The organism is Actinomadura sp. NPDC023710, from assembly GCF_040639875.1.
Classification (GTDB): Bacteria; Actinomycetota; Actinomycetes; order Streptosporangiales; family Streptosporangiaceae; genus Spirillospora; species Spirillospora citrea.
The window spans coordinates 57,053-113,664 of the sequence record NZ_JBFAGB010000019.1 but is presented as its reverse complement, the minus strand read 5'-3'; the positions used below and the strand labels follow the sequence as shown (position 1 = coordinate 113,664).

At 73.2% G+C, this 56,612-nt stretch carries 49 protein-coding genes and 1 pseudogene (2 of these 50 running past the window's edge); 22 read left to right on the top strand and 28 right to left on the bottom strand.

Annotated features, from left to right (window positions below; all coding sequences use genetic code 11):
• A protein-coding gene (locus tag AB0H37_RS22825; protein ID WP_360614959.1) for a BTAD domain-containing putative transcriptional regulator crosses the window boundary here: on the bottom strand, positions 1–2,502 show its 5' portion. The gene continues 474 nt to the left of window position 1, outside the view; 2,502 of the gene's 2,976 nt are visible here — the first part of the coding sequence; it begins with the start codon at positions 2,500–2,502; its stop codon lies beyond the left edge, outside the window.
• A gap of 78 nt (positions 2,503–2,580) precedes the next feature.
• Between AB0H37_RS22825 and AB0H37_RS22820 the strand changes: the two genes are divergently transcribed.
• The 4 genes from AB0H37_RS22820 (at position 2,581) to AB0H37_RS22805 (ending at position 6,653) form a co-directional block, all read left to right on the top strand.
• Positions 2,581–3,447, top strand: coding sequence for an NAD(P)-binding domain-containing protein (locus tag AB0H37_RS22820; protein ID WP_360614957.1), 867 nt, complete (start codon positions 2,581–2,583; stop codon positions 3,445–3,447).
• A 76-nt stretch (positions 3,448–3,523) separates the two neighbouring features.
• Positions 3,524–5,212 carry an ExeM/NucH family extracellular endonuclease gene (locus AB0H37_RS22815; RefSeq protein WP_360614956.1) on the top strand — a complete coding sequence of 563 codons (1,689 nt, stop codon included), beginning with the start codon at positions 3,524–3,526 and terminating at the stop codon, positions 5,210–5,212.
• A 105-nt stretch (positions 5,213–5,317) separates the two neighbouring features.
• Entirely contained in the window at positions 5,318–5,626 is a 309-nt protein-coding gene (locus AB0H37_RS22810) for a hypothetical protein (protein WP_329087195.1), read from the top strand.
• Between the two features lie 37 nt (positions 5,627–5,663).
• Positions 5,664–6,653, top strand: a complete 990-nt coding sequence (locus AB0H37_RS22805; protein ID WP_329087193.1) for an LLM class flavin-dependent oxidoreductase — start codon at positions 5,664–5,666, stop codon at positions 6,651–6,653.
• Positions 6,654–6,743: 90 nt separating this feature from the next.
• On the opposite strand, the gene gabT is transcribed toward AB0H37_RS22805, so the two are convergent.
• Positions 6,744–8,105, bottom strand: a complete 1,362-nt coding sequence (gene gabT, locus AB0H37_RS22800; RefSeq protein ID WP_360614954.1) for a 4-aminobutyrate--2-oxoglutarate transaminase — start codon at positions 8,103–8,105, stop codon at positions 6,744–6,746.
• 91 nt (positions 8,106–8,196) lie between these two features.
• On the opposite strand from gabT, the gene AB0H37_RS22795 reads away from it, so the two are divergent.
• On the top strand, positions 8,197–9,675 hold the full coding sequence (locus tag AB0H37_RS22795; protein WP_329087189.1) for a PucR family transcriptional regulator: 1,479 nt from the start codon (positions 8,197–8,199) through the stop codon (positions 9,673–9,675).
• A gap of 5 nt (positions 9,676–9,680) precedes the next feature.
• Complete coding sequence (locus AB0H37_RS22790) at positions 9,681–11,108, top strand: aldehyde dehydrogenase family protein (protein WP_329087187.1); 1,428 nt, start codon at positions 9,681–9,683, stop codon at positions 11,106–11,108.
• On the opposite strand, the gene AB0H37_RS22785 is transcribed toward AB0H37_RS22790, so the two are convergent.
• A complete protein-coding gene (locus tag AB0H37_RS22785; protein ID WP_360614951.1) occupies positions 11,105–12,154 on the bottom strand; it encodes an alpha/beta hydrolase in 1,050 nt (349 codons plus the stop codon). The genes AB0H37_RS22790 and AB0H37_RS22785 overlap by 4 nt on opposite strands.
• A 189-nt stretch (positions 12,155–12,343) precedes the next feature.
• On the opposite strand from AB0H37_RS22785, the gene AB0H37_RS22780 reads away from it, so the two are divergent.
• Positions 12,344–13,267, top strand: a complete 924-nt coding sequence (locus AB0H37_RS22780) for a hypothetical protein (RefSeq protein ID WP_329087185.1) — start codon at positions 12,344–12,346, stop codon at positions 13,265–13,267.
• A gap of 99 nt (positions 13,268–13,366) precedes the next feature.
• Here the strand turns inward: AB0H37_RS22780 and AB0H37_RS22775 are convergent, their stop codons facing one another.
• Complete coding sequence (locus AB0H37_RS22775) at positions 13,367–13,987, bottom strand: hypothetical protein (protein ID WP_329087183.1); 621 nt, start codon at positions 13,985–13,987, stop codon at positions 13,367–13,369.
• A 130-nt stretch (positions 13,988–14,117) separates the two neighbouring features.
• Positions 14,118–14,804, bottom strand: coding sequence for an SDR family NAD(P)-dependent oxidoreductase (locus tag AB0H37_RS22770; RefSeq protein ID WP_360614949.1), 687 nt, complete (start codon positions 14,802–14,804; stop codon positions 14,118–14,120).
• A gap of 116 nt (positions 14,805–14,920) precedes the next feature.
• Between AB0H37_RS22770 and AB0H37_RS22765 the strand changes: the two genes are divergently transcribed.
• A complete protein-coding gene (locus AB0H37_RS22765; RefSeq protein ID WP_329087180.1) occupies positions 14,921–15,301 on the top strand; it encodes a MerR family transcriptional regulator in 381 nt (126 codons plus the stop codon).
• Positions 15,302–15,501: 200 nt separating this feature from the next.
• Here the strand turns inward: AB0H37_RS22765 and AB0H37_RS22760 are convergent, their stop codons facing one another.
• Positions 15,502–16,116, bottom strand: coding sequence for a class I SAM-dependent methyltransferase (locus AB0H37_RS22760; protein ID WP_360614946.1), 615 nt, complete (start codon positions 16,114–16,116; stop codon positions 15,502–15,504).
• Positions 16,113–17,585, bottom strand: a complete 1,473-nt coding sequence (locus AB0H37_RS22755; protein ID WP_360614944.1) for a carboxyl transferase domain-containing protein — start codon at positions 17,583–17,585, stop codon at positions 16,113–16,115. Before AB0H37_RS22755 ends, AB0H37_RS22760 begins: the two co-directional genes overlap by 4 nt.
• Before the next feature lie 100 nt (positions 17,586–17,685).
• On the opposite strand from AB0H37_RS22755, the gene AB0H37_RS22750 reads away from it, so the two are divergent.
• Complete coding sequence (locus tag AB0H37_RS22750) at positions 17,686–19,107, top strand: amidase (RefSeq protein WP_360614942.1); 1,422 nt, start codon at positions 17,686–17,688, stop codon at positions 19,105–19,107.
• On the opposite strand, the gene AB0H37_RS22745 is transcribed toward AB0H37_RS22750, so the two are convergent.
• Entirely contained in the window at positions 19,104–20,465 is a 1,362-nt protein-coding gene (locus AB0H37_RS22745) for an ATP-binding protein (RefSeq protein ID WP_360614940.1), read from the bottom strand. The genes AB0H37_RS22750 and AB0H37_RS22745 overlap by 4 nt on opposite strands.
• Positions 20,466–20,798: 333 nt before the next feature.
• Between AB0H37_RS22745 and AB0H37_RS22740 the strand changes: the two genes are divergently transcribed.
• Positions 20,799–22,103 (top strand): serine/threonine-protein kinase, encoded by a 1,305-nt coding sequence (locus tag AB0H37_RS22740; protein WP_360614938.1) that lies wholly within the window; start codon positions 20,799–20,801, stop codon positions 22,101–22,103.
• A 24-nt stretch (positions 22,104–22,127) separates the two neighbouring features.
• Here AB0H37_RS22740 and AB0H37_RS22735 read toward each other — a convergent pair whose 3' ends face one another.
• Positions 22,128–23,246, bottom strand: coding sequence for a PP2C family protein-serine/threonine phosphatase (locus AB0H37_RS22735; RefSeq protein ID WP_179836764.1), 1,119 nt, complete (start codon positions 23,244–23,246; stop codon positions 22,128–22,130).
• Between the two features lie 132 nt (positions 23,247–23,378).
• Here AB0H37_RS22735 and AB0H37_RS22730 point away from each other — a divergent pair, with 132 nt between their 5' ends.
• A complete protein-coding gene (locus AB0H37_RS22730; RefSeq protein WP_360614936.1) occupies positions 23,379–23,612 on the top strand; it encodes a hypothetical protein in 234 nt (77 codons plus the stop codon).
• A 20-nt stretch (positions 23,613–23,632) separates the two neighbouring features.
• Here the strand turns inward: AB0H37_RS22730 and AB0H37_RS22725 are convergent, their stop codons facing one another.
• From AB0H37_RS22725 to AB0H37_RS22690, 8 genes are all read right to left on the bottom strand, one after another.
• A complete protein-coding gene (locus tag AB0H37_RS22725; protein ID WP_179836766.1) occupies positions 23,633–24,109 on the bottom strand; it encodes a ribose-5-phosphate isomerase in 477 nt (158 codons plus the stop codon).
• Between the two features lie 43 nt (positions 24,110–24,152).
• Entirely contained in the window at positions 24,153–25,175 is a 1,023-nt protein-coding gene (locus tag AB0H37_RS22720; RefSeq protein WP_360614934.1) for a hypothetical protein, read from the bottom strand.
• Positions 25,176–25,236: 61 nt separating this feature from the next.
• Positions 25,237–26,181 (bottom strand): ATP-binding protein, encoded by a 945-nt coding sequence (locus AB0H37_RS22715; RefSeq protein WP_360614933.1) that lies wholly within the window; start codon positions 26,179–26,181, stop codon positions 25,237–25,239.
• Positions 26,182–26,319: 138 nt separating this feature from the next.
• Entirely contained in the window at positions 26,320–27,072 is a 753-nt protein-coding gene (locus AB0H37_RS22710) for an ABC transporter ATP-binding protein (protein WP_360614931.1), read from the bottom strand.
• On the bottom strand, positions 27,069–27,833 hold the full coding sequence (gene cbiQ, locus AB0H37_RS22705) for a cobalt ECF transporter T component CbiQ (protein ID WP_360614929.1): 765 nt from the start codon (positions 27,831–27,833) through the stop codon (positions 27,069–27,071). The genes AB0H37_RS22710 and cbiQ overlap by 4 nt, the downstream gene beginning before the upstream one ends.
• Positions 27,833–28,189 carry a PDGLE domain-containing protein gene (locus AB0H37_RS22700; protein ID WP_360614928.1) on the bottom strand — a complete coding sequence of 119 codons (357 nt, stop codon included), beginning with the start codon at positions 28,187–28,189 and terminating at the stop codon, positions 27,833–27,835. The genes cbiQ and AB0H37_RS22700 overlap by 1 nt, the downstream gene beginning before the upstream one ends.
• Positions 28,190–28,200: 11 nt before the next feature.
• Positions 28,201–28,911: an energy-coupling factor ABC transporter permease gene (locus AB0H37_RS22695; protein ID WP_360614926.1), complete on the bottom strand. Its 711-nt coding sequence runs from the start codon at positions 28,909–28,911 to the stop codon at positions 28,201–28,203.
• 133 nt (positions 28,912–29,044) lie between these two features.
• Positions 29,045–29,659, bottom strand: coding sequence for a DsbA family protein (locus AB0H37_RS22690; protein ID WP_329087155.1), 615 nt, complete (start codon positions 29,657–29,659; stop codon positions 29,045–29,047).
• A gap of 165 nt (positions 29,660–29,824) precedes the next feature.
• Here AB0H37_RS22690 and pepN point away from each other — a divergent pair, with 165 nt between their 5' ends.
• Together pepN and AB0H37_RS22680 are read left to right on the top strand one after the other, a co-directional pair.
• The gene (gene pepN / locus AB0H37_RS22685) at positions 29,825–32,359 is read left to right on the top strand and encodes an aminopeptidase N (protein WP_360614923.1); all 2,535 of its coding nucleotides are present in this window, start codon (positions 29,825–29,827) and stop codon (positions 32,357–32,359) included.
• 85 nt (positions 32,360–32,444) lie between these two features.
• Positions 32,445–33,437, top strand: coding sequence for a hypothetical protein (locus AB0H37_RS22680; RefSeq protein ID WP_360614922.1), 993 nt, complete (start codon positions 32,445–32,447; stop codon positions 33,435–33,437).
• Here the strand turns inward: AB0H37_RS22680 and malQ are convergent.
• On the bottom strand, positions 33,418–35,517 hold the full coding sequence (malQ, locus tag AB0H37_RS22675) for a 4-alpha-glucanotransferase (RefSeq protein ID WP_360614920.1): 2,100 nt from the start codon (positions 35,515–35,517) through the stop codon (positions 33,418–33,420). The two genes, AB0H37_RS22680 and malQ, sit on opposite strands and share 20 nt — an antisense overlap.
• A 28-nt stretch (positions 35,518–35,545) precedes the next feature.
• Positions 35,546–36,970: an amidase gene (locus tag AB0H37_RS22670; RefSeq protein WP_360614918.1), complete on the bottom strand. Its 1,425-nt coding sequence runs from the start codon at positions 36,968–36,970 to the stop codon at positions 35,546–35,548.
• 223 nt (positions 36,971–37,193) lie between these two features.
• Here AB0H37_RS22670 and AB0H37_RS22665 point away from each other — a divergent pair, with 223 nt between their 5' ends.
• The 3 genes from AB0H37_RS22665 (at position 37,194) to AB0H37_RS22655 (ending at position 40,563) form a co-directional block, all read left to right on the top strand.
• The gene (locus AB0H37_RS22665; RefSeq protein ID WP_329087146.1) at positions 37,194–38,006 is read left to right on the top strand and encodes a nuclease-related domain-containing protein; all 813 of its coding nucleotides are present in this window, start codon (positions 37,194–37,196) and stop codon (positions 38,004–38,006) included.
• 250 nt (positions 38,007–38,256) lie between these two features.
• On the top strand, positions 38,257–40,119 hold the full coding sequence (ilvD, locus tag AB0H37_RS22660; protein WP_360614916.1) for a dihydroxy-acid dehydratase: 1,863 nt from the start codon (positions 38,257–38,259) through the stop codon (positions 40,117–40,119).
• A 96-nt stretch (positions 40,120–40,215) separates the two neighbouring features.
• On the top strand, positions 40,216–40,563 hold the full coding sequence (locus AB0H37_RS22655; RefSeq protein WP_360614915.1) for a DUF1330 domain-containing protein: 348 nt from the start codon (positions 40,216–40,218) through the stop codon (positions 40,561–40,563).
• 4 nt (positions 40,564–40,567) lie between these two features.
• Here the strand turns inward: AB0H37_RS22655 and AB0H37_RS22650 are convergent, their stop codons facing one another.
• A complete protein-coding gene (locus AB0H37_RS22650; RefSeq protein WP_179836779.1) occupies positions 40,568–40,786 on the bottom strand; it encodes a zinc ribbon domain-containing protein in 219 nt (72 codons plus the stop codon).
• 18 nt (positions 40,787–40,804) lie between these two features.
• Entirely contained in the window at positions 40,805–41,314 is a 510-nt protein-coding gene (locus tag AB0H37_RS22645; protein ID WP_179836780.1) for an HNH endonuclease, read from the bottom strand.
• 261 nt (positions 41,315–41,575) lie between these two features.
• Here AB0H37_RS22645 and AB0H37_RS22640 point away from each other — a divergent pair, with 261 nt between their 5' ends.
• Both AB0H37_RS22640 and AB0H37_RS22635 read left to right on the top strand, forming a co-directional pair.
• A complete protein-coding gene (locus tag AB0H37_RS22640; RefSeq protein WP_360614912.1) occupies positions 41,576–43,678 on the top strand; it encodes a prolyl oligopeptidase family serine peptidase in 2,103 nt (700 codons plus the stop codon).
• Positions 43,675–44,457 carry a methyltransferase domain-containing protein gene (locus AB0H37_RS22635; RefSeq protein ID WP_360614910.1) on the top strand — a complete coding sequence of 261 codons (783 nt, stop codon included), beginning with the start codon at positions 43,675–43,677 and terminating at the stop codon, positions 44,455–44,457. Before AB0H37_RS22640 ends, AB0H37_RS22635 begins: the two co-directional genes overlap by 4 nt.
• 904 nt (positions 44,458–45,361) lie before the next feature.
• Here AB0H37_RS22635 and AB0H37_RS22630 read toward each other — a convergent pair.
• Together AB0H37_RS22630 and AB0H37_RS22625 are read right to left on the bottom strand one after the other, a co-directional pair.
• Positions 45,362–45,964, bottom strand: a complete 603-nt coding sequence (locus AB0H37_RS22630; RefSeq protein ID WP_329087134.1) for a GNAT family N-acetyltransferase — start codon at positions 45,962–45,964, stop codon at positions 45,362–45,364.
• Positions 45,965–45,969: 5 nt separating this feature from the next.
• On the bottom strand, positions 45,970–47,541 hold the full coding sequence (locus tag AB0H37_RS22625) for an XRE family transcriptional regulator (RefSeq protein WP_179836785.1): 1,572 nt from the start codon (positions 47,539–47,541) through the stop codon (positions 45,970–45,972).
• 467 nt (positions 47,542–48,008) lie between these two features.
• Between AB0H37_RS22625 and AB0H37_RS22620 the strand changes: the two genes are divergently transcribed.
• The 4 genes and pseudogenes from AB0H37_RS22620 to AB0H37_RS22605 all read left to right on the top strand — a co-directional run bounded on the left by AB0H37_RS22620 (position 48,009) and on the right by AB0H37_RS22605 (position 51,658).
• Positions 48,009–48,293 (top strand): hypothetical protein, encoded by a 285-nt coding sequence (locus AB0H37_RS22620; protein ID WP_179836786.1) that lies wholly within the window; start codon positions 48,009–48,011, stop codon positions 48,291–48,293.
• A gap of 298 nt (positions 48,294–48,591) precedes the next feature.
• A complete protein-coding gene (locus AB0H37_RS22615; protein ID WP_360614908.1) occupies positions 48,592–49,623 on the top strand; it encodes a mechanosensitive ion channel family protein in 1,032 nt (343 codons plus the stop codon).
• A 73-nt stretch (positions 49,624–49,696) separates the two neighbouring features.
• Positions 49,697–50,056 (top strand): annotated as a pseudogene (locus AB0H37_RS22610) (globin); the annotation flags it as partial.
• A 30-nt stretch (positions 50,057–50,086) separates the two neighbouring features.
• The gene (locus AB0H37_RS22605) at positions 50,087–51,658 is read left to right on the top strand and encodes a glycoside hydrolase family 13 protein (protein WP_360614906.1); all 1,572 of its coding nucleotides are present in this window, start codon (positions 50,087–50,089) and stop codon (positions 51,656–51,658) included.
• Between the two features lie 84 nt (positions 51,659–51,742).
• On the opposite strand, the gene AB0H37_RS22600 is transcribed toward AB0H37_RS22605, so the two are convergent.
• The 5 genes from AB0H37_RS22600 to AB0H37_RS22580 all read right to left on the bottom strand — a co-directional run.
• Positions 51,743–53,152 (bottom strand): S28 family serine protease, encoded by a 1,410-nt coding sequence (locus AB0H37_RS22600; protein WP_360614904.1) that lies wholly within the window; start codon positions 53,150–53,152, stop codon positions 51,743–51,745.
• A 338-nt stretch (positions 53,153–53,490) separates the two neighbouring features.
• On the bottom strand, positions 53,491–54,084 hold the full coding sequence (locus AB0H37_RS22595; RefSeq protein ID WP_360614902.1) for a GNAT family protein: 594 nt from the start codon (positions 54,082–54,084) through the stop codon (positions 53,491–53,493).
• Positions 54,081–54,512: a thioesterase family protein gene (locus tag AB0H37_RS22590; RefSeq protein WP_179836792.1), complete on the bottom strand. Its 432-nt coding sequence runs from the start codon at positions 54,510–54,512 to the stop codon at positions 54,081–54,083. Before AB0H37_RS22590 ends, AB0H37_RS22595 begins: the two co-directional genes overlap by 4 nt.
• Positions 54,513–54,555: 43 nt before the next feature.
• A complete protein-coding gene (locus AB0H37_RS22585) occupies positions 54,556–55,899 on the bottom strand; it encodes an enolase C-terminal domain-like protein (RefSeq protein ID WP_360614900.1) in 1,344 nt (447 codons plus the stop codon).
• Positions 55,896–56,612, bottom strand: partial view of an aldehyde dehydrogenase (NADP(+)) gene (locus AB0H37_RS22580; RefSeq protein WP_360614899.1) — the end only. It continues 819 nt past the right edge of the window; only the last 717 of its 1,536 coding nucleotides appear in the window; its start codon lies beyond the right edge, outside the window; its stop codon occupies positions 55,896–55,898. The genes AB0H37_RS22585 and AB0H37_RS22580 overlap by 4 nt, the downstream gene beginning before the upstream one ends.

Sequence of the window (56,612 nt, the reverse complement as noted above, 5' to 3'; positions counted from 1 at the left end):
GAGGTCGCCTTCGAGCAGCGCGACGCGGCCGAGGCGGGCCAGCCGTCCGGACGCCTCCGCCCAGAGCCCGAGCTCCTCGGCGTCGCGCAGCCCGCTCTCGTGGAGGTCCCGCGCGCGGGCGTAGTCGCCGGTCACCTCCGCGACCAGGCCGAGCGTCTCGGTGGCCTGGAGCCGTCCCCACCGGTCGCCCGCCGTGCCGAACAGCCGCAGGGCCCGCTCGCCGTCGCACCGGGCCCGGGGGAGGTCACCGGCCGACAGCGCCTGCCCGGCCCGGACGGCGAGCGCCGCCGCCTCGCCCCAGGCGTCGGCGCGGGCGCGGAACCCGTCGAGCGCGCGGGCCGTGAGCGCGTCGATCGGCGCCAGGTCCCCGAACCCTCCCCGGACGAATCCGAGGAACCAGTGCGCCCACGGGTCGCCGTCGGCGGCCAGGGCCTCACGCACGCGCTCGTCGCGGTCCGCGCCGTCGCCGTCCAGCAGGGCGAACCCGGTGTGCCAGGTCCGCGCCCGGGCCGCGGACGCCGGGTCCGCCGCGCCCGGCACGGCGAGCGCCCGCTCGAACGCCCGGCGCGCCTCGCCGGCGCGGCCCCACAGGAACCAGGCCCAGCCCATGGCGTTGACCAGCCGCAGCGCGAGACCGGCGTCCCCGGCCCGGACGGCGCCGTCGAGGGCGGCCCGCAGGTTGCCGGTCTCCGCGCGCAACCGCCGCAGGGCGTCGCGCTGCCCCGGACCGCGCAGGTCGGCGCGTTCGGCCAGGCGGATGTAGTACTCGGCATGGCGGCGGCGCACCCGCTCGTCCTCGCCCGCCTCCCGGAGCCGCTCGGCGCCGTACGCGGCCACCGTTTCGAGCAGCCGGTACCGCGGTCCCTCTCCGGCCACGACGAGCGACCTGTCGACGAGGCCCGCGAGCGTCTCGACGTCGGCGCCGCAGACCGCCTCGGCCGCGTCGAGGGTGCAGCCGCCCGCGTGGACCGCCAGCCGCCGCAGCACCGCCCGCCCGCGCTCGTCCAGGGGCTCCCAGCTCCAGTCGATCAGGGCGCGGAGCGTCCGCTGCCGGGGCGGGGCGTCCCGGGCACCGGACGACAGCAGCCGGAAGCGGTCGTCCAGCCGTTCGGCCAGGCCGGCGAGGCCGAGCGCCCGTACCCGCGTCGCCGCCAGTTCCAGGGCCAGCGGGACGCCGTCGAGCCGGTCGACGATCGCCGCGATCGACTCGGTGCTCCGGGGTCCGGGCGCGATGCCCGCCCGCTCGGCGAGCAGCGCCGCGGCGGCCCCGGCGTCCAGCGGCGGGACGGTCCACAGCCGCTCCCCCGAGATCGCGAGCGGCTCCCGGCTCGTGGCGAGGACCCGCAGGTCCGCGACGTCCCGCAGCAGCGCCGCCGCCAGCCGAGCCACCGGTTCGGCCACGTGCTCGCAGTTGTCGAGGACCAGCAGCGCCCGCCTGCCGCCCAGCGCCTCGCCCAGCCGCGCGGCCGGTCCGCCGCCGGAGCCCGCGTCGTCGCGCAGCCCGAGCACCCCGGCGGTGAACGACGCCGCGTCGTCGGCGGACGCGCCCGCCTCCAGCCCCTCGTCGAGCCGCACGAGCCACACCTCGCCCGGGTCGCGCAGTCCGCGCGCGACCGCCACCGCGAGCCGGGTCTTGCCCACCCCGCCCATCCCGTGCAGCGTCACGAGCCGCGACTCCTCCAGCAGCGCGGTCAGCTCCCGGACGGCCGCGTCGCGGCCGATGAGGGGCGCCACGTCGGCCGGCAGGTTGCCCCGTGATCCAGCGACCGCCGGGTCGCGGCGGAGCATGGACGCGTGCAGGGCCGCCAGCGCGGGCGAAGGGTCCAGGCCCAGGTCGTCGCGCAGGCGGACGCGCAGGTCGTCGTAGGCGGCGAGGGCCTCGACGGGACGGCCCGCGCGGTAGAGGGCCCGCATGTGGGCCGCGCGCAGCCGTTCCCGGAACGGGTGCCGGACCACCGGTCCGCGCAGCTCGGCCGCCAGCGCCGCGTCCTCGCCCAGCTCCAGGCGGGCCTCGGCCTGCCCCTCCAGGGCCGCGAGGCGCAGTTCGTCCAGGCGGGCGATCTCGGGGGCGGCGAACGGCGCGTCGGCGAAGTCGGCGAACGCTGAACCGCGCCAGAGCGCCAGCGCCTCGGCGAACCGCGCGGCGCGAGGGGCCGGGCCGGGTTCGTCCGCAGCCCGCGCGGCGAGGTCCGCGAATTCGAGCGCGTCGGTCCGTGCGGCCAGCCGGTAGCCGGGCGGGCGGGTCTCGACCAGTGCCCGGGCGCCCGGTTCGGCGTCCTCCAGCGTCCGGCGCAGCTGGGAGACGCGGGCCCGCAGCGTCGCCGCCGGATCGGCGGGCAGCGCGTCGCCCCACAGGTCCTCGATGAGCCGGTCGGCGGGGACGGCGCTTCCGGCGTGCGCGAGGAGATCGGCCAGCAGCGTCCGCACCTTCCGGTCCGGGACCGGGACCGGACGGCCGTCCTCGGTCCGCACCTCCAGCGGACCGAGGACCCCGAAGCGCATGCACCCACCGTAATGCGGCCCGAACCTTTCCCGAACCTGCCTGCCGCAGGCTGGAGCCCTGCGAACGAGAGGATCGACATGATGACGACTTCCGTGACCGTGCTCGGGCTGGGGCTGATGGGAAGCGCGCTCGCCGAGGCGTTGCTGGAGGACGGGCGGACCGTGACCGTCTGGAACCGCTCGCGCGCCAAGGCCGAGCCGCTCGTGGCCAAGGGCGCGGTGGAGGCGGAGAGCGCCGCGGCGGCCATCTCGGCGAGCCCGCTGGTGATCGTGTGCCTGTCCGTGTACGCCAACGCCGAGGAGATCCTCGACGGCGGCGCGGCGGCCGGGCGCACGATCGTCCAGCTCACCAACGGAACGCCCCGGCAGGCGCGCGCCCTGGCCGGCCGGGCCGCCGGGCTCGGCGCCCGGTACGTGGACGGCGGGATCATGGCCGTCCCGCCGATGATCGGGCGGCCGGAGGCGCTGATCCTCTACAGCGGCGACGAGGAGGCGTTCGAGGAGCACCGCGAGACGCTCGCCGTGCTGGGCCGGCCGGAGTTCCTCGGCGCCGACCCGGGGCTCGCGCCGCTGTTCGACCTGGCCCTGCTGGACGCCATGTACGGCTTGATCGCCGGCTTCCAGCACGCCTTCGCGCTCGTGCGGTCGGAGAAGGCCGCGGCCACGGACTTCGAGCCGATGGCCACGGCGTGGCTGACCGCGATGATGGGCATGCTCCCCGAACAGGCCCGCGCCGTCGAGGCGGGCGACTTCGCCACCAGCGTCTCCAGCGTCGCGACCAGTCAGGTCGCGTTCCCCGGCCTGATCGAGACGAGCCGCGACCAGGGCGTGGACCCCGGGTACCTGCTCCCCCTGCGGGACCTGCTCGACCGCGCGGTCGAGCAGGGCCACGGCGAGGACGGCCTCGCCCGCCTGATCACCCTGCTGGAGCATCCCGCGCGGTAGCCGGGTCCGTTGCGAATTGGTGGAGTCTTCATTAACGGTTCGCTGGTCGTGCAGGGGGCGCGCCTACTCTCCCGCCATGCGCCGAACAGCAGCAGCACTCGCGACCGTCCTGACCGCCGGCCTCGCCGCCGGCGTCCAGACGGCCGCCGCGGCGGAGCCGTCCACCTGCGGCACCCCCGCCGACCACCAGATCGCCGAGGTCCAGGGCAGCGGCGGCGCGACCCCCCTCGCCGGGCAGACCGTCCGGGTCGAGGGGGTCGTGACCGCGGACTTCCAGCGCGCCGACCAGCTCAAGGGCTTCTTCGTCCAGGACCCGACGCCCGACGCGGACCCGCGGACCTCCGACGGGCTGTTCGTCTACTCGACCATCGAGGTCGCGGTCGGCGACCGGGTCCTGGTCACCGGCAAGGCCGTCGAGTACAACGGGCTCACCGAACTGTCGCCCGTCTCGGCCGTGGACGTGTGCGGCCAGGGGAAGGTCGCGTCCACGGCCGTCCGGCTGCCGCTCAAGGGCGCCGCGGGCAGGGAGCAGTACGAGGGCGTGCTGCTGGGGTTCGGCCAGCGGCTCACCGCCACCGAGACCTACCAGCTCGGACGGTACGGGCAGGTCACCGTCTCCGCCGGCGGCCGCCTCTTCCAGCCGACCGACGGGCACGGCTCCACCCAGGCGGGCAACGACGCGCGGCGGCTCCTCGTCGACGACGGGTCGAACGTGCAGAACCCGGCGACGATCCCGTACACCGATCCCCGCGTCCTGCGGATCGGGGACGCCACGACCGGGCTGACCGGCGTGCTCACCTACCAGTTCGGCGACTACGCGTTGCAGCCGACCAGGGCCGCGCGGTTCGACGACGAGAACCCGAGGCGGAGGCGGCCGCAGAAGGTGGGCGGTGACGTGCGCGTCGCCGGCTTCAACACGCTGAACTGGTTCACGACCCTGGACGAGCGCGGAGCGGACACGCCCGAGGAGCAGGAGCGGCAGCTCGCCAAGCTGACCGCCGCGCTGCGGGGCCTGGACGCCGACGTCGTCGGGCTGATGGAGGTCGAGAACAACGGCGACACCGCCGTCGGGGCGATCGTCGACCGGCTCAACCAGGCGGCGGGCGCCGGGACGTACGCGTGGGTGAGGCACCCGTACCCGGGGACGGACGAGATCCACGTGGCGCTCGTCTACCGGCCGTCGAAGGTCGCGCCGGTCGGTGACGCGCGCTCGTCGCGGGACCCGGTGTTCGACCGCCCGCCGCTGGTGCAGACGTTCCGCCCCCGTGCGGGCGGGACGGCGTTCACCATGATCGTCAACCATCTCAAGTCGAAGGGCTGCGACGGCGCCACCGGACCCGACCAGGACCAGGGCGACGGCCAGGGCTGCTACAACGCCCGCCGCGTGTCCCAGGCCGAGGCGGTCGGCGCGCTCGCGGCGGGCGTGCCGAACCCGCTCGTGATCGGCGACCTCAACGCCTACACAGCCGAGGACCCGGTGAAGGCGCTCACCGGCGCCGGGCTCGTCGGGCAGACGCAGCGGTTCGTCCGCCCGGACCAGCGGTACAGCTACGTGTTCGACGGGCAGTCGGGCGAGCTGGACCACGCGCTCGCGGGCAGAGCGCTGTCGCGGCGCGTGACCGGCGCGACGATCTGGCACGTCAACGGCGACGAGCCGGTGTTCCTCGACTACAACACCGAGTTCAACCCGCCCGCGTTCTACCGGCCGGACGCGTTCCGCTCCTCCGACCACGACCCCGTCCTGCTCGGCCTCGACCTGCGCTGAGCCGCTCCCTCGGGCCGGCCGCCGGAAAAGGGGCGGCCGGCCCTCTCGCGCGGCACGGTGACCGAGCGTATGATCCAGGTCACATTCCTAGAGATCGGTGCGCACATGACCGAAGCCGTGTCCGGCGCCGTCCCCGCCTCGCCCGCCGTTCCCCGTCTCGCATTCGGTATCGGCCCCGACGGGACCTACACCCGGTTCGGGCAGATCGTCGCCTTCGCCCTCGGCCTCCTCACGACGTTCGTGTTCCTGCCGCTGGTCGTGGTCGGCGCCCTCTTGTACACGCGGGCCGAAACCCGGTTCGGGGAGGACCCCGCGAGGTCCCGCACGCTGGTGAACTGGTCGTGGCTCAGCATCACGGCCCCCGTCCTGATCGCGGCCGTCGCGATCGTCGTCGTCGCCGCGCTGAAGGGCTAGCGGGAAGAGGACCGGCCCGGGACGGGTTGGCCACGGTATGACCGTGCGCCTCTCCGTCCTCGATCTCGCCCCCGTCGTCACCGGCTCCACGTCCGGCCAGGCCCTGCGCAACACGCTCGACCTGGCCCGGCACGTCGAGCGGCTCGGCTTCCACCGGTACTGGCTGGCCGAGCACCACGCGATGCCCGGCATCGCCAGCTCGGCGACCGCCGTGCTGATCGGACAGGTCGCGGCGGCGACCTCCCGGATGCGGGTGGGGTCGGGCGGGGTCATGCTGCCCAACCACGCGCCGATGGTCGTCGCCGAGCAGTTCGGGACGCTGGAGGCGCTGTACCCCGGGCGCATCGACCTCGGCCTCGGCCGCGCGCCCGGCACCGACCAGGCGACCGCGCGGGCGCTGCGCCGGTCCCCCGAGGCGCTGTCGGTCGACGACTTCCCCGAGCAGGTCGTCGAGCTGCGCAGCTACTTCGCCGCGGACGGCAAGGTCACCCCGGCCGCCGGGAACGAGCCGCCGGTGTGGCTGCTCGGATCCAGCGGGTACAGCGCGCGGCTCGCCGGCCTCCTCGGCCTGCCGTTCGCGTTCGCGCACCACTTCAGCGCCGAGAACACCGTGCCCGCGCTGACCCTGTACCGGCAGTCGTTCCGTCCCGGCGCGCTGGACGAGCCGTACTCGATGATCGGGGTGTCGGTGACGGCGTCCGACACCGACGAGCGGGCCCGCGAGCTGGCCGCGCCGCAGGCGCTGTCGTTCCTGCGGCTGCGGCAGGGGCGTCCGGGGCTGCTGCCGACGCCGGAGGAGGCCGCGTCGTACCCGTACACGCCGATGGAACGGCAGATGATCGACGCGCGGCTGGCCGACCAGGTCGTGGGCGGCCCGGACGCCGTCCGCAAGCAGCTGGACGAGCTGGTCGGCCGGACCGGGGTCGACGAGGTCATGGTGACCACGCAGGTCTTCGACCACGCCGACCGGCTGCGCTCCTACGACATCCTCGCCGACCTGTACCGGGAGAGCCTCGGCACGGCGTGACGCGGAACCGCGCGCCGGCGGTGAGGACCTCGCCCGACGCGCCGGGACCGCCGGCCTCCGAGCGAGACCGGCGAGCAGCGTCGCCGCGGATCAGCCCGCGAAGGCCGCCTCCAGGACGTCCAGGCCCTCGGTCAGCAGCTCCTCGGAGATGACGAGCGGCGGCAGGAAGCGCATCACGTTCCCGTAGGTCCCGGTCGTCAGCACGAGCAGGCCGTTCTCGTGGCAGCGGCGGGCCAGCCGCGCGGTCAGCTCGGGGTCGGGCTCCTTCGTCCCCTCCCGCACCAGCTCGATGGCGATCATCGCGCCGCGCCCGCGGACGTCCCCGATCGCCGGGTGCCGCGCGGCGAGGGCGCGCAGCCGGGGGAGCATGATCTCCCCGATCCGGCGGGCGCGCTCGGTGAGCTTGCCGTCCTCGATCTCCTGCAGGACGGCGAGCGCCGCCTCGCAGGCGAGCGGGTTGCCGCCGTAGGTGCCGCCGAGCCCGCCGCCGTGCACCTTGTCCATGATGTCGGCGCGCCCGGTCACGGCCGCCAGGGGCAGCCCGCCCGCGATGCCCTTCGCGGTCGCGACCAGGTCGGGGACGATCCCCTCGTGCTCGCAGGCGAACAGGTCGCCGGTCCGCGCGAAGCCCGTCTGCACCTCGTCGGCGATGAACAGGATGCCGTTCGCCCGGCAGAACTCGGCGAGCGCCGGCAGGAAACCGGGCGCGGGCTCGATGAACCCGCCCTCGCCCTGGATCGGCTCGATCAGCAGCGCCGCGACGTTCGTCGGGCCGATCTGCTTGGTGATCTGGTCGATCGCCTGCGCCGCCGCCTCCGGCCCGCAGTGATCCGGGCCGGTCGGCCACCGGTAGGGGTAGGCCAGCGGCATCCGGTAGACCTCGGGCGCGTACGGGCCGAACCCCTGCTTGTAGGGCATGTTCTTCGCGGTCAGCGTCATCGTCAGCAGCGTCCGGCCGTGGTAGCCGTGGTCGAACACCACGACCGCCTGCCGCCCCGTCGCGTACCGGGCGATCTTGACGGCGTTCTCCACCGCCTCGGCGCCGCTGTTGACCAGCAGGGAGCGCTTCTCGTGGTCGCCGGGCGTGATCCGGTTGAGGTTCTCGCACACCGCGACGTACGACTCGTACGGCGCGACCATGAAGCAGGTGTGGGTGAACCGGTCGGCCTGCGCCTTCACCCGCGCCGCGACCCGCGGGTTGGCGTTGCCGACGCTCGTGACCGCGATGCCGGAGCCGAAGTCGATCAGCGAGTTGCCGTCGGCGTCGACGACCACACCGCCGTCCGCGTCCGTCACGTACACCGGCAGGACGCTGCCGACACCGGGCGGCACCGCCGCGAGGCGCCGCTCGTGCAGGGCGCGGGAGCGCGGGCCGGGGATCTCGGTCACGACGCGGCGTTCCTGCGGCAGGCGGGAGCCGCTCGCGCCGAGGGTGGGGTCCTGGCTGGTCATGGCCTGAACATAAGCCTGGCGCCGCCTACGATGAACCGTACGGGACGGCGAAATCCGTCCAGCGAGGTAGACACTTTGCACAGGGATTGACATGCCGCCCACGTTGGCCGCCGTGGCCGCCCTTCCCCAGCTCGGACTACGGTCGCTCACCGGACCGCTCCCCGCGACCCCGGTCGTGTGGGTCGCGGTCAGCGAGCTGGAGGACCCGACCCCGTTCCTGGAGGGCGGCGAGCTGGTGCTGACCACCGGCATGCGGCTCACCGCCGCGAACGCCGGGGCCTATGTGTCCCGGCTGGTCGCGCGGGGCGTCGCCGGGCTCGGGTTCGCGGTCGGCGTCATCCACGAGACCGTCCCCGCCGAGCTGTTCGCCGCCGCCCGCGACCAGGGGCTCGTGCTGCTGGAGGTACCGCGCCCGACCCCGTTCATCGCGATCGGCAAGGCGGTCTCCCGGGTGCTCGCCGCCGAGTGGTACGAGGACGTGACCCGCGCGTTCCAGGCCCAGCGCGAGCTGACGCGGGCCGCTCTCACCGGCCCCGGCGCGCTGGTCGCCCGGCTCGCCCGGCTGCTCGGCGGGTGGGCGCTGCTGCTGGACGCGTCCGGTGACGTCCGGCACGCCGAACCCGCCCGTGCCCGCGACCGCGCCGGAGACCTCGCGCCCGAGCTGGCCCGGCTGCGGCACCGCCCGGACAAGGGCGGCCCCGCCGCGAGCGTCGCGCTGGCCGTCCCCGACGACCACGTCGTCGTGCAGCGCATCGGGCTGGGCGGGCGGCCGCGCGGATTCCTCGCGGTGGGCGCGGACGCGCCGCTCCCTCCCACGGCGCACACGATCGTGGGGGCCGCCGTGGCCCTGCTGACGCTCCAGTCGGAGACGCCGCGCACCGGGCGCGAGCTCCGGGCGTCGCTGGCGGCGCTGCTGCTCGGCCGCCCGGACGACGGCCCGGCGATCCCGCGCGGGCCCGTGCGGGTGATGGTCTGCGCCGGCGGGGCCGCCGTCCTGGACACGCTGGAGTCCGACGCGGCCGGGGCGCGGTGCCCGGCGGTGCCGCTCGGCGGGCGCATCGCCGTGATCGTGCCGGACGGGGCACTCGGGACGGTCGAACGGCTCCTCGCGGGCAGCGGCCCCATCGGCGTCAGCGACCCGGCCTCCGGGGACCTGCGGCCCGCGCTGCGGCAGGCGGAGGAGGCCCTCGCGGCGGCCGGGCGGTCGGGCCGGGACGTCCTGCACTACTCCCGGCTCCCCGGGCAGGGCGTGCTCGGGCTGATGGACCCCGGCCTCGCGCACGCCTTCGCCGACGCGCTCCTCGCCCCGCTCCGCGCGGAGGGGCTGGTCGAGACCGTCCGGGCCTACGTCGCGGCCAACGGGCAGGGGGAGGCGGCGGCGCGGGCGCTCGGCGTGCACCGGCACACGCTGCGGTCGCGGATGCGCAAGGCGGCCGAGCTCCTCGGGCGCGACCCGGACGATCCGGCCGTCCGCGCCGAACTGTGGATCGCGCTCGCCATCGCGTCCAACGTCGAGGAACGGATTGGACATCGTGGCGACTCCCAATCGAGCGCACCGCGGATACCGTGAAAAGCATGAACGTGACCCCATTCTGGCTGGCCGGCCGGCCCGAGACCGGTGACGGCGAGCTGACCGTTACGCATCCCTACGACGGCCGCGTGGTCGGGACGGCGGCGGTGCCGACGCCCGCGCAGGTGGAGGAGGCGGTCGCCGCGGCCGACGCCGTCCGCCGGGAGGCCGCGGCGCTGCCGCTGCACGTGCGGGCCGAGGCCCTCGCGCACGTGTCCGCGCGGCTCGCCGAGCGCGCCGAGGAGGTCGCCCGGCTGATCACCGGTGAGAACGGCAAGCCGCTGCTGTGGGCGCGCGGCGAGGTGACCCGCGCGATCTCCACGTTCCGGTTCGCCGCCGAGGAGGCCCGCCGCATCGCCGCCACGACGCAGCGGCTCGACACCGACCCGGCCGCCGAGGGCCGGATGGCCTACATCACCCGCGTGCCGAAGGGACCGGTGCTCGGCATCTCGCCGTTCAACTTCCCGCTGAACCTCTCCGCCCACAAGATCGCGCCGGCGATCGCCGCGGGCGCGCCGATCGTCCTCAAGCCAGCCCCCGCCACGCCGCTGTCGGCGCTGCTGCTCGGCGAGCTGCTGGCCGAGACCGACCTGCCCGCCGGGATGTTCTCGGTCCTGCCGGTGCCAAACGACCGGGCCTCCGCCCTGGTCGACGACCCGCGGCTGCCGATCGTGTCGTTCACCGGCTCCGTGCCGGTCGGCTGGGCGATCAACGACCGGGCGCCGCGCAAGCACGTCACCCTCGAACTCGGCGGCAACGGCGCGGCCGTGGTCCTGCCTGACGCCGACCTCGACTGGGCCGCCAAGCGGATCGGGCTGTTCGCCAACTACCAGGCCGGGCAGAGCTGCATCGCCGTCCAGCGCGTCTACGTGGACCGGACCGTCCTCGACGCGTTCCTGCCGAAGCTGGTCGACACGGTCTCCACCCTCGTCACCGGTGACCCGTGGGACGACAAGACCCAGGTCGGCCCGCTGGTCAACGAGGAGGCAGCCGAGCGCGTCGAGGCCTGGGTGGACGAGGCCGTCGCCGCGGGCGCGCGCATCCTCACCGGCGGCACCCGCGAGGGCGCCGCGTACGCGCCGACCGTCCTCGCCGACGTCCCGCCCGACTCCAAGATCGCCCGCGAGGAGGTCTTCGGGCCGGTCGTGTTCGTCCAGCCGGTGGACGGGGCCGACGAGGCGTTCGCCCTCGTCAACGACTCCAAGTTCGGCCTCCAGGCGGGCGTGTTCACCCGGAGCCTGGACGTGGCGTTCCGCGCCCACCGCGAGCTGGACGTGGGCGGCGTCGTGATCGGCGACGTCCCGTCCTACCGCGCCGACCAGATGCCCTACGGCGGCGTGAAGGACTCCGGCGTGGGCCGCGAGGGGCTCCGGTCGGCGATCGCCGACTACACCGAGGAGAAGGTCATGATCCTCACGGGCCTGCCCCTCTAGCCCCGGCCCCGGGGCCCCGCGTACAGCCCGGTGCGCAGGGCCCCGGCCGCCTCGGACGCCGCCTCCCGGAACCGCCCGCCCAGGGACCACATGTTCGCGAACCCGTGGATGAGGTCCTCCTGCCGCCTCAGCGCGACGGGCACGCCGGCCTTCCGCAGCCGCTCGGCGAACTCCTCCCCCTCGTCCCGCAGCGGGTCGAACCCGGCGGTGACGAGGTAGGTGGGCGGGAAGCCGGCGAGATCGTCGAAGAGCAGCGGCGAGGCGGCCGGCTCGGCGCGCCGCGCCTCCGGGCAGTAGTGGTCGCTGAACCACGTCATGTCGTCGTCGGTCAGGTAGAACCCGTCGGCGAACAGGTCCCGCGACCGCCGCAGGACGGACATGTCGATCGCCGGGTAGTACAGCAGCGCGAAGTCCGGCGTCCGCCGGGCCTGCACCGCCACGACCGCCGCGAGGTTGCCGCCGGCGCTGTCGCCCCCCACCGCGACGGCCCCCGGGTCGGCGCCGAGGTCGCCGGCGTGGGCCGCCGCGTACTCGTAGGCGGCCAGCGCGTCATCGGTCGCCGCCGGGTACGGGTGCTCGGGCGCGAGCCGGTAGTCCACCGACAGCACCCGCACCTCCGCGTGCACGGCGAGGTACCGGCACACCGTGTCGTGCGTGTCGAGGCTCCCGATGACCCAGCCGCCGCCGTGGTAGAAGACGAGGAGCGGCGACCCCTCCGCGAGGCCCTTCGGCGTGTAGAGCCGCGCCGGCACGCCGTCCGCGTCCACCTTCCGCGTCCGGACCGGCCGCGCCGGCACCCTCGGAAGGTACGACTGCCCACGGGCGATCCCCCGCCGCGCGTCCTCGACCGTGCCTCCGGCCAGCCTCCGCTCGCCCTCCAGCCGCATCATCGTCAGCAGGAGTTGCGCGTCCAGCGCGAGTCGCTGCCCGTCCCGCCGCACCGGCGTCCCGGCGATGAGCCGCTTCACCGGCCCCGGCAGCGCGAACACGGCGCGGAGCACGGCCCCGGTCACCCCCGGCGGCACCTTCTCGGTCAACGACGCCACACCAGCCTCCAGCCCTCGGGTCCCGCACACCGTACTCCCCAGTAGCCCTCGGGGCCCATCCCCTCCCCGGGGGCCGCGGGCACACCGGCGCGGGCCGCCGGAAACCCCCGCCCGCAAAGGGCTCTGGCATCCGGGCGGGAGTGGCTAGGATCGTCGCGGCCCTGTGGCGGTGGGTGACGGGAGCGGTGGATGCAGCGGATCTGGAAGATGCTGACGGCCTACGTCGACGTGGCCGTCGCGTTCGCCCTCGCGGTCGTCATCCTCGGCCTGGACATCGCCGGGATCGCCTCGACCAAGGTCGTGCAGAGCGCCACCATGGCGACGCTGGCCGTGGTCTCCATCGTGCTCCTGCGCGACCGCGCCCGCAGCGACACCCGCGGCATCGAGGTGCAGAAGTCGGTCGAGGCCCTGCAGAAGCAGCTGGACGTGCGGGTCATCAGCGGGACCGAGTGCAACCGCGTCCTGACCGAGGCGCGCCGCACCACCGACCGCTGGGTCTTCCGGGGCGGGACGGGCGCCTTCATCCGCGCGGTCACGCTCCCCGAGTGCGTGGCGACCGCCCGGCCGCTGCGGCGCAGGCTGGACTTCCGGCTGGAGATCCTCGACCCCATGGACCCGGACCTGTGCCGCGAGTACGTCCGGCTGCACCAGCGGCTGGCGACCGATTCCGACAGCCCCGAGCAGACCTGGACGGTGGAGGAGACCCGCCGCGAGCTGTTCGCGACGATCCTCGCGGCGGCCTGGCACCAGCAGCGCTACGAGCTCCTCGACATCGACGTGCGGCTCTCCTCGGCCTACTCGCTGCTGCGCTACGAGCTGTCGACGAGCTGCCTCATCTTCACCCAGCGGGGCCCCGAGTTCCCCGCCCTGGTGATCAACAGCGGCACGCCGACGTACCTGTCCTGGGAGACGGAGCTGCACGTCAGCTTCCAGCAGGCCAGACGGCTGCCGCTGCACTCGCTGCGGAACACGCAGCTGAGCCGCGTCCCGAGCGCCGAGGAGATCCGGTCCGTCTTCCGGACGCTCGGGATCGAACTGCCCGCCGACTACACCGACGACAGCCTCGACGACCTCTGCACCCTCGCCCTCGCCTCCCCCGACCCCTACGCCTGAGCCCCCGGTCCTCTCGGCTGAGACCGGGTGGGCGCAGACGTGGGCTTTCGCATGGACGAGGGTGATCGTCACGGCCACTTCGCGGACCGGGGCGGCGTCTCAAGACGCGCGCGTCCGGCGGCGCCAGTAGGCGAGCGTGACGGCGGCGAGCAGCGGTCCCCACGCCAGCAGCGGCGCGTAGGCTACGGCACCGAGCACGCCCTGCCAGTCGTGGAAGTGGATGGGGAAGTCGTCGGGCAGCGGGCGCCCCTGGATGTTCTTCTGGAACACCAGGCAGTTCACGACGGAGGCCGTCCACATCGGGGTCAGGATCGCCGCACCCGCGAGGCCCGGGACCACGGCGACCGTGATCGGCACGCGCCGTCCCCGCAGGCCCGGCACCCACCGCGGGAACACCTCGCCCCAGCCGGCGACCAGGCCGACCGCGGTGAACGCCACCACCTCCGACACGATCGACAGCAGCACCACGTACGCCTCCAGCGGCACCCAGCCGGGAAGGTCACCGCCTGCGGCCTCCGCATCCAGGCCGTTGCCGCTGAGGATCGGCAGGTGGAAGGCGAAGGCGGCGATCCGCCACAGCCCGGCCGGCAGGACGGTGAACGGGACGGCCATCGCCGCGATCCGCGCCCAGCGCGGGACTCCGGCGACCGGCGCGTGCGCGGAGGCCCAGCCCGCGCGCAGCCGCGCGAACGGGACCGGTGGTGTGCTCACAAGGGTCATGGGCCCACCCTCGCGCCCGCCCCGGCCCGCATTGATCACCCGCGGGCACCACCGTCCTCCCCCGTACGGGGGAATCCCACGTCGCCAGGTGTCGAGCAGTGCTCCCGGAACCGCTGTGCTTCGGTGGGGGTCATCGCCGCTCACCCGGCGCGCCCGCGTCCCCGCTGTGGAGAATTTCGTGGTCCCAGCGTCCTGGCGGCTGGGTGTGCAGGCGCCAGTAGTGCTCGGCTATGTCGTCGGGGTCGAAGGCGGTGCCGGGTGCGACGGGTCCGTCCACGGTGATGCTGGCGGCGTGCACTCCGGAGGGCCCGTACCGCTGGTCCAGCAGTGTCACCAGCGTCCGGACCGCGGCCTTGCCGAGGGAGAGGCTCAGGTACTCCGGTTTGGGGTCGGGCATGCCGCCGGTGATGAGGAATGAGCCGCCGCCGCGTTCGGCCATGGCGGGCAGCAGGTGCGCGGCGGTGGTGTGCGCGCCGACCACGTTCACCGCGTACGCGTTCAGCAGGTCGCGTGCCGACAGGTCGTCGGTGGTGTCGGGACGGATCACCGCGGCGTTGTAGACGGCGACGTCGGGTGGGCCCAGTTCGCGGGCCGCCTGGTCGAGGGCGGCGCGCAGCGCGTCCTCGTCGGTGACGTCGGCGGTGGCGGTGACGACCCGGACGCCGCCGGGCGCGACCTCGGCGACGGCTTCGGCTACGGTCTGCACGGTGGTGCGGCTGCGGGCGACCAGGGCGACGGGCAGACCCTCGCCGGCGAAGCGGCGGGCCACGGCCCGTCCGATTCCCGGGCCGGCACCAACGATCACTGCTCCGGGCATGGACCTCTCCTCGACTGGTCGGTGGGGGATGGTGGGACGATCGACGATGTGACGGGTCGACGATGGGACGGTAGGGCGTCACATCAATGTGAGGGTCAAGCTCGGGGAGGGGCGGTATGCGGATCGGTGATCTGTCGGCGGCGACCGGGGTGAGCCGGCGGTTGCTGCGCTACTACGAGGAGCAGGGCCTGCTGCGACCCCTGCGGTCGGCCAACGGCTACCGTCAGTACGCGCCTTCGGACGTCGTCGCCGTGCGCCATGTCCGCGCGCTGCTCGCCGCGGGGCTGCCCACCGCGGTCATCGCGCGATTTCTGCACTGCCTGCACGACGGTGACGAGGGCCCGGTGCCCGCTTCGTGTCCGAGCATGGTCGCCGACCTGCGCGGGGAGAGCGACCGCATCGCCGGGATGATCACCCGGCTCCAGTCCTACCAGCAGGCCCTTCACACTCTACTCGCCGCCGCGCAGCGCCCGGCGGACGGAGCACCGGGCAGCTAGGGCCTGTCTCGAAGTGGCCTCGGCCGCACGCGCGAACGCGTGACCTGGTCGGTAGAGCGAAGCCGGAGGCGAGCGGAGCCGGGCAGATCGCGAAGCGATGCCGCGTTCGCCCAGGTCCGGTCACGTAGCGAGCCGCCAGGCGAGCGAAGTGGGCCGGGACTGTGAAACACAGCCTAGCAACGGGGCACCGCCGCGCCCCCTCAGGGTTTGCGGGCCAGGAGGGAGCCTGCGGGGAAGGGGCGCTCCGTCTCCGCAGGCCGGCGCAGGAGCCGCGCCACCTCCACCAGCCCGGCCTGGGCGGCCAGCTCGGCGATGTCGTCGACGGGCCTGCGGTAGGCGAGGGCGACCTTGTGGTCGAACGCCTCCGCCTCGCCCTCGTCGGTCGACTGGAAACCGAGCAGGACCAGGCCGCCGGGGGCCAGAACCCGGTGGAACTCGGCGAAGGCACGCGGGATCTCCGCCGGTCCCAGGTGGATGGTCGAGTACCACGACAGGACGCCCGCCAGACCGCCGTCCGGGAGGTCCAGCGCCGTGATGTCGCCCTCGTCGAAGCGCAGGTGCGGGTGGTCGGCGCGGGCGCGGGCGATCATGGCGGGCGACAGGTCGAGCCCGAACGCGTCCAGGCCGAGGCCGTGCAGCAGCGCCGTCCCGCGGCCGGGACCGCAGCCGAGGTCGGCGACCGGCCCGGCCGGGGCCATCGCCGCGAACGCGGTGATCATCGCCCGGTCCAGATGGAGCTCGTCGAGCGCGTCGCGGAAGAGGTCGGCGTAGAGGTCGGCGATGGCGTCGTAGGCGCGGGAGACGGTCTCGGTCATGATCCCCGACGGTAGCGCGCCTGGCGGGCGGCCGGTGCGCCGGGCGCGAGGCCCGACAGCCCCCGCTCCACCGCCGCGGCGGCACGGCGGCAGAACGTCTCCGGCTCGTCGGCGGCGTCCGGGCGCTCGTCGACGAGCGCGTCCGCCAGCCCGCCGCGCAGCAGGTCCGCCGACCGGACGCCCTGCGCCTCGGCCATCTCACCGGCCCGTGCCGGGGTCCGGTGGACGATCAGCGAGGCGCCCTCGGGCGGCAGCGGCGAGAGCCAGGCGTGCCGGGCCACGAGGACGCGGTCGGCGGGCAGCAGCGCCAGCGCGGCGCCGCCCGTGCCCTCGCCCAGCAGCAGGCAGAGCGTCGGCGCCGGGAGGGTGATCAGGTCGGCGAGGCAGCGGGCGATCTCGCCGGCGAGCCCGCCCTCCTCCGCGTCGGCCGACAGGACGGCGCCGGGCGTGTCGACCACGGTGACCAGCGGCAGGCCCAGCTCGGCGGCCAGCCGCATCCCGCGCCGCGCCACGCGCAGCCCGGCCGGGCCCAGCGGGTGGCCGCCACGCTGGCCGCGCCGGTCCTGGCCCACCAGAACGCACGGCGCCGCCCCGAAACGTGCCAGGGCGAGCAGCAGGCCGGGCTCCGACTCCCCCTGGCCGGTGCCCGAAAGGGGCGTCACGTCCGCGGCGCCGTAGCGCAGCAGTTCGCGCACGCCCGGACGGTCCGGACGGCGCGAACGCTCGATCGAATCCCACGCCGTCCCTTCCGGGGGGACGCTCTCGGGCAGGGGCGAGGGAGCCGCGGGCGGCCGCCCGCACAGGACGTCCAGCGCGGCGGAGGCGACCCCGGCGAGATCGTCGATGGCCACGACGGCGTCGAGCAGGCCCTTGGCCGCCAGGTTCTCGGCGACCTGCACCCCCGGCGGGAACGGCTCCCCGTACAGGCCCTCGTAGACGCGCGGCCCGAGGAACCCGATCAGCGCGCCGGGCTCGGCGGCCGTGACGTGCCCGAGCGACCCCCACGACGCGAACACCCCGCCGGTCGTCGGATGCCTCAGGTAGACCAGGTAGGGCAGACCGGCGGCCCGGTGCGCCATGACGGCGGCGGTGATGCGGGCCATCTGCACGAACGCGGCCGTCCCCTCCTGCATGCGGGTGCCGCCGGAGGACGGCGCGGCGAGCAGCGGCAGGCCCGCGGCGGTGGCGCGCTCGACGGCCGCGACGATCCGGTCGGCGGTGGCGAGGCCGATCGATCCCGCGAGGAACCGGAACTCCGACACGACGAACGCGACGCGGCGCCCGCGCAGCAGTCCCTCCCCCGTCAGGACGGCCTCGTCGCAGCCGCTGCGCTCGCGGGCGGCGGCGAGATCCTCGGCGTACGCGGAGGACGAGGGCGGCTCCCCCGCGGGCGGGACGTCCCAGGACGTCCAGGCGCCCGCGTCCAGCACCCGGCGCAGCAGCTCGCGCGCCCCGACACGTTCCGTCACCAAGCCCTCCCGCCGGTCTCCCCTGCATGATGACCTCACCCTGGGATCACCGGGCGCGCGGGGTGGACACTGGTGGGGACCCCGCGCACGAGGAGGGCATGTGTCCGAGGAGATCTGTTTCGCGTCCGCCCGCGACCTGGCGCGCCGGATCCGCGCCCGCGAGCTGTCGGCGCGCGAGGTTCTGCAGGCGCATCTCGACCAGATCGAGCGGACGAACCCGCAGGTCAACGCCATCGTCACGCTGGTCGCCGAGCGGGCGGCGCGGCAGGCGCGGGAGGCGGACGAGCGGCTGGCCGCCGGGGAGCGGCCGGGCCCGCTGCACGGCCTGCCCATGGCGCACAAGGACACCCACGCCACCGCCGGCATCCGCACCACGTCCGGGTCGCCGATCTTCGCCGACCACGTCCCGGACCGCGACGAACTCGTCATCGAGCGGATCCGCGCCGCGGGCGCCGTCACGCTCGGCAAGACGAACACGCCGGAGTTCGCCGCCGGATCCCACACCTTCAACCGGGTGTTCGGCCTGACCCGCAACCCCTACGACCCGTCCCGCTCGGCGGGCGGCAGCAGCGGCGGCGCCGCGGCCGCGCTGGCGTGCGGGATGCAGCCGCTCGCGGACGGCGGCGACATGGGCGGCTCGCTGCGCAATCCCGCGTCGTTCTGCAACGTCGTCGGGCTGCGCCCGTCGCCGGGCCGGGTGCCGTCCTGGCCGGTCCTCGCGGGCTGGTCGACGCTGGGCGTGCAGGGCCCGATGGCCCGGGACGTCGCGGATGTCGCGCTGCTGCTGTCGGTGCTCGCCGGCCCCGACCCGCGCAGCCCGATCGCGCTGGAGACCCACGGGTCGGCGTTCGCCGCGCCGCTGGACCGCGACCTCGCCGGGCTGCGCCTCGCCTGGTCCCCCGACCTCGGCGGGACGATCCCCGTCGACCCGGCCGTCACCGCCGTCCTCGAACCCGCCGCCGAGGTGTTCGAGGAGATGGGCTGCGCGGTCGAGGAGGCCTCGCCCGACCTGACCGGCGCCGACGAGGTCTTCCGGACCCTGCGGGCCTGGCACTGGGACATCACCCTGCGCCCCCTGCTGGACGAGCGCCGCGCCGACTTCAAGCGCTCCCTCGCCGAGAACATCGACGCCGGCCGCTCCCTCACCGGCGCCGACCTCGGCCGCGCCGAGACGCTCCACACGGCGCTGTTCCACCGCGTCCGGGAGTTCTTCGAGCGCTACGACGCGCTGCTGCTGCCGGTCAGCCAGGTCCCGCCCTTCGACGCCGGCGCCGAGTACCCGGGCGAGGTCGCGGGCCGGCCGATGCGCGACTACCTGGAGTGGATGCGGTCGTGCTTCCTCATCTCGGCGACCGGATGCCCCGCGCTGTCGGTGCCCGCCGGGTTCACCTCGGACGGGCTGCCGGTCGGGCTGCAGGTCGTCGGCCCCCATCACGCGGACCTCGCCGTCCTGCAGATCGGTCACGCGTTCGAGCGGGCGACCCGGCACGGCGCACGGCGCCCGCCCCTGGCCCTTCCCTAGGGGTCTTCGCGGGGGATGCGCAGGACGAACCGGGCGCCCCGGTCGCTGTCGGCGGCCACGAGCGTGCCGCCGTGCGCGCGGGCGATGTCGCGGGAGATCGTCAGCCCGAGGCCGGTGCCGCCGCGGTCGCGCTCGCGGCCCTCGGCGAGCCGGTGGAACCGCCAGAAGACCCGCTCGCGGTCCTCCGGCGCGATCCCGGAGCCGTCGTCGCGGACCTCCAGCACCGCCTCCGGCCCCTCCGCGGTCACGCTCACCCAGATCCGCGACTCCGCGTGCCGCTCGGCGTTGTCCAGCAGGTTCGTCAGCAGCCGGACCAGATGGGCCTCGGTGACCCGGGCCGTGACGCCCTCGTCCGCCGCGACCTCGACCGGGACCCGGCGGGGCCGCCGGCCCACCTCCCTCCGGACCAGCTCGGCGAGGTCGATCCGCTCCCGCGCGACGTGCACGCCCGCGCCCAGCTTGGCCAGGATGAGCATGTCGCTGACGATGCCCTGCAGCCGGTCGGCGTCGGCGAGGGCCGCCCGGGCGACTGCCGGCCAGTCCTCGTCCTCCGGCTGCTCCAGCGCCACCTCCAGCTGGGTGCGCAGGCCCGCCAGCGGGCTGCGCAGCTCGTGCGAGACGTCCGCGACGAACGCGCGCTGCCGCGTGAGGACGTCCTCCAGCCGGTCCAGCATCACGTTCACCGACTCGGCCAGGTCGGACACCTCGTCGTTCGGCCCCGGCACGGTCACCCGGCGGGCGGCGCCGCCGGTGATCTCCGTCATCTCGGTGCTCATCAGCCGGACCGGCCGCAGCGCCCGCCGGACCGACAGCGACACGATCCACCCCACCGCGGAGGCCGCGACCAGCACCGTCACGGCGAGCAGCGCGATGAACACCGGCCTGTACCGGGTGAACGTCGTGATGGGCGCGCCGGCGTAGACCGTTCGGGTGCCGAAGCGGGTGTCCACCCGCTCGGTGACGAAGTAGAAGTCGGCCAGCCCCTGGAATTGCACGGTGTGGTACTCGGGACGGCCCGCCACCGGTGAGACCGGAACTTTGACAGGACCGCGGCCGTGCAGGGACTCGCTGGCCGCGAGGACGTCGCCGTCTCCGTCCAGGACCTGGAGCAGCGGGAAGCCGGGATCGTCGACGCGGATCGTCCCCCGGAGGTCGGTCTCCCGGACGAGCGTGGCGAGGTCGGTGACGACCAGGGTGCCGCGGTCGTGCAACCCCCGGTAGACGGTGCCGCGGAGGGCCTGGTAGAAGAGCGTGACGCCGCCGACGAGCAGGAGCGTGACGATCAGGGTCGCGGCCACGGTCACGCGGGTCCGCACCGACCAGCACGACGGCGTCAGCAGGTCCCCGAGTATCCGCACCCGGCGCCCCTCCCCCTTCCGGCTCGCACGCGGCGACCGGCGCCGCACCGTGTCGACGCGCCGGGGGGAGAACGCAGGACGGTTCCTACCTGGCCATTGCCCTGCGAAACATCGCCACATACCGGACCGGCGCCCGCGCGGGCGGCGCCTCCCACCCCTGGGGAGCCGCCCACGCGGGCACCGCTTCCCTCACTGTGCACGCCCCCGATGCACGGGGTGCTACATCGACGTGACGATCACGTTTCCGCCCTTCTTCGGAAAAACCCGCCATAATTCGCCGCCGATGGGGGAGGGGAGGCCGGGAGAGACGGAAGGGAGGTGCTGAGGCACCGCATGGACACTGACTTCAGGCCACTCGAACCCGCCGACCCCCGCGAGGTCGGCGGGCACCGACTACTGGGCAGGCTCGGATCCGGCGGCATGGGGACGGTCTTCCTCGGAGCCGACCCCGTGTCGGGCGGGCGCGTCGCGGTGAAGACGATCCATCCGCACCTCGCCGACGACCCGTCCTACCGGAGGCGCTTCCACGACGAGGCGCATCTCGCCAGCCGGGTCGCCTCGTTCTGCACCGCGCGGGTCCTCGCGCAGGGCGAGCAGGACGGCCTCCCCTACCTCGTCACCGACTATGTCGGGGGCGTCTCCCTGCACGACCGGCTCACCGCCGGCGGCCCGCTGCCGCCCGCCGACCTGCACGGCGTCGCCGTCGGCGTCGCCTCGGCACTCGCCGCCATCCACGCGGCGGGGCTCGTGCACCGCGACATCAAACCCGCCAACGTGATGCTCACCCTGTCCGGATGCCGCGTCATCGACTTCGGCATCGCGGGCAGCCAGGACGAGCCGGACGAGACCGCCACGACCGGACAGGTGTTCGGCACCCCGGGGTGGATCGCCCCGGAGGTGCTCGTCGGGGGCCCCTCGTCCCAGGCGGCCGACATCTTCTCCTGGGGCTGCCTCATCGCCCACGCCGGTACGGGGCAGATGCCGATCGGCGGCGATCCCGCGACGCTGCGCACCGCGGCCGGGGACGCCGACCTGTCCGGGCTGCCGGACGCGCTGGTCCCGCTCGTCCGGTGGGCGCTGGCGGAGGACCCGGCGGACCGCCCCACCGCGACCGACCTGCTGCTCGCCCTGGTCGAGCAGCCGCAGCCGCACGCCGCGGACCGCCTCGCACCGCGCCCCGTTCCGCCGAGCGACACGCCCCTGCGCGCCGCTCCCCGGCGCTCCCCCGCGCGGCGACGCCCCGCCGCGGGCCCCTCGCCGTTCTGGTCCCGCAAGCCCAGCGCCGAGGAGACCGACACCAGGGCGTTCACGCCGCTCGGCATGGCGGGCGCCACGACGTCCACCCGCACCCGTCTGCTGGCGGGTGCCGGCGCCGCGGCGGGCACCCTCCTGGTCGGGGCGATCATCCTCGGGATCACCGGGGCCAAGGCCGCCCCGTCCTCCTCGCCGGGCGCGCCGGCCCCGTCCGCGCCGGCGGCCTCCGCCGCGCCCACGAAGAAGGCGAGCGCCGTCAGAGCCGGAACGTCCAGGCGGCCCCCGGCGAAGACCCGCAAGCAGAAGCAGCAGGGGAAGAAGCCGAAGTCGAAGCAGCAGGGCACGGCGAAGCACGGCAAGGCCAAAGGCAGGTACAAGCACTGAGCCCGGCCCACCGGGCCGCGCCCGTCAGGTGCGCCAGACCAGGACCAGAGCGCAGTCGTCGTCGCGCGCCGCGGCCATCGTCTCCACCAGTTCCCGCGCGCCGCGGCCGAACCCCTGCGGGACGAGCCGCTCCGCCTCGCCGAGCAGCCGGTCGATCCCGGCGTCGAGGTCGCTGCCCGGCGACTCCACCAGGCCGTCGGTGTACAGGAGCAGCGCGTCGCCCGGCCGCAACTGCCCCCGCTCGGGCACGCAGTTCAGGTCGGGCACCACGCCCAGCACCACGCCCTTGGCGGAGCTGACCCGCCAGGCGCCGCTGCCCGCGTCGAACTGGACGGCGGGCGGGTGCCCGGCCGACTCGACCGTGTACTCCCCCGTGCGCAGGTCGACCACGACGTGCACGGCCGTCACGAAGCCCTCGTCCCACCGCTGGCGCTGCAGGTAGATATTGCACGCGGGCAGGAAGTTCTCGGGCTGGACCGATCCAAGCAGGCCCCCGAAGGCACCCGACAGCATCAGCGCTCTGGTTCCGGCGTCGGTGCCCTTGCCGGACACGTCGACCAGCGCGACCTCCAGCTTCTCGCCGTCGGACGCCGACACCACGAAGTCTCCGCCGAACGAGGAGCCCCCCGCCTGCAGCATCACGACCTGCGAGCTCCAGCCGTCCGGCAGCTCGGGCATCTCGCCGTGCCGCCGGAGCCGGTCGCGCAGTTCCAGCAGCATCGAGTCGCCGCGCAGGCCCTGCACGCCGAGCTGCTGGCGGGTCCGGGCGAGGGTGATGGCGAGCACCGCGGTGATGCTCAGCGTGGCGATCATGCCGAGGCCGAAGGCGGCGACGTCCTTCCAGACGTTGTAGGCGGCCATCGCGGCCACGATCGCCAGGAGGGCGACCAGGCTCCGCACCTTCAGCAGCAGACCGCCGACCACCACGATCAGCACCAGCGCGCCGGAGGGGGCCAGCCCGCGCGAGTCACCGGACGTGGCGATGCCGATCACGACCGCGAGGAGCGCCAGGGCCACGAAGACGTACCGGTCCCGGGTCAGCGAACCCCGCCTCAGCCACCGGTAGAGCACGACCAGGAACGGAATCTTGCGCAGCACGGCACGCACACGCGGCGGGAGCAGCTGCACCAGACGTTGAAGCATGACTCCGGCACTGTATCGAGCAATGCGCCCGGTCGGTCAGTATCCCGGGGCACCAGTGACGCACTGTAACGATCGTGCTACGTGAAATCAGGGTAGATGTGGCCTTGCGACCAACTCGGAAGGGAGCGGCTCATGGTCCAGCCGGGCATGCGGATCACGGTGGACGCGGCGATGCGGGCCCGCGACGTCTCGCGCCCGCGCGCCGAGGGCGGGGAGCCGCCCGCCGCCGGCCCGGGCCCCGCGGCCGGCTCCGGATCGAACCCGAACAAGTCCGGCGACAACGGCAGGCGGACCAAGGCCGAGAAGAACGAGCGGCGCCGCCTCGACAAGCGCGGCGCCCGCCGGCCCTCCGAGAACGGGCGCTAGCCGGACGGCGACGGCCCGGGTCAGCCCTCGCGCGGCAGCGGCGGCAGCTCGCCGGTGTGCTCGTAGGCGCTGAGCATCCTGATCCGCCGGGTGTGGCGCGGCTCCTTGGAGTAGGACGTCGCGAGGAACAGCTCCAGGAAGCGGGTCGCGGTGTCCAGGTCGTGCTGCCGCGCCCCGAGCGCGATGATGTTCGCGTCGTTGTGCTCGCGGGCGAGCGTGGCGGTGTCCTCGTTCCAGACCAGGGCGGCTCGCGCGCCCTTGACCTTGTTCGCCGCGATCGCCTCGCCGTTGCCGGAACCGCCGATCACGACGCCGAGCGTTCCCGGCTCCGCCACCGTCCGCTCGGCCGCCCGCAGGACGAACGGCGGGTAGTCGTCCACGGCGTCGTACACGAACGCGCCGCAGTCGACGGCCTCATGCCCGTTCCGCTCCAGCCAGGAGACCAGGTGCTCCTTCAGCTCGAAGCCGGCATGGTCGGATCCAAGAAACACGCGCATGCGCCCGATTGTCGCAGGCCCGCGCCGTGCCCGCGCGCCGGGGTCAGGTGTCGTCGTCCCGCTTGCGGTCGATCATCGTCCGGTCCGCGAGGTCGAGGTCGTCGTCCTCGGGGAGGTCTTCTTCGGGGCCGTCCCTGGGGTCGTCCTTGGGGTCGTCCTCGGAGCCGTCCTTCGGCTCCTCCGGTCCTTCCGGCGCCTCTTGCGGGCTCTCCTCCCTCCGCCCCTCAGGCGCCCCCTCCGGCGCCTCCTCCGGCTCTTCGGGCGCCTCGGGGGCCGCCTGCTCCTGCGGCGGCGCGGACGGCTGCGGTGGCACGGGCGGCACGCCGAACTGCCCCGGCTGCGGAGGCTGCCCCTGCTGCGGAGGCGGCGGAACGGGCGCGGCGCCCCAGGCGGGCTGCTGCGGCTGCCCCTGCGGCGGGACGTAGGGGACGGCGGAGGGGTGCGGCTGCATCTGCTGCGGATAGGGCTGCTGCTGCATCGGCGCGCCCTGCGCGGCCATGAAGGGCTGGGCCGGGGCGTAGGGCTGCTGCGGCCGGGGCCCCGACTCACGGATGCGGGCGAGGAAGAACCCGCCCAGCGCGCCGAGCCCGGCGAGCCAGCCGAACGCGAAGCCGAAGGAGGCGCCCTGGCCGACCGTGGCGCTGAAGGTGCGGCCGAACGACCCGTCGTGGAACTCGAACGCCCAGCGGGTCAGCGGCGCGGCCACGATCCCGGACACGCCGCCCGCGACGACCGCCGCCCACCAGCCGATGATCAACGCGCCGAACGGGCCGCGCTCCGGATCCGCCAGCCGGGTGCCCGCCAGCACCAGGCCCACCAGCACGCCGAAGAAGACGAGCAGGCCGAAGTCCTCCGCGACCACCTGCTTCACGCCGAGGCTTCCCATCGGGGTGATCCGCCAGGCGAGCGTGAGCAGCCACGTCACCACCGGCCCGATGCCCTCGTCGTACCTGAGGTCGCTCTTGTTGATCTCGTCGACGACCCACTGGTTGCCGAAGAGCAGCGCGAGAAGGGCCATCGGAACCACCGCGCCGCCCGTCGTCGCGAGCATCCGCCGCATCGTCATGGCGGGCAGAGTAGTGCCGTTTCGTCTCCGCCGGTAGGGCCCGAACTACCCGCAGTAGGCGCTAGGAGACGGGGACGGGGAAGCGGAACCCGGGGTCGACCTGCGCTTCGAGGTCCTCCCCCGCGGCCCGGCTCGCCCAGCTCCGCGCGTTCTTGACGTGGAACTCCACGGCCTGCCGCTGGAACTCGTCCCAGTCCTTGACGCGGCCGTCCACCTCGGCGCGCATGCGGTCGAGGGCGGCGGTGTTGCCGTCCTCGAGCGAGACGCCGTCCCGGCCCTGCTCCAGCGCCCGGACGGCGGCGGACTGGCCGACCCACGTCAGCAGATCGTCGCCGACGTGCTCGCGCAGGTAGGCGACGTCCTCCTCGGACTGCACCTTGTTGCCGACGACGCGGATGGCGACGTCGTAGTCGCGGGCGTACTCGGTGTACTGCCGGTAGACGCCGACGCCCTTGCGGGTGGGCTCGGCGACCAGGAACATCAGGTCGAACCGCGTGAACAGCCCCGAGGCGAACGTGTCGGCGCCGGCGGTCATGTCGACGACGACGTACTCGCCGGACCCGTCCACCAGGTGGTTGAGGTAGAGCTCCACCGCGCCGGTCTTGGAGTGGTAGCAGGCCACGCCGAGGTCGTCGTCGTTGAAGGGGCCGGTGGCGAGCAGCGTGACGCCGTCGACCTCCTGGCCCGCCTCGTGGAAGGGGTCGTCGCCGCGGAACCGCAGCAGCCGCGACCCGGAGCCGGGCGGGGTGGTCTTGACCATCGCGGCCGCGGAGGAGATGCGCGGGTTGGCGCCGCGCAGGTGCTCCTTGAGCTCGGCGAGCCGGTCGCCCAGCGCGGGGATCTTGGCGGCGCGGCCCTCGTCCAGCCCCAGCGCCACGCCGAGGTGCTGGTTGATGTCGGCGTCGATGGCGACCACGGGCAGCCCGCGTCCGGCCAGATGGCGGACGAACAGCGCCGACAGGGTGGTCTTGCCGCTGCCGCCCTTCCCGACGAACGCAACCTTCACGAATGCCCCCATTTTGGATATGAAAACCGTTACCACTGTCAGGCAACGAGTCTCCCGGAGCGGGGACGGGCAGGCAAGCGGAACGGCCGAAGTGCCGGCGATCCCGCGCGGGTCGGGCCGAGGGGAGGCGCGCGGCGGTCAGCGCAGGGCCGCGGCCGGGTCGAACCCGAAGGGCAGCTCCAGGCGGTGCGCCGCGAGCAGTTCGGCGTCGGTGAGCAGGTCGCGCGTGGGACGGTCGGCCGCGATGACGCCGCCGGAGAGGATCACCGACCGCGGGCACAGCTCCGCCGCGTACGGCATGTCGTGCGTGACCATCAGGACCGTCACGTCCAGGCTCAGCAGGATCTCGGCGAGCTCGCGGCGGCTGGCGGGGTCCAGGTTGGAGGACGGCTCGTCCAGCACGAGGATCTCCGGCTCCATCGCCAGGACGGTGGCGACGGCGACGCGGCGGCGCTGGCCGAAGCTGAGGTGCTGCGGCGGGCGGTCGGCGGCGTCCAGCATGCCGACGCGGGCGAGCGCGTCCCGCACCCGGCGGTCCAGGTCGGCGCCGCGCAGGCCGAGGTTGGCGGGGCCGAACGCGACGTCCTCCCGGACGGACGGCATGAACAGCTGGTCGTCGGGGTCCTGGAAGACGATACCGACGCGGCGGCGGATCTCCCGCAGCGCCTTCCTGTCCTTGGAGTCGACGGCGAGACCGCCTACCCGGACTTCACCCAGGCCGCCGTTCAGGATGCCGTTCAGGTGCAGGACGAGCGTGGTCTTCCCGGCGCCGTTCGGACCGAGCAGCGCGACGCGCTCCCCGCGCCCGACCGTCAGGTCGACGCCGTACAGCGCCTGCGTGCCGTCGGGATACGCGTAGGCGAGGCCCTTCACCTCCAGCGACGGCGTCATGGGGCCATCCAAGCAGCCAGCGTGACGAGCGCGGCGGCCGAGGGCAGCGCGGCGGCGGCCGTCCACTGCGCCGCGGTCGCGCCCACGCTGTCGACGACGGGCATCCGCCCCTCGTAACCGCGGCTCACCATGGCCAGGTGCACCCGCTCGCCGCGCTCGTAGGAGCGCAGGAACAGGGCGCCCACGGACCTGGCGAGCACCCCCGTCGCGCGGATGTCGCGGGCCTCGAAACCGCGGGCCGCCCGCGCGACCCTCATCCGGCCGAGCTCCGCGGCGACGACGTCGCCGTACCGCAGCATGAACGTGGCGATCTGCGTGATGAGCTGCGGCATCCGCAGCCGCTCGATGCCGAGCAGCAGCAGCCGCGGCTCGGTCGTCGCGGCCAGCAGGATCGACGCGACGACGCCGAGGGTGCCCTTGGCGAGGATGTTCCAGGCGCCCCACAGCCCGCTCTCGCTCAGCCGCAGCCCCAGCACGGTGATCTTCTCGCCGTTCGCCACGAACGGCATGAGGAAGGCGAACGCGACGAACGGCACCTCGATGACGATCCGCCGCGCGACCGTCCCGAACGGGATCCGGGCCGCCGCCGTGACCGCCGCGAGCAGCAGTGCGTACACGCCGAACGCCCAGATCCGCTCGCGCGGCGTGGCGACGACCAGCAGCACGAACGCCAGGACGGCGACGAGCTTGCACTGCGGCGGAAGCCGGTGCACCGGCGAGGCGCCCGGGATGTGGAGCCGGTGCGCGTGGCCCGCGCCCATCAGCCCTTCCTGGACGGCTCGGACGGCGCCTCGCCGGCCCGCTCCGGAGCCGTCCGCGCGGCGACCGGACCCCGCCGCCGGACCGTCCAGAACAGCCCGCCGCCCACGAGGAGGACGAGGCCCACGCCGATCACGCCGGACAGCCCGCCGGACAGCCGCGCGTCGTCGACGCCCTTGACGCCGTAGTCGCCGAGCGGCGAGTCCTTGAGCGAGTGGTCCTTCTCCTTGGCGCTGATGCCCTTGTCCTCGGCGACCTTCTCCAGGCCGTCGGGGTTCGCGCTGGCGTAGTAGCTGACGATCCCGGCCAGGACGAGGGAGACGAGCAGGAACCCGGCGAAGAAGCGCTTGGTGGTCATCGTGGTCCTCCTCAGGCCTGGGACGGCTTCGGTTCGGCGGCGTTCCGCCCGCCCGTGCGCAGCTCCAGCGGCTTCATCAGCCCGCGCGCCCCGTACACCAGGTCGGGCCGGACGGCGAGCACGCTCGACACGGTCACCGCGGTGATCAGCGCCTCGCCGATGCCGATCAGCACGTGCACGCCGATCATCGCGGCGGCGACCTTGCCGATCGAGACGTCGGTCGTCCCCCCGACCGCGTAGATCAGCGTGAAGGCGACGGCCGCGGCGGGCACCGAGACGACGGCCGCGGCGAACGCCGCCCCGGAGACCGAGGCGCGCGTCTTGGGCAGCACCCGCAGCAGCAGCCGGAACAACCCGTAGCCGACGACCACGGTGACCAGCGCCATCGTGGTGATGTTGACGCCCAGCGCCGTCAGGCCCCCGTCCGCGAACAGCAGTGCCTGCATGAGCAGGACGACCGACACGCACAGGACGCCGGTATAGGGCCCGACGAGGATCGCGGCGAGCGTCCCGCCGAGCAGGTGCCCGCTCGTCCCGGACGCGACCGGGAAGTTGAGCATCTGCGCGGCGAAGACGAACGCGGCCGTCAGCCCGGCGAGCGGCGCGGTGCGGTCGTCCAGTTCGCGCCGGGCGCCGCGCAGCGCGACCCCGACCCCGGCCACCGCCACGGCGCCCGCAGCGAGCGAGACCGGCGCATCGATGAATCCGTCCGGTACGTGCACGACTCGACCACCCCTACCTCTGCACAGCCAGCAGGACCAGTTTGTCGGCATTCACCTCGTAGTTGCAACATCCTCGCAATAGCAACCCATGTGTGGCCTGCCGGCGAGAACGCGGGACGGCCGCGGCTCACGCTCAGTCGAAGCTCGGGTTCTCCGTCCTCGTGCGCTTCAGCTCGAAGAAACCGGGCGTGCTCGCGACCGCCAGGACGCCGTCGAAGAGCTTGACCGCGGCCTCGCCGCGCGGGATGGGGGTGACGACGGGGCCGAAGAAGGCGTGGCCCTCGACCTCGATCACCGGCGTGCCGACCTCCTGGCCGACGCGGTCGATCCCGTCCTTGTGGGAAGCGCGCACGGCCTCGTCGTAGCCGGTGGACTCGGCGGCGTCCGCGAGGGCCGGGTCGAGACCCGCGGCGGTCAGCGACTCCTCGAAGAACGCGCGGTCGAACTTCTGCCGCTCGTGGTGCCTGCGGGTGCCCAGCTCGGTGTAAAGGCGCCCGAGCACCTCGGGGCCGTACTTCTGCTCGGCGGCCACGCACACGCGGACAGGGCCCCAGGCGTCGGCGAGCATCCGCCGGTAGTCCTCCGGGATGTCCTTGTCCTCGTTGAGGACGGCCAGGCTCATCACATGCCAGCGCACGTCGATCGGCCGCTGCTCCTGGACTTCCAGGATCCAGCGAGAGGTGATCCACGCCCAGGGGCACAGGGGGTCGAACCAGAAATCCACGGGTGTGGGAACGTCCTCGGGCAACGTCGCCTCCTAGGGAGTGTGCATGTCTCCCCAGCCACAACCCGGGTGCGACCGTCCCGATTCCCGTCTGCGAGAGGTCACCGAAGGCCGTGGCGGACGGGCCGTAGGGTCGTCCGGTTGGTAGACATGGGGACACCAAGCCTTTAAGCCGACCAAGGAGTTCATGTGGCAGGCAACCTCACGCGCGATGAGGCGCGGGAACGGGCCCGGCTGCTCAGCGTCGCGTCGTACACGGTCGACCTGGACCTCACGACGGGCGAGGAGCGGTTCGGTTCCACCACCGTGATCAGGTTCGGGAGCGCCGAGACCGGCGCGTCCACCTTCATCGACCTGCACGGCGCCGTCGTGCGGGAGGCGACCCTGAACGGCAAGGCCCTGGATCCCGGGTCCTATGACGCCGACAAGGGCCGGATCCCGCTGCCCGGCCTGGCGGCCGACAACGAGCTGCGGGTGGTGGCCGACTGCGCGTACTCCCGGTCGGGTGAGGGCCTGCACCGGTTCGTCGACCCGGTCGACGAGAGCGTGTACCTGTACTCGCAGTTCGAGACGGCCGACGCGCACCGCATGTTCACCTGCTTCGACCAGCCCGACCTGAAGGCCACCTTCGAGCTGACCGTGAAGGCGCCGCAGGGGTGGGAGGTCGTCACCAACGAGGCCGCCGAGACGGCCGAGGGCGGAACGTGGCACTTCCTGCCCACGCCGCAGATCTCCACCTACATCACCGCGCTCGTCGCCGGGCCGTACCACGTGGTCCGGGACGAGTACCGCCGCGAGGACGGCACCGTCATCCCGCTCGGCGTGTACTGCCGCGCCTCGCTGGCCGAGCACCTCGACGCCGACGCGATCGTGGACGTGACCCGCCAGGGCTTCGGCTACTTCGAGAAGGTCTTCGGCCGCCCGTACCCGTTCTCGAAGTACGACCAGCTCTTCGTACCCGAGTTCAACGCGGGCGCCATGGAGAACGCGGGCTGCGTGACGTTCCTGGAGGACTACGTCTTCCGGTCCCGGGTGACCGACGCGGCCTACGAGCGGCGCGCCGAGACGATCCTGCACGAGATGGCGCACATGTGGTTCGGCGACCTCGTCACGATGCGCTGGTGGGACGACCTGTGGCTGAACGAGTCGTTCGCCACGTACATGAGCGTCCTGTGCCAGGCGGAGGCCACCAAGTGGAAGGGCTCGTGGACGACGTTCGCGAACCTGGAGAAGGCGTGGGCCTACCGGCAGGACCAGCTGCCGTCCACGCACCCGATCTCCGCCGACATCCCCGACATCCGCGCGGTCGAGGTGAACTTCGACGGGATCACCTACGCCAAGGGCGCGTCCGTGCTGAAGCAGCTCGTGGCCTACGTCGGCCTCGACAACTTCCTGGAGGGCGTGCGGCGCTACTTCGACCGGCACGCGTGGGGCAACACCGTCCTCACCGACCTGCTGGGGGCGCTGGAGGAGACGTCCGGCCGCGACCTGGCGTCCTGGTCGAAGGAGTGGCTGGAGACCGCAGGGGTCAACACGATGCGGCCCGAGTATGAGGTCGACGGCGAGGGCGACTTCTCCTCGTTCACCGTGCTGCAGGAGGCCAAGGCCGACTACCCGACGCTGCGGGCGCACCGCCTGGCCATCGGCCTGTACGACAAGACCGCCGACGGGCTCGTGCGGCGCGACCGGGTCGAGCTGGACGTGGTCGGGGCCCGCACCGAGGTCCCGCAGCTCGTCGGCAGGAAGCGGCCCGACCTGGTCCTGGTCAACGACGACGACCTCACCTACGCCAAGGTCCGCCTGGACGAGCACTCCCTGAAGACGCTCATCGAGGACATCGGCGAGGTCAGGGACAGCCTGCCGCGCGCCCTGTGCTGGTCGGCGGCGTGGGACATGACCCGTGACGCCGAGATGGCGACGCGCGACTATGTCCGGCTCGTGGTGAAGGGGATCCGCGGCGTCACCGACATCTCGGTCACGCAGACGCTGCTGCGGCAGGCGCGCACCGCCGTCCAGCAGTACGCCGACCCGGTGTGGCGCGAGGAGGGCCTCGCCCTGATGGCCGACACCCTGTCGGATCTGGCCCGCGAGGCCGAGCCCGGCTCGGACCTCCAGCTCGCCTACACCCTGGCGTTCACCGCGTCGGCCGTCACCGGCGAGCACCTGGCGTTCGTGCAGGGCCTGCTGGACGGCTCGCAGGTCCTCGACGGCCTCACCGTCGACACCGACCTGCGCTGGGCGCTGCTGCGCCGCCTCGTCATCACCGGCAAGGCGGGCGAGGCCGAGATCGACGCCGAGCACGAGCGGGACCGGACCGCCGCCGGGGAGCGGCACGCCGCCGCCTGCAAGGCCGCGATCCCGACCCCCGAGGCCAAGGCGGCCGCCTGGGAGCGGATCGTGGCGGGCGACCTGCCGAACGCCCTCTACCGGGCGACGCTCGGCGGCTTCGTCGAGCCGGACCAGGCCAACCTGCTCGTCCCCTACGTCGACGCGTACTTCGCCGAGGTGGGGCGCGTGTGGAAGGAGTGGACCAGCGACATGGCACAGACGTTCGCCGAGGTCGCCTACCCGTTCCTGGTGATCGAGCAGTCCACGGTCGACCGCACCGACGCCTACATCGCCGAGAACGACCCGCCTGCGGCGCTGCGGCGGCTGCTGCTGGAGGGGCGCGACGGCGTCGCGCGCGCCCTGCGCGCCCGCGCGAAGGACGCCGCCTCCGCCTGACCCGTCCGCACCCGTCCGTCCGAAGAACCCGTCCGAAGGACCCCGTGGCCGTGCGATCGTTGCATGGTCACGGGGGAGGGACACGGTGGAGACGGCTCGCGACGTTCTGACGGCACTGGCGCGGCGCCACGCCTTCGGCGACCTGGAGGCGCTGATCGGCCAGGGCGCCCTGGCCGCGGACGGCCGCTCCGCGGCGGTCGCGGCGCTGTGCGCGTTCGGGCAGCGCGTCCTGGACCTGGACGCCGAGGACTTCGGCATGCCGGAGGAGGCCGGCGAGGTCCCGCTCGACCTCCTCGACCGGGCCCGCGCCAGCCGCATGCCGCAGGCCCCGCGCGAGCACCCCCGCGGGGCGCTCGCCAGCCTCCGCCCCGCCTACCGCCTCCTGCTGGAGGTCATCGCGATCCGCTGGCACCGCCGCGACATGGCCGCGCTCGTCGCCGCCGTCCACATCGCCGGCGAGTACCTGCCGATGCTGGCCTGGGAGCCCGTCCTCGGCCACGCGGGCGACCCGGCCCTCATCGGGAGCGCCGTGCGCGGCGAGGGCAGCCGTTTCGGCGTCCCCGTCGAGCCGGGGTCGGCCCGCATGTGCGACCACACCCGGCCGGAGCGCTCCGCCTGCGAGCGCACCCTGCGGGTCGCCAAGGAGCCGCCGTCCGGCTGGCGCGCCTACCTCGACCGCCAGCACAGCCAGGTCGCGGCCGCGCTGGGCGACTGCGCCGCCCGCTGCCGCACCCCCTGCACGGTCATGACCCGCCTGGACGACCTCGTCCGCGCCGACCTCAGCGACCGCTGCCGGCTCGCCGCGGACTTCGCCGACGGCGCCCTGGTGAAGCTGCGGCACGCCGCGCCGGTCGGCCACGGGTTCGGCGTGCCCTCGCCCGAGGAGGTCCAGACGGCATGGACGCGCGCCCGCAGGTCCCTGTCCCGGCACCCGCTGGGCAAGGCCGCGCTGGCGGACGACGACTCCTATCCCCTGCCGGGCCTGCCGGCCGTCTTCTCGGCGGTCGCCGCCACCGACCTGCGCCCCGACACGCTCCTCCACGACGTCACCGAGCGCATCACCTCGACGCTCGCCTGAAGAGCCTGAGCGCGCCGCGGGTCCTGAGGTCGTCCAGGAGAACCGGGCGGCCGTCCGCGTCGCCCAGCGGAACCCGCCAGTTCGGGTACTCGTCGACGGTGCCCGGCTGGTTCTGGGTGCGGCGCTCACCCACGGCGTCGGCCAGGGAGATGCCGATGAGGCGGGCCGGGGTGCGGGTCAGGAACTCCTGCAGCGCGGTGACGATCTCCTCGTCGTAGGCGGTGGAGCCGTCCGCCAGCGCCCGCACGACCTCTGCCGGCTCTGCCGGGAGCAGGCCCTCGGCGTGCAGCACGGCGAGCCAGCCGGCCAGTTGGCGGCGGTGGTCGTCCTCCTCCTCGGCGCGGGAGCGGGTGAGCAGCCCGAGGCGGTCGCGCAGGTCGATGTGGTCGCCGTGCACGAACCCGGTGATCGGCGGCATGTCGTGGGTGCCGACGGTCGCCAGGGACAGCTCCCGCCACCGGCCCGGCGGCTTGGGGCGGCCGTGCTCGTCCCGTTCGAACCAGAGCAGGGACGTGCCGAGGACTCCGCTGTCGGCCAGCGCCTCCCGCACCTCCGGCTCGACGGTGCCGAGATCCTCCCCGACGACCACGGCGCCGAAGCGCTCGGCCTCCCAGGACAGCGAGCCGAGCAGGGCGTCGCGGTCGTAGCGGACGTAGGTGCCGTCGGCGGGGGACGCCCCCTCGGGCACCCACCACAGGCGCGACACCTGCATCGCGTGGTCCAGGCGGATGCCGCCGGCGTGCCGCAGCGCGGCGGCGGCCATCTCGCGGAACGGCCGGTAGCCGGCGAGGGCGAGCGCGCCCGGCCGCCACGGCTGCTGCCCCCAGTCCTGTCCGCGCTGGTTGAACTCGTCCGGGGGCGCCCCGACGCTCATCCCGGGCGCGCAGGAGTCGCGGTAGATCCAGGCGTCGGCACTGCCGTGCGGGACCCCGACCGCCAGGTCGTGGACGATCCCGAGGGGCATCCCCGCGTCCCGGGCCGCGCGCTGAGCGGCCGCGAGCTGCCCGTCCAGCCGCCACTGAAGCCACGCGTGGAAGCCGGCGCGGGCCTGGTGCCCGGGAGCGTCCACCACGCCGTGGTCACGGGCTCCCTGCAGCCGGGACGGCCAGCGCCGCCAGTCCGTGGCCTCCTGCTCCTCGCTGATCGCGCACCACGTCGAGAAGCTCGCGAGCGCGGCGCCCTCCCGCCGCCGGAACTCCTCGAAGCGCGGGTCGCGGTCCCGGCGGAGGTACATCGCCTCCAGGGCCTCCAGCTTCGCGGCCCACACCGCGTCCCTGTCCAGCAGGCCCTCCTGGGCCCGCAGCTTGGCGGCGAGGGTTCCGAACCGCTCCCGGTCCGCGGCGGGCAGGTCCGCGTACTCGGGCATGTCCTCGATCCGCAGATACAGCGGCGAGGGGAAGCGGCGGCTCATCGGCGAGTACGGGGACGCTCCGACCGGCGGGACCGGTTCGGTCGCGTGCAGCGGATTGACCAGGACGAACCCCGCGCCGAGCTCCCGCCCGCTCCAGTCCGCGAGGTCCGCCAGGTCGCGCAGGTCGCCGAGACCCCACGACGCGGCGGACCGCACCGAGTACAGCTGCGCCGTGAACCCCCACATCCTGGGCGGCGGCCGCAGCGCGTCGGGGGCCACCAGCAGCTGCGCGTACTGCGTCCGCGCCCCGTTCCGGACGCGCAGGCCGCGCCACCCGGGCGGCACGTCCGCGAGCCCGTCCAGGGGCTCGAAGGAGCGCTCGGCGGGCGGCACGCGGTCGCGCGGCGGCGCCAGGACCTCGTCCGTGCCGGTCTCGATCTCCACTTCGGCGCCGCCGTCCAGGTGACCGCCGAGCGCCGCGCGGATCCGGCCGGCCGTCCCACCGCCGGCCCGGCGGACGACGACGGTCGGCGGCAGCTCCCGCGCCCGCTCCCGCCGGCGCGCGAGCTCCGCCCGGACGGAGGAGGGGGTGGAGGCGTCCACCCCGAGCGCCCCGAGGACGGCGACGAGCGTGTCGCGCGAGACGGCCGCCTCCCGTCCCCGCCAGTCCTCGTAGCGCGTCGCGACGCCGTGGTGCCCGGCCAGTCTGATCAGTTCGTCGTCACCCACGCCTGCACCATGCCCGGTGCGGCCCGCGTCACGCCGTCCACACCGGGGGCTTGCGGCCGATCCAGGGGCGGGCCTCCTCCAGCTGCGCGGACAGCGAGATCAGGGTGCCCTCCCCGCCGAGCCGTCCGGCGAGCATGACCCCGATGGGCAGGCCCTCGCCGTTCCAGTGCAGCGGGACGTTCACCGCGGGCTGCCCCGAGATGTTGTACATGGCGCAGAACGGGGTGAACTGCGTCTGCCGCCGGAAGTTCTCCTCCGGGTCCTGGTCGTGGAAGTACCCGACCGGCACGGGCGGCATGGCGAGCGTGGGGTGCAGGATCGCGTCGAACCCGTCCATCACCGGGAACGCCGCGCGCAGCGCCCCCTGCAGCGCCGCGTGGGCCTGGAACAGCTGCGGCGCCGTCGTCTTCTCGCCGTACCCGCGCAGCCAGCGGGTCAGCGGCTGGAGCAGGTCCTCGCTCCCCTCGGGGACGGGCGTCATCGTCGCCATCACGCCCCACAGCGTCGCGAAGTGCGGGACGAGGTCGGAGCCGAGCACCTGCGGCAGTTCCACGACCTCGTGGCCCAGCTCCTCAAGGAGCGCCGAGGCGTCCTCGTAGGCGGCGACGCAGTCGGGGTGGACCTCGACGTCCGGCACCGGCGGCTGGAGGCTCCGCGCGATCCGCAGCCGGCCCGGCGCGCGGTCGGCGCCGGCGAGGAAGGGCCCGTCCGCCTGCGGCGCCCGGTACAGGTCGCCCGGCATGTGGCCCGACATGACGTCCAGCATGAGGGCGGCGTCGCGGACGGTCCGCGCGATCGGCCCGTTGGTGGAGAGCCCGAACAGGTCGGGGATGACCGGCCCCTGGGAGATCCGGCCGCGGGTCGGCTTGATCCCGAACAGCCCGCACACGCTGCTCGGGATCCGGATCGAGCCGCCGCCGTCGCTGCCCTGCGCGATCGGCGCCAGCCCGGACGCGACCGCCGCCGCGGCGCCGCCGCTCGAACCGCCGGCCGACCGGGCCTGGTCCCACGGCGTGCGGGCCGGGGGCGACACGGCTCCCTCGGTGTAGCAGGGCAGGCCGAACTCGGGGGTCGCCGTCTTGCCGAGGAGCACCGTCCCGGCCGCCGCGAGCTTGGCCACCGCGTGGTCGTCGGCGAACCCGGTCAGCTCGGCGTAGACCGCCGAGCCGAACGTCATCCGGACGCCGTTCACCATGTTCAGGTCCTTGATCGGTACCGGGACGCCGTGCAGCGGCGGCAGCTCCGCCGGGTCCGCCGCCTCCAGCACCGCCTTCTCGGCGCCGCGCGCCTCCTCGCGGGCGCGCTCGGCGGTGACCGTCACGTAGGCGCCCACCTGCTCGTCCAACCGTTCGATGCGGGCCAGGTAATGGTCGGCGAGCTCGACCGGGGATACTTCCCGGGTGCGGACGGCGGCGGCCATGCGGGTGGCGCTGAGGTCATGAATCTGTGTCACGATCCGGAACGCTAGACGCCGTGTGCGCGGGCATCAAAGAGGGCACACACGACAGCAGCGGCAGAAGGAGATTAATACTGGCCTACCCGACCGCGCCGTAAGAGAATCACTGACGTTGGGCGACAAAACATTAACCCGGCATGGCTGGTCGCCCACCCTCCCGATGATTACTCTGCGCACGGAGGATCATGCCCCCGATGGGAAAGGAACACGGAGCGTCACCATGGCGACCATGGAGCGGGGCAACACGCAGAATGCCAGGGCGCGACCCGAGTCAGAGGAGGCGCGTGAGAACGATGACCGGACACCGGTGAAGGAGCGGCTGGAGGGGAGCGCCGCCGCGGCGATGCTCGACGATCCCAAGATCCGCCGCTGGGCGTACCGGATCGGCGCGGCCGTCGTCGCCGGCGCCGCCGCGCTGTTGCTGACGAGCTGGCGGCTCGGCCTGACCGTCGCGGTGCTCGTCGTCATCGGCGACTACGTGCGGCAGTCCCGCAGGAGCTCCACCGTGACCGCCTGGCAGAAGTCGTCGGCCGCGGAACGGCGCACCGAGAAGCAGCTGAAGTCCCTGCGGCGCAACGGATACCTCGTGCTGCACGCGCGGGCCGTCCCCCGCGACGACGAGGGCGTCAGCGACGGGCGGATCGACCACCTGGTCATCGGGCCGAGCGGCGTCTACGCCATCGACTCGGAGAAGTGGGACAAGCGCCTCCCCGTGCGCACCATGTCCCACCTCAAGCTCTTCCACGGCCCCTTCAACAAGAAGGACCGGCTGGACGAGGCGCGCTGGGAGGCCCAGATGGCGAGCATCATCCTCGCCGAGCGGGTCGGCTTCGACGTGCCGGTGCAGCCGTCCGTGGCGATCTACGGCCCGTCCATCCCGTGGAAGGTCATGCGGGTGCGGGACGTCGACGTCTACGCGGGCAACCGGGCTCGCTCGTACCTGCGCCGCCGCCCGAAGATCCTCACCGAGGGCGACGTCCAGCGCATCTTCCAGGCGGCCGAGGACGCCCTGCCGCCGAAGTACCCCGACTGAGGCCGAGGGCGGCCCCGCTTCCCGGGGCGGCCCGCCGTAAAGCCGGGACACCGCCGTCCCGGCTTTTTTCCTGCCCTCCGGCGGTTGGTAGCATCGGAGGCCACGGCCGGCCCGGGCGCGAACCTCCGCCGAGCCGGCGGCAGCGCCGCGACCCGCCGCTGCGCGTCACACCTTCCAGGCGACCCGCCCGCCCACGCCGAACCATGCGCGGCCCGTCGTCCCCGCACGCCACAGGTTTGGAGAGGTCGAAATGCCACCGCTCAGGTCACGCACGGTCACCCATGGCAGGAACATGGCGGGCGCCCGCGCGCTCATGCGGGCCAGCGGCGTCCAACGCGAGGACTTCGGCAAGCCGATCGTCGCGGTGGCCAACAGCTTCACCCAGTTCGTGCCCGGCCACGTCCACCTGGACGAGGTCGGCAAGGTCGTCGCCGGCGCCGTCCGGGAGGCCGGCGGCGTGCCCCGCGAGTTCAACACCATCGCCGTCGACGACGGCATCGCGATGGGCCACGACGGCATGCTGTACTCGCTGCCGTCCCGCGAGGTGATCGCCGACGCGATCGAGTACATGGTCAACGCGCACTGCGCCGACGCCCTGGTCTGCGTCTCCAACTGCGACAAGATCACCCCGGGGATGCTGCTGGCCGCGCTGCGCCTGAACATCCCGACCGTGTTCGTCTCCGGCGGGCCGATGGAGGCCGGCAAGCCCGTCGAGGGCGTCATGGGCGGCAACAAGCTCGACCTGATCGACCCGATCATCGCCTCCGCCGACTCCTCCCTGTCGGAGGACAAGCTGCTGGAGATGGAGGAGAGCGCCTGCCCGACCTGCGGGTCGTGCTCGGGCATGTTCACCGCCAACTCGATGAACTGCCTCACCGAGGCGATCGGGCTGGCGCTGCCCGGCAACGGCACCGTCCTCGCCACCCACACCGCCCGCCGCCGCCTCTACGAGGACGCCGGCCGCACCGTGGTCGAGGTCGCCAAGCGGTACTACGAGGGCGACGACGCGTCCGTCCTGCCGCTGAGCATCGCCACCCGCGAGGCGTTCGAGAACGCCATGGTCCTCGACGTCGCGATGGGCGGGTCCACCAACACGATCCTGCACCTGCTCGCCGCCGCCACCGAGGGCGGCGTCGACTTCGGGCTCGCCGACATCGACGCGGTGTCCCGCCGCGTCCCGTGCATCTGCAAGCTGGCCCCCGCCACCGCCAAGTACCACGTCGAGGACTGCCACCGCGCGGGCGGCGTCCCGGCCCTGCTGGGCGAACTGAACCGCGCCGGCCTGCTGAACGCGTCGGCGCATTCGGTCCACTCCGCCTCCCTCGACGAGTTCCTCGCCCGATGGGACGTCCGCTCCCCCGACGTCCTGCCCGAGGCCGTCGAGATGTTCCACGCGGCGCCCGGCGGCGTCCGCAGCACCTCGGCGTTCTCGCAGAGCGCCCGCTGGGAGTCGCTCGACCTCGACCGCGAGAACGGCTGCATCCGCTCCGCCGAGCACGCCTACACCGCCGACGGCGGCCTCGCCGTCCTGCGCGGCAACATCGCCCCCGACGGCGCGATCGTCAAGACCGCCGGGGTGGACGAGGAGCTGTGGACCTTCACCGGCCCCGCCGTCGTCTTCGAGTCGCAGGACCAGGCCGTCGAGGGCATCCTCGGCGGGAAGGTCAAGGCCGGCGACGTCGTCGTGATCCGCTACGAGGGCCCGAAGGGCGGGCCCGGCATGCAGGAGATGCTGTACCCGACGAGCTTCCTCAAGGGCCGCGGGCTCGGCAAGGCGTGCGCGCTGATCACCGACGGCCGGTTCTCCGGCGGCACGTCCGGGCTGTCCATCGGGCACGCCTCCCCCGAGGCCGCGGGCGGCGGGATCATCGCCCTCGTCGAGGACGGCGACCGCGTCGTGATCGACATCCCCCACCGCACGCTGGAGCTGGACGTCCCGGCCGACGAGCTGGAGATCCGCCGCGAGAAGCTGCTCGCCGACCTCGGCGGCTACCGGCCCCGCGACCGCCACCGCCCGGTCAGCGCCGCCCTGCGCGCCTACGCCGCGATGGCCACGTCGGCCTCGACCGGTGCCGCGCGCGACGTCTCCCAGCTCGACCGTCTGAACGGCTGAGCATTACCCGGCGGGTCATCGCCTCCATTCCCCGTCCGGGGCAGAGTGGTGGGTGCCGGGCCGACCAGCCCGGCCCCACCGCTGAAGGAGCTCTCGATGACCGCCTACGCCCTCGCCCACCTGTTCCCCGAGCCGCCGCTGCACGACGACGTCTTCGTCTACATGGAGCGCATCCAGGAGACCATGGACCCGTTCGGCGGCCGCTTCATCGTGCACGCCGCCCACACCGAGGTGATCGAAGGCCCGTTCGAGGGCGGCTACGTCATCATCGAGTTCCCCGACATGGACGAGGCACGCGCCTGGTACGCCTCGGACGCCTACCAGGCGATCCTGGCGATGCGCACCGACAACATCCCCGGAACCACCGTGCTGCTCCAGGGCACCCCGCCGAACTACGACGCGGCCGCCACCGGCAGGGCGTTGCGCGCGGCCCAGGCCGGCTGACCGGTCAGGAGCAGCATCCTCCGCCGCAGCAGCCTCCGCCCGCGCTCGGCGGGGGCTGGGGCGCCCCGCCGCGGGACGTGCCGGTGACGGCGACGGTGGACAGGAGCTTGACGGTGTCGTCGTGGCCGTCCGGGCACGGGGCCGGGTCGGAAGCATTGATCATCGGGCGGGAGACCTCGAAGGTCGACCCGCACGCGCGGCAGCGGTAGTCATAGCGAGGCACGCCCCCAGGATACGCGCGTCAGGCGGCGGGCTCGGTGACATAGGGGGCCCACTGGGGATCGCCGTCGTGGACGAGGCCGATGAGCCGCCAGTGCGCGCCCCTCGGAACGGCCGGGGTGACGCTGAGCGTCCAGCCCAGCTCCGACAGCAGGCGGTCGGCCTTGCCGTGGTTGCACGCCATGCAGGAGGCCACGCAGTTCTCCCAGACGTGCTTGCCGCCGCGGCTGCGCGGATGGACGTGGTCGATCGTCTCGGCGCGGCGGCCGCAGTAGACGCAGCGGAAGTTGTCGCGGCGCATCAGTGCCGCGCGGGTCAGGGGCACGCGGGTGCGGAACGGGATGCGGACGTAGCGGCGGAGCCGGATGACGGACGGCACCTCGACCGTCATCGTCGCCGCGTGGAGCACGGCACCCGAGGTGTCGTGATGGACGATCTCCGCCTTCTCGCGGAGCACGAGGCAGACCGCTCTCCGCAGAGGCAGCGTGGTGAGGGGTTCGTACGTCGCGTTCAGGAGGAGGACCTGTCGCATCAGACGCCCTCCAACGGGCCGTGCTGTCCGTTCGCCCCGGTGGTCACGGCGCAGCGCGCCTCCCACCGAGGCCCGGTTATCGTTTCCGGCACCTGCGCACTCGCCATGAGGACCTCCCCAGGGGCGAACCGACCAGAATCAGTGTGGCGTCTGAGGGAGGTCGTCCGCTACCCCAATAATCCCCAGCCGCACACTGCTCGAACACGGAACCCGCGGGGAGTACTGGGACGGGCAGCGCTTAACGGCCAATAAAGTGCATCCATGACGCCGTATCCGTCCGCGCAGCGCGAGGACATCGTCGAGGACATCCACGGCCACCGGGTCGCCGACCCCTACCGCTGGCTGGAGGATCCCGACAGCGCCGAGACCGGCGAGTGGCGCTCCGCGCAGGACCGGCTCTTCCACAAGGTCATGGAAACCCTTCCCGGCCGGGACGCGCTGCGGGCACGCCTGCTCGATCTGCTCGGCGCGGGAAGCGTCGGGGCCCCGGTGTGGCGGGGCGAGCGGCGCTTCTTCACCCGCCGCTCCGCCGACCAGGAGCACCCGGTGCTCTACACCGCGGACCCGGACGGGTCCGAACGCGTCCTCGTCGACCCGACGGCCCTCGACCCCGCCGGGACGACGACGCTGGACGGCTGGCAGCCCGACAAGGAGGGACGCCTCCTGGCGTACAAGGTGTCGACCGGCGGCGACGAGGAGTCGCTGCTGTACGTCATCGACGTCGCGACGGGCGACCGCGTGGAGGGGCCGATCGACCGGGCCCGGTACTCCTCGGTGGCCTGGCTGCCGGGCGGCGAGGCGTACTACTACACGCGCCGGCTCCCCGCGCGGGACGTCCCGGAGGGCGAGGAGCAGTACCACCGGCGCGTCTACCTGCACCGCGTCGGCACCGAACCCGACACCGACGACGTGCTGGTCTTCGGCGCGGGCCGGGACAAGACCAACTACTACGGCGTCGGCGTCAGCCGCGACGGCCGCTGGCTCACGATCTCCGCGTCGCAGGGCACCGCGCCCCGCAACGACCTGTGGATCGCCGACCTGACCGCGTCCGCCCCCGAGGCGCCCGCGCTGCGCGCCGTGCAGGAGGGCGTCGACGCCTCCACCGGCGTCCACGTGGGCCGCGACGGCCGCGCCTACGTCTTCACCGACCGCGACGCGCCCCGGTCCCGCCTGTGCGTCGCCGACCCGTCCGACCTCTCCTACGGGACCTGGCGGGACCTCCTCCCCCAGGACCCCGAGGCCGTGCTCACCGACTTCGCGATTCTGGACGACCTGGAGCGCCCGGTCCTGCTCGCCGGCTGGACGCGCCACGCGATCAGCGAGATCACCGTGCACGACCTGGCGTCCGGGGAGCGGCTCAGCGCCGTCCCGACCCCCGGTCTCGGTTCCATCGGCGGCATCGTCGAGCGGCCCGAAGGCGGGCACGAGGCCTGGTTCGGCTACACCGACAACGTGACCCCCTCGTCGATCCTGCGCTACGACGCGCGCACCGGGGAGACGACGCTGTGGGCGTCCGCGCCGGGGACGGTCGACGTCCCCGAGATCGAGACGCGCCAGGTCGTCTACACCTCCCGGGACGGGACCGAGGTGCGCATGCTCGTCGCGTCCCGTCCGGGCCTGACCGGACCGCGCCCCGCGATCCTCTACGGGTACGGCGGGTTCACCATCTCCCTCACCCCGTCCTACTCGGCGAGCATCCTCGCGTGGGTCGAAGCGGGCGGCGTCTACGCGGTCGCCAACCTGCGCGGCGGCTCCGAGGAGGGCGAGCAGTGGCACCGCGCCGGCATGCGGGACCGCAAGCAGAACGTCTTCGACGACTTCCACGCCGCCGCCGAGAAGCTGATCGCGGACGGCCTCACCACGCCGTCCCAGCTCGCGATCTCCGGCGGCTCCAACGGCGGGCTCCTGGTCGGCGCGGCCCTCACCCAGCGCCCCGACCTGTACCGGGCTGTGGTGTGCTCCGCGCCGCTCCTGGACATGGTCCGCTACGAGCGGTTCGGCCTCGGCCAGACGTGGAACGACGAGTACGGGACGGCCGACGACCCCGAGGAGTTCGGCTGGCTCATCGGCTACTCGCCGTACCACCACGTCCACCCCGGCACCGCCTATCCGGCCGTCCTGTTCACGACGTTCGGCAGCGACACCCGCGTGGACCCGCTGCACGCCCGCAAGATGTGCGCCGCCCTCCAGCACGCGACCGCCTCCGAAGCCCCGGTCCTCCTCCGCGACGAGCCCGAGGTAGGCCACGCCGCCCGCTCGGTCACGCGCTCCGCCGACCTCACGGCGGACACCCTCACGTTCCTGGCGGCACAGACCGGGCTCGCCCTGAGCGACGAATTGACGCATGGTCTAATAGTTGGATGAGCAAGACGCTGCGCGATCCGGCTGAACGGGCGCTGGAGCTGCTTCGCGAGCCGCCGGGCGAGCCCGACGTGTCCGCCGGGTACCTCGACCTGCTCGGGGCGGCCGCGAAGTCGCCCTCCCTCGCCCAGTCGGTGATGGAGTCGACGTTCCTCCCGCGGATCTACGAGAAGGTGTGGCGGCCCGTCGGCTTCAACCTGGCGAAGGGCTGGCCACTCGGTCCGGACTCCGCCGAAGAGCACGCCATGGCGCGCGACTGGCTCGGCCTGTCACAACCCGGCTACGCCGCCCGGCCGCCCGCGACCGTCCTGGACGTGGCGTGCGGCCCCGGCAACGTCACCCGCGCCCTCGCCGCCGGCGTCGGCCCGGCGGGCCTGGTCGTCGGCCTCGACGCGTCCGAGACCATGCTGAGCCGCGCCGTCGCCGACACCGCCCCCGGCGACCCCGTGACCTACGTCCGCGGCGACGCCGTCGACCTGCCGTTCCGCGACGGCGCGTTCGACGCCGTCAGCTGCTTCGGCGCCCTCTACCTCTTCGACGACCCCTGGACGGCCCTGGACGGCATGACCCGCGTCCTCAGACCCGGCGGGCACCTGATCATCCTCACGTCCCGGCGCCCGCTCCCCACCCCCCGCCTCGGCGCCGAACTCCTCCGCCGCGCCACCGGCTTCACCGCCTTCGGCGACCGCGAGGTCACCCGCGCCCTCACCGACCGCGGCTACACCGCCGTCCGCCAACGCCGCTACCCCCTCATGCAGGTCATCGCCGGTAGGTGTTCCTGAACCAGTGCCCTCCTCCTTCGGGCCTGGCGGCCCTCCATCGTCGAAAAACGCGGGCGATCGCCGGCATCGCTCCGACTCGCCTTGCGGCTCGCTTCGCGATCAGGTTCTCGCACGCTCGAACCTGCCTTCGGACGCGATCGCGACCCTTGAGGCTGTTGCGGGGTGCGGTGGCTGAGGTCCCTGACCCTGGCAGCTTCGCTAGGACTCACTCGAAGATCGCGCTACGCTTCCAAAGCAACACGCACGGCCAACCGTGCCCATGAGCGACCCCCTCCTGGGGTTGGGAAGCCTCCAGGAGGGGGTTGGGGCGTGCGGTGTTTGTTTGCAGTGCCCTCCTCCTTCGGGCCCGGAGGGCCCTCCATCGTCGGGAACTGCGGCGATCGCCGGCATCGCTCCGACTCGCCTTGCGGCTCGCTTCGCGATCAGGTTCTCGCAAGCTCGAACCTGCCTTCGGACGCGATCGCGAGAGTGGGGGTCGTTGCGGGGTTGCTCTGGGGCTGAGGTTGTTGGCGTAGACAGGTTCCACAGGCGGAGCGGCTCGCTGCGGGAGCAGGTTCTCGCTTCGCTCGAAACTGCTTCGGACGCGATCGCGAAAGTAGGGGTCGTTGCGGGTTGCCCTGGGACTGGGGTTGTCGACGTGGGCAGGTTCCCTAGTCGGGGCGGCTCGCTGTCCGAACTGGTTCTTGCACCCTCGAAACTGCCTTCGGACGCGATCGCCAGGATGAGGGTGTTGCGGGGGTGCTCTGGGGCTGGGGTTGTTGTTGGCGGGTTTCGCGGGGTGGGGGCGGTCGGCCGCCACTGCGGGGCATGTCGAGGTCGGCTACGCCTGGAGCGTGCGGGCTCTGGCCTGCTGTCGCAGTGCTCTCCTCCGTTGGCTCGGAGGAGGGCACTGCGGCGGCGCGGTTCAGCGCAGCGGTTTTTCTATGTAGATGTTGACTATGCCGCCGATGGACTCGCGGCGGGTCTCCGTCCAGCCGAAGTTGCGGTAGAGGGCCAGGGCGGGGGTCTGGCGTTCGGTGGTGTCGGCGCGCAGTATGCGGTAGCCGTACTCTGCCGCGCGTTCCTCCAGGGCCTGGACCAGCGCTGTGCCGTAGCCGCGTCGCTGGACCGCCGGCAGGACGCGCAGGCGCACCATCTCGGCGGTGTCGAGGGTCGGGTTGCCGGGGGCGTAGCCGCCGAAGGCGCGGGCGTGGCCGCCGGGGATGAGGTCGGCTCGGCGCAGGCCGCCCATCGCGACTATCCGGCGGTCGAGTTCGCCGACGAGGAACTCACCGTTGTTGCGGAGATAGATGTCCTCCATACGGAAGAAGTCGTGGTCGTAGTAGACGCCGTCGCCGGGGCGCAGGCCGACCTGGGCCAGGCCCTCCTGGTGCAGGGCCAGGACGACGCCGTGGTCGGCCGCGTGGTACCGGCGGATCTGCAGGTCGCCGTAGCGCCATTCGGGGGGATCGTCCTTGAGCCGGACGAGCGTGGGGTGGCCTTGCCAGGAGGCGTTGTCGGTGCTCATCCCGGTCAGACCTGTTCCCCCGGGCGTACGGCGGCGGGCGGATCTTGCGTGGGGCTCTTGACCGAGGGGCCGGAGAGGGCCTCGTAGAAGTCCTTCAGCTCCGGGATCTGGCCGTGCTTGGTCGCGACCGCCGCGCCGATCTGCCGGGCGCGGTGCACGAGGATGTCGGAACGATGGTCGGCGGGCAGGTCGTAGATGGCCTCCCGGCCGGCCGTCAGCGCGGCCTCGGGGTGGCCGGCGTGCAGCTTGCACATCGCCCGGTCGAGCCGCACCAGGGTCAGGTCGACGCGGTCGGTGGGCGAGTACAGGGTGAGGGCGTGGCTGAGCACCTCGTCGCCCTGCCTGTGGTCGCCGAGGTTGGTGAACGTGTCGCCCTCGTAGAAGGCCATCTGCCGGTCGGTGAACCCGAACACCAGGTCGGAGGTGTCGGTCTTGGAGAGCTGGTCGAAGACGGAGCGGCCGCGCACGAGCGCGCGGCGGGCGCTCGGGGCGGCGTCCCCGCGGCCGCGCATCGCCAGCATGCCGAGCGCGCGCGCCTCCACGGCGGGGGCCATGGCGGCGGCGACGCCGGGGGTCCGGCCGGCGAGGTCCTGCGCCTTGCGCGCCAGGTGCAGCGCCTCGCGCGGGTCGCCGTAGTACATCGGAACGAGGGACTCGCGGACGGTCACCCAGGCGCGTAACTGCCGGTCGCCGGTCTCGTCGGCGGCGGTCCGCGCGGTCCGGAAGAACGAGCGGGCCAGCCGGTGGTCCCCCAGGTTGATCATGATGAGCCCGGACAGCCCGGACAGCTGCGCGGCGATCCGGCACAGGCGTTCCTGCAGCTCGACCGGCTGGCGCTTGTCGCACATGCGCCGCACCTCGCTGAAGTCGAGCAGCACGTCGCAGAGCATCCGGAGCGACGGGGTCGCCTGGTACTGCCGGCCGTAGCCGTAGGTCGTCTCCTCCCACTGGTCGAGCATGGTCGGCGAGACGGTCGCGCCGACGAGTGTGTCGTCCATCTTGCGGCGCAGGTTGTCGACGGCCCCAAGGAACTGACCGTCGAGCGCCACGCCCGCTCCGGCCAGCAACTGCAGAAGGGTCCTACGAAGCACGATGTCCTCCTCTCCCACATCAATGGTCAGGGGGCCGTCGGCGCGGTCATGGCCCCGCAGGTCGTTGACGGTCGCCCAGGGGCGCTCCTCGCTCCTGGGCACGATCGCCCCGACGATCGCGTCGGGGTCGGGCACCGGACGCTGGTCCGGCACGCGCGGCTGCGGAACGCTCCCGGCGCCCGCACGGGTCGCGTGTCCGCGGCCGCAGATACAGGGACTCTGGTAGTCGAGGGCGTCGGGCTCCACCCGGTAGACGGCGCACAAGTAGTGCAGGTACTCCGGGCCGGGACGCTTGTACCCGCTCTCGTAGGCGGACAGCAGCGTCTCCCCGAGCCGCGGCAGCGGTTTGCCGTCGACCTCGTAGAGCGCCTTGACCTGCGCCACGATGTCGGACAGCGCGACGCCGTGGGCCAGCCGGTGCGCCTTGATCCGGCTGGTCCCGAACAGCGGCCCGCACTGCTCGTGGATCTCCTGCGCGATCGCCACCGGACCCCGTCCTCGCGCCAGGGCGTGCGCACGGATCCGGCGAGCCACCTCCGTCTCTCTCCGAGGGGGGTCCGACACCCGGCCTCCTCCCGTCGGGCCGGAACGCCGTCCCCCAGGGGGTTGGCGGTCGTCCCCGCCACGGCGACCGGTCGTTTGGCCACGACAGATGATTGCTTGCGCACGCAGCGTAATCCTCGCCACAGCCCCCGCCAAGCGATTCCGGCGAAGTGATGGCGGCCGGGAGGCACCCCGCACCCCGTGGGTAGAGATTTTTCCTCCGGGGGGAGGAGGACTTCTCCTGAGGTGGGGGAATCCGGTTCTTCGGCCCCTGGCCGCCCCCTTGACCGGTCAGTGTGAGAGTTGGAAATCTCTCGTGTTGTGATCGAGCGAATCCGGAGAGTCGATCATCCGGTCGACCGGGCACTGGGCCCGCGGGCGTTTCGCCCGCCTAGGGAGGGGGTGCGAAGGTGGTCAGCGACAGACGCGTCGGCTACCTCGAAGAGCTGGAGCATGAACTGGACACGCGGGGCCTCGTCGCGCGGGTCGTCAGGACCCGCTCGGGGCCGGCCTTCCTGAGGGTGGTGAACCCCGAGGCAGCGAGCCTCGCGGAGGACGTCACCTGCGCGCCGGCCCCCGAGACCAAGGACCACTACTTCTGGTGGTCGTGGGGCGAGCGCATGCACCGCGTCGACGACGTCGGCGGCGCGGCCCTCAAGCTGGCGCACGTCCTCCAGCCGCTCGCCGCGAGGTGAGCGGACGCTCCACGGGCCCCTGAGCCCCTATCCGAGCTCCATCACAGACTCGGGCGCCCGCCGAACGGGCGCCCGGCGAGACCGGGCGTGTCCCGCGGGGCCGCGGCGAAGGGCGCGGCAGCCGCGGACCACGCGGGGCACGTTCGCCCGGCAGACCCCCTCCCCGGCCAGTCCCCGCCACCAGCCCCGGCGTTCGTATGAACCGGTCGGAACCGTCCCCTACGATCGGGCTCGTACCGCCGCCGGTCCACGGCGAGGTGGCGAGGAACCGCAATGGCCGGGGAGGGTCTGCCACACCATGTCTCTGTTCGCGTCGATCAGCGTGCCGCTCGCCGTCTCGCCGGTCGCCAAGCCGTTCCTGCCCTGGGCCGAGAACGGCACCCCGGAGGCGGCCTGCAAGAACACGGACCCCAGCGTCTCGTGCCGGCTGGTCTGGAACGTCTCGAAGAACACCGACTTCACCCGGTTCTGGGCCACCTGGCTGGACAAGCCGCTGAGCACGCTGCTGTGGATCATCGTGACCTTCGTGGTGGCGCTGATCGTGAAGAACATCGCGCACCGGATGATCACCAAGATCACGTTGCGGATGGCCGAGGGCACGATGTCGGAGAAGGTCCGGGACCGGTCCCGGACGGTCTTCGAGGGCAGCCCCGCCCTCCTCAACAGGCGGCGCGCCCAGCGGGCCCAGACGCTCGGCTCGGTGCTGCGCTCCATCGCGTCCATCATCATCATGGGGACGGCCGCGTTCAGCATCCTCGGCTCTCTCGGCCTCAACCTCGCGCCCATCCTGGCCAGCGCCAGCGTCATCGGCGTCGCGGTCGGCTTCGGCGCGCAGAACATCGTCAAGGACTTCCTCGCCGGGCTGTTCATGCTCCTGGAGGACCAGTACGGCGTCGGGGACGTCATCGACGTGGGCAGCGCCAAGGGGACGGTCGAGGCCGTCACCCTGCGGGTCACCCGCATGCGGGACGTCGACGGCGTCGTCTGGTACGTCCCGAACGGCGAGATCAAGAAGGTCGGGAACGAGTCGCAGAACTGGGGTCGCGCCGTCCTGGACATCCCGGTCGACATCAACGAGGACACCGAGAAGGTCAAGGAGATCCTGCAGACCACCGCCGACCAACTGGTCGCGGACGCGCCCTGGAGCGACATCGTCCTGGAGCAGCCCTCGGTGTGGGGCGTGCAGGCCCTCGCGGGCGACGCCATCGTGATCCGCGTCGTGCTGAAGACGGTGCCGGGCAGGCAGGGCGACATCGCCCGCGAGCTGCGCGAACGCGTCAAGCGGGCGTTCGACGAGGCGGGCGTCACCGTCGCCACCCCCGCGCCCTAGCCCGCCTCCCGAGTGGATCAAGGTGAGGAAGGGGACGTGTCTCACATAGGGTGGGGGCGCTATGGCTGAACAGGTGACCTTCTACGAAGCGGTCGGCGGCGAGGAGACCTTCCACCGGCTGGTCCACCGCTTCTACCAGGGGGTCGCGGACGACCCCGACCTCCGCGCCCTCTACCCCGAGGAGGACCTCGGTCCGGCCGAGGAGAGGCTGCGCCTCTTCCTGATCCAGTACTGGGGCGGCCCCAACACCTACAGCATGCAGCGCGGGCATCCGAGGCTGCGGATGCGTCACGTGCCCTTCGTCATCGGCGCGGCCGAGCGGGACGCGTGGCTGCGGCACATGCGCGTCGCGGTGGACGAGCTCGGCCTTCCCGAGGATCTGGAGAGGCAGCTCTGGGCCTACTTCACGATGGCGGCGCAGAGCATGGTGAACGCCCCTACGTGAGCGGGTAGAGGGCCCCGTATGACACGAACCCCTTGGTGGCGCAACGCCGTCGTGTACGAGGTCTACGTCCGCAGCTTCGCCGATGCCGACGGGAACGGCGAAGGCGACCTCCAGGGGATCCGGTCCCGGCTCGGCCACCTGCGCGATCTCGGTGTGGACGCGCTGTGGCTCACCCCCTTCTACACCTCCCCGCTCGCGGACGGCGGCTACGACGTGGCCGACTACCGCGACGTCGACCCCCGGTTCGGCACGCTGGACGACTTCGACGCCCTCGTCGCGGACGTGCACGCCCACGGGATGCGACTGATCGTCGACATCGTCCCGAACCACTCCTCCGACCGGCATCGCTGGTTCCGGGAGGCGCTCGCGGCGCCTCCCGGGTCACCCGTGCGCTCCCGCTACATCTTCCGGTCCGGCAAGCCAGGGGAGCGTCCCGGCGAGGACCGCCCGCCGAACGACTGGCCGTCGGCGTTCGGCGGCCCCGCCTGGACGCGGCTGGACGACGGCGAGTGGTACCTGCACCTGTACGCGCCCGAGCAGCCCGACCTCAACTGGCGCAACCCCGACGTGCGGCACGAGTTCGAGGACATCCTGCGGTTCTGGCTCGACCGCGGCGTGGACGGCTTCCGCATCGACGTCGCCGCCGGCCTGTTCAAGGACGAGTCGTTCCGCGACCTCCACGGCCAGGACCGGCGCATGCCGAACGGCCCCGTGTACAGCCGGCCCGAAGTCCACGACGTCTACCGGAGGTGGCGCCAGATCCTCGACGAGTACGACGGCGACCGCATGGCCATAGGCGAGGTGTGGACGGACGGCCCGGAAGACCTCGCGCTGTACCTGCGGCCAGACGAGCTGCACCAGGTCTTCCAGTTCGACCTGCAAACGGCCCCGTGGTCGGCCATGGCTTTCCGCGAAGTGATCGACGGCGCGCTGAAGGCCGTCGCTCCCATGGGCGCCGCTCCGACGTGGGTGCTGTCGAGCCACGACTCCGTCCGCCACGTCACCCGTTATGAGCAGCAGGGGGTCTTCCAGGGCATCGGACACGCCCGGGCCAAGGCCGCGTTACTGCTGCTCTTGGCGCTTCCTGGGTCGGCCTACCTGTACCAGGGCGAGGAACTGGGGCTGCCCGAGGTGACCGATCTGCCGGACGACGCCCGGCAGGACCCCATCTTCAAGCGCACGAACGGGCAGAGCGCGGGACGGGACGGCTGCCGGGTGCCGCTGCCTTGGTCGGGCCGCGCCGAACCCTACGGCTTCTCCCCCGACGGCGTCCGGCCGTGGCTGCCGATGCCGGAGCGGTGGGCGTCCTTGGTCGCTGAGGCGCAGGCGTCCGACCCGTCCTCCATGCTGAGCTGGTACCGCGAGGCGCTCGCGCTGCGCCGCCGCCTGCACGGCGACCTCCCGGAAGACCTGGAGTGGATCGACTCCCCCGAGACCGCCCTCTTCTTCCGGCGCGGTTCCCTGGTCCTCGCCCTCAACTGCGGCGAGAACCCTGTGCGCCTCCCTGCGGGCACCCCGCTCCTGACCAGCACGCCCCTCTACGGCGAGTTGCTTCCCGGCAACACCGCCGCCTGGCTGAGCGTCCCCTGAACGCGCGACGCGGTGTGCCGGTCCGTGCGAGGGGCAACGCACGGACCGGCACACCGCGGTACTTCGCTGGAAGGGTGCCTCCGGCTACAGCGGCGGGCGCTGAAGCTGGAGCGGGTCGTCGGCCATGGGGGCCGACTTGAGGGTCTGCATGCCGGTCCCGACGCCCGCCCAGCGCTTGACGTCGGCGGTCGCCTTGGTCTGCTCGTCACCGGGCAGCTTGGCGATGAGCCGGCCGCTGTGGTTCATCCCCGGGGCGACGTAGACGGCCGAGTCGCGGCTGCCGTGCCCGAGGCGGAACGGCTCGGAGCCCCACGGGTCGTTGGCGCCGTACAGGAACAGCATGTGCTCGGCGTTCCCGCGCACCCAGCGATCGATGTCGTGCATGGCGCGGCCGTTGTCGAACCGCATGGGGATGTCACGCGGAACGTAGGTGCGCGGCTGGTAGCTGTCCTCGTACCGCAGCAGCGGCCGCAGGTGCTTGAACTTCGGCGTCGGCCAGCCCAGCTGCGTCCCCGCCTGGTAGTAGTACGGGATGTACGGGGCGAGGCCCTGGTCGCTGTAGAACGACAGGCCCGAGATGTTGTCGAGCGTCTGGTAGATCTCGTCGTCCGAGGCGTTCACCGCGGGCAGCGACGCGCAGTCGGACTGCAGGCTGTACTGCCAGAAGCCCCACTCGTAGTCCATCACCGAGTTCTCGAACGCGCGGTCCTGGCTGCGCAGGATGCTGAACGTCCAGCCGTTCTCGTCGGCGGCGGCCTTGAAGCGCTTGAGCATCGCGGGGCGGCGCTTGAGGAACTCGCGCGCCAGCGCCTTGACGTGGGTGCGGCACTCGGGGTCGGAGCCGACGGTCTGGAAGAACTTGTCGTAGGCGCGGTCGTCGTTGTTGTTGACGTCGTTCGGCGCCACGTACACGACGCTGCCGTCGACGTCACGCGGGTAGAACCGCTTGTGGTAGACGGCCGTCATGCCGCCCTTGCTGGCCCCCGTCGAGATCCACTTGCCCTGGTAGATCGTCTTCATGGCGCCGATCAGCCGGTGCTCGTCGGTGGCCGCCTGCCAGATCGTGTCCTTCTTCCAGTCCGTCGGCTCCGGACGGGACGGGGTGAAGTAGCGGTATTCGACCGAGATCTGGTTGCCGTCGACCAGTGCCGTCGGCTCGGAGGTGAACATCGTCTCCGGCGTGTTGTACCCGCTGGTGTAGAGCACCATGGGACGGTCCGCCGACTTGTGCTGCAACATGATGCGCTGCTCGAACCACTGCCCCCGCGGGTTGCGGTGGTCGACCGGCTGCCTGTACTCCAACCAGAACCAGCGGTAGCCGGGCAAGGTGGACTGTTTCTCCGTCACCTGCATGCCGGGGATCGCCTTCAGCTGGGCGAGGATGTCGCCCGCCTGGGCGGCGCCGGCCTTCACCGTGCCCGCCTGGGCCGGACCCGCGGCCTGCGCCGCGGTGGCGCCCGCCCCGGTCATGCCCGCGGCGAGCAGCAGTGCCATGGCTCCTCGTGAGACGCGCCGCATTGTGCCCCTTTCACGTGGGTTCTCCACATTCGCGTCGCGACCCTAGAGGGAGAAGCCCGGCCAAAACGGATTGCTGTTGGGCTTGTTACCTATCCGTGACGGGTCGGTTGTCACCCGATCAGACCGGAAATCAAGCCCAGGAGGGGCGGAACCGTGATCAGGCAGGCAATGGCGCTCACGCTGGAGGAACGTAGACCCGCCGGGTGAACCTCGATCACGTCCGAAACGGCGCACAGCCGCGGCCAGAGATCAGACCCGGGAAATGTCGGCCGGGTCCGGGAGCGGCGATCGGGTCAGGATGGGTGAGACGGGGGTCAGGTGGGAGGGGCGGGGGTGAAGCCGTCGTCCCAGGGGGCCAGGCGTTCGAAGAACCGCTCGTCGTGCCAGCGTCCGTCCAGGTGGATGTGGCGGCGGGCCGTCCCCACAAGCGTGAAGCCGTTGCGTTCGAGCACGCGCTGGGACGCGAGGTTGTCGACTCTCGTGAACGCTTCGACGCGGTGCAGGCGGAGCGCACCGAACGCCACGTCCAGGGCCTGCCTGACCGCCTCGGTGGCGACGCCCCTGCCCGCGTGCGCGCGCGCCACCCAGTAGCCGACGAAGCAGCTCTGGAGGGGCCCGCGCAGGATGTTGTTGAGCGTGATGCGCCCGGCGACCTCGCCGTCGACGAGGATGACGCCCGGCCACATCTCCTGCGCCGCGTACGCCTCGACCAGCTCGCGCAGGTTGTCGCGCTGGCCGTCGACGGTGAAGTACGCCTCGCCCCGTTCCGGTTCCCAGGGACGCAGGTAGGCGCGGTTCTCCCGGTACAGCGCCGCGAGCGCCACCGCGTCCGCCATCTGGACGGCGCGCAGGCGCACCCCCGCTCGACGGCCGTCGAGCGCGGGCGAAGGGCCGGCGAGCGCCGTCATGCGCGGGGCACCACGTACCGCCCGATGAACTCCCGTTCCTCCGGGGTGAAGCGGCGCAGGCGGTTCGCCTCCACGTCGAACGCGACGAGGGTCGAGGTCGCCGCGGCGTACACGTGGTCGTCGTCCCGCACCTCGTAGGCCAGCTTGAACGACGCGGCGCGGGCCTCGGTCACCCACGTCTCCACCCGGATCGGGTAGACGGTCGGCAGCAGCGGGTGCCGGTAGTCGATCTCGTGCCGGGAGATCACCATGCCGCGGACGGGCTGCTCCCCCTTGCGCACCGGGTCGCCGTGGAACATCTCCAGCCGCGCGTCCTCCAGGTAACCGAGGAACTTGACGTTGTTCACGTGTCCCTGGGAGTCGATGTCGCCGAATCGGATCTTGAACTCGTAGACGTGGCGGTACTCGGCCGCGGGCAACTGCTGCATGTCCTCGCCTGGGTGCGGGGGAACCTGGGTGGTCGGCCCGATGCTACCCGGAGCGGGTCGAGTCCCTGACAAGGCAGGGGCGCTTCGGGTCGAACCGCCAGTCCGGGATCAGGTACCTCATCGCGGCGGCGTCGTCGCGGTCCCCCAGTCCGTACCGGACGTAGAGGTCGTGCGCCTCCTCGACGCGCTGTTCGTCGAGGTCGACGCCGAGTCCCGGGCCCTCGGGCAGCGCGATCGCGCCGTCCGCGATCCGCGGCGGGTCGGTCGTGAGGCGCTGGCCGTCCTGCCAGATCCAGTGCGTGTCGATCGCGGTGATCTCGCCGGGCGCGGCCGCGGCGACGTGGGTGAACATCGCCAGGGACACGTCGAAGTGGTTGTTGGAGTGCGAGCCCCAGGTCAGCCCCCACGCCTCGCAGAGCTGCGCGACCCGCACCGAGCCGCGCATCGTCCAGAAGTGCGGGTCGGCGAGGGGGATGTCCACCGCGTCCAGCCGGATCGCGTGGCCGAGCTGCCGCCAGTCGACCGCGATCATGTTCGTGGCGGTGCGCAGGCCGGTGGCGCGGCGGAACTCGGCCATCGTCTCCCGGCCCGAGTAGCCGTCCTCGGCGCCGCACGGGTCCTCGGCGTAGGCGAGGACGTCCCGCAGCCCGGTGCCGATCCGGACGGCCTCCTCCAGCGACCAGGCGCCGTTCGGGTCCAGGTTGACGCGGGCGCCGGGGAACCGCTCGGCGAGCGCCCGCACGGCCCGCGCCTCCTCCGCGCCGCGCAGGACGCCGCCCTTGAGCTTGAAGTCGGCGAACCCGTAGCGCTCGCGCGCGGCCTCCGCCTGCCGGACGATCGCCTCGGACGTCAGCGCCTCCTCGCACCGCACCCGCAGCCAGCCGTCCGCTCCGTCCGGTGGTGCTTCGTACGGAAGGTCCGTTCTGTTGCGGTCGCCGACGTAGAAGAGGTAGCCGAGCACCGGGACCGTGCGGCGCTGGACGCCGTCGCCGAGCAGCGCCGCCACCGGCACGCCGAGGAACCGCCCCATCAGGTCGAGCAGGGCCGCCTCGATCGCGCTCAGCGCGTGCACGGTGATCCTGGTGTCGTGCGTGAGCGGGCCGCGTCCGCCCGCGTCCAGGTGGCCGAACGTCGCGCGGACGGCGTTGAGGATCTCGTCCGAGCGCCCGATGGGCTTGCCGACGACCAGCGCGCGGGCGTCCTCCAGCGTCCGCCGGATGCCCTCGCCGCCCGGTACCTCCCCGACGCCCGTACTGCCGGACGAGTCGGTCAGCAGCACCAGGTTCCGCGTGAAGAACGGCCCGTGGGCGCCGCCCAGGTTGAGCAGCATGCTGTCGCGTCCGGCGACCGGCACGACCCGCATCCCGGTGACCACCGGCGTGCTCACCGCGGTACCCCCTGGTAGGCGATCGGCCGCTGGAACCGCTCGACGGCGAGGCTCCCGACGGACGTCGCCCGCGCGTCGGACGTCGCCGGATACGGTCCGCCGTGCACCATGGCGCGCCCGACCCGGACGCCGGTGGGCCACCCTCCCCACAGGATCCGTCCGGCGAGCCGCTCCAGGACGGGCAGCAGCCGCGCCGCCGCCTCACCCCGTCCGTGGATCGTCGCGGTCAGCTGGCCCTCCAGGCCGCGGGCCAGCCCGATGACCTCGTCGAGGTCGGCACAGCGGACGACGAGCGAGCAGGCGCCGAAGATCTCGTCCTGGAGGTCGGGCCCGAAGTCCCCGGCGTCCACGGCCGCGAGGGCGGCCCGGCATCCGGCGACCGCGTCCGGCTCCCGGCCGCGCGCGAGGATCTCCACGCCGGGACGCCTTCCGAGCTTGTCGACCCCTTCGGCGTAGGCGCGGGCCAGGCTTCGGGTGAGCATGGGGGCCCCGGGGTCGGCCTCGATCGCCGTCGCCGCCGCGTCCAGGAAGGCGTCGAGACCGGGTCCCCTGATCGCGAAGACGAGGCCCGGGTTCGTGCAGAACTGCCCGGCCCCGAGGGTCACCGACCCGGCGTATTCCTCCGCCAGCCCGGCGGCGCGCTCCGCCAGCGCGTCGGGCAGCAGGAAGACCGGGTTGACGCTGCTCATCTCCGCGTAGACGGGGATCGGCCG

Excerpts from the sequence above, each read along its gene's own strand:
- ilvD (WP_360614916.1), top strand. The coding sequence starts at position 38,257 with ATGCCACCGCTCAGGTCACGCACGGTCACCCATGGCAGGAACATGGCG.
- AB0H37_RS22805 (WP_329087193.1), top strand. The coding sequence starts at position 5,664 with ATGACCGTGCGCCTCTCCGTCCTCGATCTCGCCCCCGTCGTCACCGGC.
- AB0H37_RS22725 (WP_179836766.1), bottom strand. The coding sequence starts at position 24,109 with ATGCGCGTGTTTCTTGGATCCGACCATGCCGGCTTCGAGCTGAAGGAG.
- AB0H37_RS22595 (WP_360614902.1), bottom strand. The coding sequence starts at position 54,084 with ATGACGGCGCTCGCCGGCCCTTCGCCCGCGCTCGACGGCCGTCGAGCG.
- AB0H37_RS22605 (WP_360614906.1), top strand. The coding sequence starts at position 50,087 with ATGACACGAACCCCTTGGTGGCGCAACGCCGTCGTGTACGAGGTCTAC.
- AB0H37_RS22730 (WP_360614936.1), top strand. The coding sequence starts at position 23,379 with ATGGTCCAGCCGGGCATGCGGATCACGGTGGACGCGGCGATGCGGGCC.
- AB0H37_RS22760 (WP_360614946.1), bottom strand. The coding sequence starts at position 16,116 with ATGACCGAGACCGTCTCCCGCGCCTACGACGCCATCGCCGACCTCTAC.
- AB0H37_RS22720 (WP_360614934.1), bottom strand. The coding sequence starts at position 25,175 with ATGACGATGCGGCGGATGCTCGCGACGACGGGCGGCGCGGTGGTTCCG.
- AB0H37_RS22665 (WP_329087146.1), top strand. The coding sequence starts at position 37,194 with ATGGCGACCATGGAGCGGGGCAACACGCAGAATGCCAGGGCGCGACCC.
- AB0H37_RS22740 (WP_360614938.1), top strand. The coding sequence starts at position 20,799 with ATGGACACTGACTTCAGGCCACTCGAACCCGCCGACCCCCGCGAGGTC.
- AB0H37_RS22810 (WP_329087195.1), top strand. The coding sequence starts at position 5,318 with ATGACCGAAGCCGTGTCCGGCGCCGTCCCCGCCTCGCCCGCCGTTCCC.
- AB0H37_RS22655 (WP_360614915.1), top strand. The coding sequence starts at position 40,216 with ATGACCGCCTACGCCCTCGCCCACCTGTTCCCCGAGCCGCCGCTGCAC.
- AB0H37_RS22630 (WP_329087134.1), bottom strand. The coding sequence starts at position 45,964 with ATGAGCACCGACAACGCCTCCTGGCAAGGCCACCCCACGCTCGTCCGG.
- cbiQ (WP_360614929.1), bottom strand. The coding sequence starts at position 27,833 with ATGGGCGCGGGCCACGCGCACCGGCTCCACATCCCGGGCGCCTCGCCG.
- AB0H37_RS22765 (WP_329087180.1), top strand. The coding sequence starts at position 14,921 with ATGCGGATCGGTGATCTGTCGGCGGCGACCGGGGTGAGCCGGCGGTTG.
- AB0H37_RS22645 (WP_179836780.1), bottom strand. The coding sequence starts at position 41,314 with ATGCGACAGGTCCTCCTCCTGAACGCGACGTACGAACCCCTCACCACG.
- AB0H37_RS22710 (WP_360614931.1), bottom strand. The coding sequence starts at position 27,072 with ATGACGCCGTCGCTGGAGGTGAAGGGCCTCGCCTACGCGTATCCCGAC.
- AB0H37_RS22640 (WP_360614912.1), top strand. The coding sequence starts at position 41,576 with ATGACGCCGTATCCGTCCGCGCAGCGCGAGGACATCGTCGAGGACATC.
- AB0H37_RS22700 (WP_360614928.1), bottom strand. The coding sequence starts at position 28,189 with ATGACCACCAAGCGCTTCTTCGCCGGGTTCCTGCTCGTCTCCCTCGTC.
- AB0H37_RS22820 (WP_360614957.1), top strand. The coding sequence starts at position 2,581 with ATGATGACGACTTCCGTGACCGTGCTCGGGCTGGGGCTGATGGGAAGC.
- gabT (WP_360614954.1), bottom strand. The coding sequence starts at position 8,105 with ATGACCAGCCAGGACCCCACCCTCGGCGCGAGCGGCTCCCGCCTGCCG.
- AB0H37_RS22815 (WP_360614956.1), top strand. The coding sequence starts at position 3,524 with ATGCGCCGAACAGCAGCAGCACTCGCGACCGTCCTGACCGCCGGCCTC.
- AB0H37_RS22770 (WP_360614949.1), bottom strand. The coding sequence starts at position 14,804 with ATGCCCGGAGCAGTGATCGTTGGTGCCGGCCCGGGAATCGGACGGGCC.
- AB0H37_RS22795 (WP_329087189.1), top strand. The coding sequence starts at position 8,197 with ATGCCGCCCACGTTGGCCGCCGTGGCCGCCCTTCCCCAGCTCGGACTA.
- AB0H37_RS22590 (WP_179836792.1), bottom strand. The coding sequence starts at position 54,512 with ATGCAGCAGTTGCCCGCGGCCGAGTACCGCCACGTCTACGAGTTCAAG.
- AB0H37_RS22790 (WP_329087187.1), top strand. The coding sequence starts at position 9,681 with ATGAACGTGACCCCATTCTGGCTGGCCGGCCGGCCCGAGACCGGTGAC.
- AB0H37_RS22780 (WP_329087185.1), top strand. The coding sequence starts at position 12,344 with ATGCAGCGGATCTGGAAGATGCTGACGGCCTACGTCGACGTGGCCGTC.
- AB0H37_RS22635 (WP_360614910.1), top strand. The coding sequence starts at position 43,675 with ATGAGCAAGACGCTGCGCGATCCGGCTGAACGGGCGCTGGAGCTGCTT.
- AB0H37_RS22735 (WP_179836764.1), bottom strand. The coding sequence starts at position 23,246 with ATGCTTCAACGTCTGGTGCAGCTGCTCCCGCCGCGTGTGCGTGCCGTG.
- AB0H37_RS22775 (WP_329087183.1), bottom strand. The coding sequence starts at position 13,987 with ATGACCCTTGTGAGCACACCACCGGTCCCGTTCGCGCGGCTGCGCGCG.
- AB0H37_RS22600 (WP_360614904.1), bottom strand. The coding sequence starts at position 53,152 with ATGGCACTGCTGCTCGCCGCGGGCATGACCGGGGCGGGCGCCACCGCG.
- AB0H37_RS22615 (WP_360614908.1), top strand. The coding sequence starts at position 48,592 with ATGTCTCTGTTCGCGTCGATCAGCGTGCCGCTCGCCGTCTCGCCGGTC.